The sequence below is a fragment of the Psychrobacter sp. 1176_08 genome, assembly GCF_052850615.1.
The window spans coordinates 115,343-173,013 of record NZ_VXCU01000006.1 but is presented as its reverse complement, the minus strand read 5'-3'; the positions used below and the strand labels follow the sequence as shown (position 1 = coordinate 173,013).

Annotated in this window: 49 protein-coding genes and 2 tRNA genes (2 of these 51 running past the window's edge); 31 read left to right on the top strand and 20 right to left on the bottom strand. The window is 43.2% G+C overall.

What is annotated here, in order from left to right:
* From FW759_RS09535 to folD, 6 genes are all read left to right on the top strand, one after another.
* A protein-coding gene (locus tag FW759_RS09535; protein ID WP_446442831.1) for a glycosyltransferase family 2 protein crosses the window boundary here: on the top strand, positions 1–535 show its 3' portion. Its footprint begins 329 nt before the window's first position; the window shows 535 of its 864 coding nt (coding positions 330–864); its start codon lies off the left edge, out of view; it ends in the stop codon at positions 533–535.
* Positions 532–1,677, top strand: coding sequence for a glycosyltransferase family 4 protein (locus FW759_RS09530; protein WP_446442830.1), 1,146 nt, complete (start codon positions 532–534; stop codon positions 1,675–1,677). Before FW759_RS09535 ends, FW759_RS09530 begins: the two co-directional genes overlap by 4 nt.
* 1 nt (position 1,678) lies before the next feature.
* Positions 1,679–2,302 carry a sugar transferase gene (locus FW759_RS09525; RefSeq protein WP_446442829.1) on the top strand — a complete coding sequence of 208 codons (624 nt, stop codon included), beginning with the start codon at positions 1,679–1,681 and terminating at the stop codon, positions 2,300–2,302.
* A complete protein-coding gene (locus FW759_RS09520; protein WP_446442828.1) occupies positions 2,295–2,951 on the top strand; it encodes an acetyltransferase in 657 nt (218 codons plus the stop codon). Before FW759_RS09525 ends, FW759_RS09520 begins: the two co-directional genes overlap by 8 nt.
* Positions 2,952–2,991: 40 nt before the next feature.
* Positions 2,992–4,203: a DegT/DnrJ/EryC1/StrS family aminotransferase gene (locus tag FW759_RS09515; protein ID WP_446442827.1), complete on the top strand. Its 1,212-nt coding sequence runs from the start codon at positions 2,992–2,994 to the stop codon at positions 4,201–4,203.
* Positions 4,204–4,371: 168 nt separating this feature from the next.
* Positions 4,372–5,262: a bifunctional methylenetetrahydrofolate dehydrogenase/methenyltetrahydrofolate cyclohydrolase FolD gene (folD, locus tag FW759_RS09510; protein ID WP_446442826.1), complete on the top strand. Its 891-nt coding sequence runs from the start codon at positions 4,372–4,374 to the stop codon at positions 5,260–5,262.
* A gap of 172 nt (positions 5,263–5,434) precedes the next feature.
* On the opposite strand, the gene FW759_RS09505 is transcribed toward folD, so the two are convergent.
* The 3 genes from FW759_RS09505 to FW759_RS09495 all read right to left on the bottom strand — a co-directional run bounded on the left by FW759_RS09505 (position 5,435) and on the right by FW759_RS09495 (position 8,998).
* The gene (locus FW759_RS09505; protein WP_446442825.1) at positions 5,435–7,108 is read right to left on the bottom strand and encodes an RCC1 domain-containing protein; all 1,674 of its coding nucleotides are present in this window, start codon (positions 7,106–7,108) and stop codon (positions 5,435–5,437) included.
* Between the two features lie 227 nt (positions 7,109–7,335).
* Entirely contained in the window at positions 7,336–8,550 is a 1,215-nt protein-coding gene (gene corA, locus FW759_RS09500; protein ID WP_062844060.1) for a magnesium/cobalt transporter CorA, read from the bottom strand.
* A 58-nt stretch (positions 8,551–8,608) separates the two neighbouring features.
* Positions 8,609–8,998, bottom strand: coding sequence for a DUF2237 family protein (locus tag FW759_RS09495; RefSeq protein WP_062844061.1), 390 nt, complete (start codon positions 8,996–8,998; stop codon positions 8,609–8,611).
* Positions 8,999–9,486: 488 nt separating this feature from the next.
* Between FW759_RS09495 and FW759_RS09490 the strand changes: the two genes are divergently transcribed.
* The 12 genes from FW759_RS09490 to FW759_RS09435 all read left to right on the top strand — a co-directional run bounded on the left by FW759_RS09490 (position 9,487) and on the right by FW759_RS09435 (position 25,360).
* A complete protein-coding gene (locus FW759_RS09490; RefSeq protein WP_446442824.1) occupies positions 9,487–10,794 on the top strand; it encodes an ATP phosphoribosyltransferase regulatory subunit in 1,308 nt (435 codons plus the stop codon).
* Positions 10,795–10,978: 184 nt separating this feature from the next.
* Positions 10,979–12,268: an adenylosuccinate synthase gene (locus FW759_RS09485; protein ID WP_446442823.1), complete on the top strand. Its 1,290-nt coding sequence runs from the start codon at positions 10,979–10,981 to the stop codon at positions 12,266–12,268.
* A gap of 322 nt (positions 12,269–12,590) precedes the next feature.
* Positions 12,591–13,022 carry a nucleoside-diphosphate kinase gene (gene ndk, locus FW759_RS09480; protein ID WP_446442822.1) on the top strand — a complete coding sequence of 144 codons (432 nt, stop codon included), beginning with the start codon at positions 12,591–12,593 and terminating at the stop codon, positions 13,020–13,022.
* Positions 13,023–13,348: 326 nt separating this feature from the next.
* Complete coding sequence (gene rlmN / locus FW759_RS09475; RefSeq protein WP_443508716.1) at positions 13,349–14,578, top strand: 23S rRNA (adenine(2503)-C(2))-methyltransferase RlmN; 1,230 nt, start codon at positions 13,349–13,351, stop codon at positions 14,576–14,578.
* 244 nt (positions 14,579–14,822) lie between these two features.
* A complete protein-coding gene (gene pilW / locus FW759_RS09470; protein ID WP_443530305.1) occupies positions 14,823–15,758 on the top strand; it encodes a type IV pilus biogenesis/stability protein PilW in 936 nt (311 codons plus the stop codon).
* On the top strand, positions 15,755–16,567 hold the full coding sequence (locus tag FW759_RS09465; RefSeq protein ID WP_446442821.1) for a helix-turn-helix domain-containing protein: 813 nt from the start codon (positions 15,755–15,757) through the stop codon (positions 16,565–16,567). The genes pilW and FW759_RS09465 overlap by 4 nt, the downstream gene beginning before the upstream one ends.
* A gap of 85 nt (positions 16,568–16,652) precedes the next feature.
* Positions 16,653–17,768, top strand: a complete 1,116-nt coding sequence (ispG, locus tag FW759_RS09460) for a flavodoxin-dependent (E)-4-hydroxy-3-methylbut-2-enyl-diphosphate synthase (protein WP_062844068.1) — start codon at positions 16,653–16,655, stop codon at positions 17,766–17,768.
* Between the two features lie 135 nt (positions 17,769–17,903).
* Entirely contained in the window at positions 17,904–19,193 is a 1,290-nt protein-coding gene (gene hisS, locus FW759_RS09455; protein ID WP_446442820.1) for a histidine--tRNA ligase, read from the top strand.
* Positions 19,194–19,288: 95 nt separating this feature from the next.
* Positions 19,289–20,086: a YfgM family protein gene (locus FW759_RS09450; protein WP_446442819.1), complete on the top strand. Its 798-nt coding sequence runs from the start codon at positions 19,289–19,291 to the stop codon at positions 20,084–20,086.
* 85 nt (positions 20,087–20,171) lie between these two features.
* Positions 20,172–21,380 carry an outer membrane protein assembly factor BamB gene (bamB, locus tag FW759_RS09445; RefSeq protein ID WP_446442818.1) on the top strand — a complete coding sequence of 403 codons (1,209 nt, stop codon included), beginning with the start codon at positions 20,172–20,174 and terminating at the stop codon, positions 21,378–21,380.
* Between the two features lie 445 nt (positions 21,381–21,825).
* Complete coding sequence (gene der / locus FW759_RS09440; protein ID WP_062844072.1) at positions 21,826–23,247, top strand: ribosome biogenesis GTPase Der; 1,422 nt, start codon at positions 21,826–21,828, stop codon at positions 23,245–23,247.
* 190 nt (positions 23,248–23,437) lie between these two features.
* Positions 23,438–25,360 carry a sensor histidine kinase gene (locus tag FW759_RS09435; protein WP_446442817.1) on the top strand — a complete coding sequence of 641 codons (1,923 nt, stop codon included), beginning with the start codon at positions 23,438–23,440 and terminating at the stop codon, positions 25,358–25,360.
* A 96-nt stretch (positions 25,361–25,456) separates the two neighbouring features.
* On the opposite strand, the gene FW759_RS09430 is transcribed toward FW759_RS09435, so the two are convergent.
* Together FW759_RS09430 and FW759_RS09425 are read right to left on the bottom strand one after the other, a co-directional pair.
* Complete coding sequence (locus FW759_RS09430) at positions 25,457–26,623, bottom strand: D-alanyl-D-alanine carboxypeptidase family protein (protein WP_443504772.1); 1,167 nt, start codon at positions 26,621–26,623, stop codon at positions 25,457–25,459.
* A 604-nt stretch (positions 26,624–27,227) separates the two neighbouring features.
* The gene (locus FW759_RS09425) at positions 27,228–27,575 is read right to left on the bottom strand and encodes an MCR_0457 family protein (RefSeq protein WP_446442816.1); all 348 of its coding nucleotides are present in this window, start codon (positions 27,573–27,575) and stop codon (positions 27,228–27,230) included.
* A 671-nt stretch (positions 27,576–28,246) separates the two neighbouring features.
* Here FW759_RS09425 and surE point away from each other — a divergent pair.
* The 11 genes from surE to modB all read left to right on the top strand — a co-directional run bounded on the left by surE (position 28,247) and on the right by modB (position 38,193).
* Positions 28,247–29,095: a 5'/3'-nucleotidase SurE gene (gene surE / locus FW759_RS09420; RefSeq protein WP_446442815.1), complete on the top strand. Its 849-nt coding sequence runs from the start codon at positions 28,247–28,249 to the stop codon at positions 29,093–29,095.
* 172 nt (positions 29,096–29,267) lie between these two features.
* Positions 29,268–30,092 (top strand): LysM peptidoglycan-binding domain-containing M23 family metallopeptidase, encoded by an 825-nt coding sequence (locus FW759_RS09415; RefSeq protein WP_062844077.1) that lies wholly within the window; start codon positions 29,268–29,270, stop codon positions 30,090–30,092.
* 124 nt (positions 30,093–30,216) lie between these two features.
* Positions 30,217–31,524: a lytic murein transglycosylase gene (locus tag FW759_RS09410; RefSeq protein ID WP_446442814.1), complete on the top strand. Its 1,308-nt coding sequence runs from the start codon at positions 30,217–30,219 to the stop codon at positions 31,522–31,524.
* A gap of 395 nt (positions 31,525–31,919) precedes the next feature.
* Positions 31,920–33,215, top strand: a complete 1,296-nt coding sequence (locus tag FW759_RS09405) for a molybdopterin molybdotransferase MoeA (protein WP_446442813.1) — start codon at positions 31,920–31,922, stop codon at positions 33,213–33,215.
* Positions 33,216–33,349: 134 nt separating this feature from the next.
* The gene (moaA, locus tag FW759_RS09400) at positions 33,350–34,456 is read left to right on the top strand and encodes a GTP 3',8-cyclase MoaA (protein WP_095568904.1); all 1,107 of its coding nucleotides are present in this window, start codon (positions 33,350–33,352) and stop codon (positions 34,454–34,456) included.
* A 95-nt stretch (positions 34,457–34,551) separates the two neighbouring features.
* The gene (gene moaB / locus FW759_RS09395; protein ID WP_095568903.1) at positions 34,552–35,088 is read left to right on the top strand and encodes a molybdenum cofactor biosynthesis protein B; all 537 of its coding nucleotides are present in this window, start codon (positions 34,552–34,554) and stop codon (positions 35,086–35,088) included.
* Positions 35,075–35,809, top strand: a complete 735-nt coding sequence (mobA, locus tag FW759_RS09390) for a molybdenum cofactor guanylyltransferase (protein ID WP_443570832.1) — start codon at positions 35,075–35,077, stop codon at positions 35,807–35,809. Before moaB ends, mobA begins: the two co-directional genes overlap by 14 nt.
* A complete protein-coding gene (moaC, locus tag FW759_RS09385; protein WP_443570830.1) occupies positions 35,810–36,331 on the top strand; it encodes a cyclic pyranopterin monophosphate synthase MoaC in 522 nt (173 codons plus the stop codon).
* 86 nt (positions 36,332–36,417) lie between these two features.
* The gene (locus tag FW759_RS09380) at positions 36,418–36,699 is read left to right on the top strand and encodes a MoaD/ThiS family protein (protein ID WP_062844082.1); all 282 of its coding nucleotides are present in this window, start codon (positions 36,418–36,420) and stop codon (positions 36,697–36,699) included.
* A 143-nt stretch (positions 36,700–36,842) separates the two neighbouring features.
* Complete coding sequence (locus FW759_RS09375; protein WP_062844083.1) at positions 36,843–37,334, top strand: molybdenum cofactor biosynthesis protein MoaE; 492 nt, start codon at positions 36,843–36,845, stop codon at positions 37,332–37,334.
* 151 nt (positions 37,335–37,485) lie between these two features.
* Entirely contained in the window at positions 37,486–38,193 is a 708-nt protein-coding gene (gene modB, locus FW759_RS09370) for a molybdate ABC transporter permease subunit (RefSeq protein WP_062844084.1), read from the top strand.
* A 99-nt stretch (positions 38,194–38,292) separates the two neighbouring features.
* On the opposite strand, the gene FW759_RS09365 is transcribed toward modB, so the two are convergent.
* From FW759_RS09365 to FW759_RS09310, 12 genes are all read right to left on the bottom strand, one after another.
* Positions 38,293–38,979 (bottom strand): response regulator, encoded by a 687-nt coding sequence (locus FW759_RS09365; protein ID WP_443504781.1) that lies wholly within the window; start codon positions 38,977–38,979, stop codon positions 38,293–38,295.
* A complete protein-coding gene (locus tag FW759_RS09360) occupies positions 38,976–41,798 on the bottom strand; it encodes a DUF4118 domain-containing protein (protein WP_443570829.1) in 2,823 nt (940 codons plus the stop codon). Before FW759_RS09360 ends, FW759_RS09365 begins: the two co-directional genes overlap by 4 nt.
* A gap of 80 nt (positions 41,799–41,878) precedes the next feature.
* Positions 41,879–42,580: a potassium-transporting ATPase subunit KdpC gene (kdpC, locus tag FW759_RS09355; protein ID WP_443570828.1), complete on the bottom strand. Its 702-nt coding sequence runs from the start codon at positions 42,578–42,580 to the stop codon at positions 41,879–41,881.
* Positions 42,581–42,603: 23 nt separating this feature from the next.
* Positions 42,604–44,742 (bottom strand): potassium-transporting ATPase subunit KdpB, encoded by a 2,139-nt coding sequence (gene kdpB, locus FW759_RS09350; protein ID WP_443570827.1) that lies wholly within the window; start codon positions 44,740–44,742, stop codon positions 42,604–42,606.
* A gap of 103 nt (positions 44,743–44,845) precedes the next feature.
* A complete protein-coding gene (gene kdpA, locus FW759_RS09345; protein WP_443570826.1) occupies positions 44,846–46,558 on the bottom strand; it encodes a potassium-transporting ATPase subunit KdpA in 1,713 nt (570 codons plus the stop codon).
* Entirely contained in the window at positions 46,558–46,638 is an 81-nt protein-coding gene (gene kdpF / locus FW759_RS09340; RefSeq protein ID WP_095568894.1) for a K(+)-transporting ATPase subunit F, read from the bottom strand. Before kdpF ends, kdpA begins: the two co-directional genes overlap by 1 nt.
* Before the next feature lie 273 nt (positions 46,639–46,911).
* Complete coding sequence (locus FW759_RS09335; protein ID WP_353671104.1) at positions 46,912–47,688, bottom strand: PAP2 family lipid A phosphatase; 777 nt, start codon at positions 47,686–47,688, stop codon at positions 46,912–46,914.
* Positions 47,689–47,735: 47 nt separating this feature from the next.
* The gene (locus FW759_RS09330; RefSeq protein WP_228139939.1) at positions 47,736–48,083 is read right to left on the bottom strand and encodes a diacylglycerol kinase; all 348 of its coding nucleotides are present in this window, start codon (positions 48,081–48,083) and stop codon (positions 47,736–47,738) included.
* 304 nt (positions 48,084–48,387) lie between these two features.
* Positions 48,388–49,746, bottom strand: coding sequence for a sensor histidine kinase (locus FW759_RS09325; protein WP_443570824.1), 1,359 nt, complete (start codon positions 49,744–49,746; stop codon positions 48,388–48,390).
* A 55-nt stretch (positions 49,747–49,801) separates the two neighbouring features.
* Positions 49,802–50,488: a response regulator transcription factor gene (locus FW759_RS09320; RefSeq protein WP_062844088.1), complete on the bottom strand. Its 687-nt coding sequence runs from the start codon at positions 50,486–50,488 to the stop codon at positions 49,802–49,804.
* A gap of 44 nt (positions 50,489–50,532) precedes the next feature.
* Positions 50,533–52,242: a phosphoethanolamine transferase gene (locus tag FW759_RS09315; RefSeq protein ID WP_446442812.1), complete on the bottom strand. Its 1,710-nt coding sequence runs from the start codon at positions 52,240–52,242 to the stop codon at positions 50,533–50,535.
* A gap of 106 nt (positions 52,243–52,348) precedes the next feature.
* Positions 52,349–53,242, bottom strand: a complete 894-nt coding sequence (locus tag FW759_RS09310; RefSeq protein ID WP_062844089.1) for a LysR family transcriptional regulator — start codon at positions 53,240–53,242, stop codon at positions 52,349–52,351.
* A gap of 133 nt (positions 53,243–53,375) precedes the next feature.
* On the opposite strand from FW759_RS09310, the gene FW759_RS09305 reads away from it, so the two are divergent.
* Positions 53,376–53,960, top strand: a complete 585-nt coding sequence (locus FW759_RS09305; protein ID WP_062844090.1) for an NAD(P)H-dependent oxidoreductase — start codon at positions 53,376–53,378, stop codon at positions 53,958–53,960.
* Positions 53,961–54,190: 230 nt separating this feature from the next.
* On the opposite strand, the gene ahr is transcribed toward FW759_RS09305, so the two are convergent.
* From ahr to FW759_RS09290, 3 genes are all read right to left on the bottom strand, one after another.
* Complete coding sequence (ahr, locus tag FW759_RS09300) at positions 54,191–55,192, bottom strand: NADPH-dependent aldehyde reductase Ahr (protein WP_443530329.1); 1,002 nt, start codon at positions 55,190–55,192, stop codon at positions 54,191–54,193.
* Positions 55,193–55,566: 374 nt separating this feature from the next.
* Positions 55,567–55,643 (bottom strand) — tRNA-Asp (locus FW759_RS09295).
* Between the two features lie 38 nt (positions 55,644–55,681).
* Positions 55,682–55,757, bottom strand: a tRNA-Val gene (locus FW759_RS09290).
* Positions 55,758–56,133: 376 nt separating this feature from the next.
* Between FW759_RS09290 and FW759_RS09285 the strand changes: the two genes are divergently transcribed.
* Positions 56,134–57,671 carry the 5' portion of a cardiolipin synthase gene (locus tag FW759_RS09285; RefSeq protein ID WP_443566801.1) on the top strand. Its footprint extends 70 nt past the window's final position, so only the first 1,538 of its 1,608 coding nucleotides appear in the window; its start codon is at positions 56,134–56,136; its stop codon lies off the right edge, out of view.

Below are 57,671 nucleotides of genomic sequence, written 5' to 3'. Positions count from 1 at the left end.
GTATCCTGAACTAGGCGTAGTCTCTTGTGGTATGGCAGTTACGAATACTACAGGAGATATTAGTGGTGTAAGATCTATAGGTGATAATCAAGTAAAGTTTTTTGATAAACCTACTACAGTGCCTGTTCCTCACGCTCCTAGTATGTACAGAAAATCTTTAGCTAAAAATATTCGTTATGACTCTAGATTTAAATTAGCACAAGATGTTGATTTCTTAAGAAGACTTTTGATACATGAGAAATATATGCTTCTTGATATTATTGGGTACGTATATGAAGAGCAACAATCTAACAGTCCTAAGAAAATTTTTAAAGGTTATTACTATAGTGCACGAGGGTATCTAAAATTTTTACCTAGTTTTCCAATAATCGCTGTATCTAAATCTACATTTGAAATAGCAAAATTAATAAGACTAATGGCTTATACCGTGTTAGGGATGTTCGATGTACTCATTGCGTCACGTTCTCTTAAGCCTACTCTCTTACAGCAAACAGAATTTAATGATCAACTAAAGAGTTTAGGTGAAAAAAAATGAAAGTTTTACACTTAATAAAAACAACAGTTGGAGCTACTTGGGCACTTCGAGAAATACAGGTGCTTATACGCCTTGGGTGTGAAATTCATGTAACTTTACCAAACAAAGAAGGTCTTTATAAGGACTACAAAAAAGTAGGTGCTCACGTTCATATACTTAATGTCGATATAGCTTCATTTATAAAATCACCACTAAGCTTTGTAAAAGCAGTAAAATGTCTACGTAAACTAGTTTCAGAGGTTAATCCAGATATTATTCATTCTCACTTTGTTGGCACTACCTATTTTATGCGTCTAGCATTGGTTGGTATTCCTATAAGGCGAATATTTCAAGTGCCAGGCCCTTTGCATCTTGAAAAGACTATTACAAGAAAAATTGATATCAGTTTAGCGAATAAATATGATTATTGGATACCGACTTGCCACTTATCAAAAAAATACTATTTGCAAGAAGGTATTGCTCAAGATAGATTGACGACTATTTTTTACGGTTCAGACGTATCAGTATTTGATCACAATCAGCCAAAAGGAAGGCTGAGAAGTGAGTTAGATATTTTAGATGACACTAAGATTATTGGTATGGTTGCTTTTGTTTATCCACCCAAAAAATGGTTAGGGCAAAATCGAGGACTAAAAGGGCATGAAGATTTAATTGATGCCATGAGCATTGTCATAGAGCAACGTAATGATGTGGTATGTGTTATCGTTGGTGGTGCTTGGGGTGATTCAGAAGATTATTATAAGCAGGTGGTTGAGTACGGCAAAAACAACCTTGGAGATAAAGTTTATTTCTTAGGAACACGCACAGACGTTCCTAGCTTATACCCGGATTTTGATATTGCTGTTCATCCTTCGTTATCAGAAAATCTAGGAGGAGCAGCAGAATCCTTATTAATGGGTGTTCCTACCATAGCTACAAACATTGGTGGTTTTCCAGATATTGTAAAAGAAAATGAAACTGGCTGGTTAGTACCATCAAGCAATCCAGAAAGTCTCGCTCAGAAAATATTAACAGTATTAGATGATTCTAAGAATGCAAATCAAGTAGCGAATTTTGGTAAACAAGAAATGCTAAGAGAACTAGATGTTAATCATACTGCAGCCCAAGTTTTTGATTTTTATAAATACATAATGAGTATTTGAAATGCTGAAAAGACTTTTTGATATCACTGCTGCGACTACAGTTTTAGTCTTGTTATCTCCGGTATATGCGATCACTGCTTATAAAGTCAGCAAGAACTTAGGATCACCAGTCCTGTTTCGTCAGACTCGTCCTGGCTTAAATGGCAAACCTTTCGAGATGATTAAATTTCGGACTATGAAGGATGCGATAGATACAGCAGGTAATCCGTTACCTGATAGCGAGCGTCTGACTTCTTTTGGTCAAGCATTACGCAATAGTAGTCTGGATGAGTTGCCTGGGCTATGGAATGTACTAAAAGGCGATATGAGTCTAGTCGGCCCGCGTCCGTTATTGATGGAGTATCTACCACTATACAATAAATCGCAGAAACGACGCCATTTGGTCCGTCCTGGTATTACAGGATATGCACAAGTAAATGGACGTAATGCTATCGGCTGGGATAAGAAATTTGAGCTAGATACGTGGTATGTTGATAATCAGTCGTTATGGCTTGATATTAAGATATTATTTAAAACGGTGAAAAAAGTATTGGTCAAAGATGGTATCAGTGCCGATGGTGAAGCCACCATGAGTAAGTTCACAGGCTCCAAGAATAATCCTATTGTAGAAAACAGCCATGAGTGAAGTCTTTGCGGTGTATGGGGCTTCAGGTTGTGGGCGCAGTCTTATGCCAGTCGCTGCTGAGCAGTTAAATAGTTTGGGGAATATGAGCCAAATTGTATTTATTGACGATGCATTATCTCAAGACTCTAGCGTGAATGGCTATGTTGCCATGAACTATGAGAGATTTAAAATTTTAGAACATGATAACAAATCAGTCCTCATAGCCATTGCGAATAGTAGTATTCGTCAGGTAATTGCAGATAAATTAATTAAAGATGGTATTTCACTGTGGACAGTGCAGGGAGCAACTACTCTGATTATGGACGAAGTTAGTATCAGTGCAGGAGCCGCGCTCAGTCCATTTGTTACTATCGCTGCTAACGTGACGATTGGTAAATGCTTTCATGCCAATTTATATAGCTACGTCGAGCACGACTGCATCGTTGGCGATTATGTTACCTTTGCACCTAGAGTCAGCTGTAACGGCAATATTCATATCCATGATCATGCCTATATTGGGGCAGGAGCGGTAATTAAGCAGGGTACACCTGACAAGCCATTGGTTATTGGTAAGGGCGCTATCGTTGGGATGGGTGCAGTAGTGACCAAAGATGTACCCGCTGGGACGGTAGTGGTCGGAAACCCCGCACGTCCACTTCTTAAACAATAAAAGACACTCCGTCATTCATCATAAAACTACTGAGACATCTATGCTAAACACCCCATTTTCACCTTGGCCCAATTTTACTCAAATCGAGGCCGATGCCGTCAGCCGAGTATTGTTGTCCAATAAGGTCAACTATTGGACAGGGCAAGAGTGTCGTAAGTTTGAGTCCGAGTTCGCTGAATGGGCAGACAGTGACTATGCGATTGCTATGGGTAATGGTACTTTGGCATTGGATGTTGCCTTGCAAGCGTTAGATATTGGTGTGGGTGATGAAGTGATTGTGACGCCGCGCACCTTTATCGCTAGTATCTCATCAGTGATTAATGCGGGAGCAACGCCTGTTTTTGCCGATGTTGATGAAGCAACGGGTAACATCACGCCTGAATCGATTGCTGCGGTATTGACGGAGAAAACCAAAGGCATCGTCTGTGTCCATTTGGCTGGCTGGCCTTGTGATATGGATGGCATCATGGCGCTGGCAGAGCAGCACAACTTATATGTCATTGAGGACTGTGCGCAGGCTCATGGCGCACTTTATAAAGGCCGTAGCGTTGGTAGTATTGGTCATATTGGTGCTTGGAGCTTTTGCCAAGACAAGATCATGACCACAGGTGGTGAAGGTGGTATGGTCACCACCAATGATGAACAGCTATGGCGCAAAATGTGGGCGTACAAAGACCATGGCAAAAGCTATGCGGCCGTCTATGAAACTGAGCATCTACCTGGCTATCGCTGGCTACATGAGAGCTTTGGCACCAATTGGCGCATGACTGAGATGCAAGGCGTAATCGGCCGTATTCAGTTAGAGAGAATGAGCGATTGGACTGCCAAGCGCACTGTCAATGCGTACGCTATATTGGATGCATGTACTAAATGGGAAGCAAAAAAAGGCTATCTTTCAGTACCGAGGTTAGAGGTTTCTTCTCTATTTTCGGATTCTAAACATGCCTATTATAAACTCTACGTTTATGTACAGGCAGAGAACCTACCTGATGACTGGTCGCGCGACCGTATTATCACAGAGATTAATGAGCAAGGCGTGCCTTGTTTCTCAGGTTCAGCTTCTGAAGTTTATTTAGAAAAAGCATTCGATAATACAGGTTTACGCCCGGAGCCTAGATTGTCAGTGGCAAAAAAATTGGGCGAGACCAGCTTGATGTTGTTAGTTCATCCTACGCTTACAGCGGCAGAGATAGAAAAAACAGTAAAAGCGATCGATCTTGTATTCACTAAAATACATCAATCAGAAGCCTAAGGTTTCAGCGGCTTCTGAGTATCAAGTTTTATCACACGCTAGGATTTTTTAGCGTACACAGGTACAATATTACTATCAGTCAAAGGTTGACGACACAAAAGGCAGGCACGCAAGTATTGGCGAGCGCTGTCTTTATTTTTTTATACCGCCCCCTCTATTGGAGTTCATATGTCTATCGAGTCTACTGCCCAAGAGTCAGCCATCGTTTTGGACGGCAAAGCACTTGCCAAACAAATAGAAGAGCAACTACGTACACGCGTAGATGCCATTAAGGATAAAACTGGACGTACACCGAGCTTGGCGACGGTTTTGGTCGGTGACGATCCAGCGTCTGCAACTTATGTCCGTATGAAAGGTAATGCCTGTAAACGAGTTGGTATGGATTCTATTCGGGTCGAGATGCCGAGCGAAACGACGACCGAACAGCTGATGGCAAAGATAGATGAGCTGAACAATAACCCTGATGTACATGGCATTTTGCTTCAGCATCCAGTGCCCGAGCAAATTGATGAGCGCGCCTGCTTTGAGCAGATTGACTTAGCAAAAGATGTCGATGGCGTGACTTGTTTGGGCTTTGGTCGTATGGCGATGCAGCAGTCAGCGTATGGCTCATGCACGCCTCAGGGTATCATGCACCTATTGGCGCATTACGACATCGAGCTATCAGGCAAAGAAGCGGTTGTCGTTGGACGCAGTGCCATCTTGGGTAAGCCGATGGCAATGATGCTATTGAATGCCAATTGTACCGTTACTATCTGTCATTCAAGAACTGAAGACTTGGCCGCTCATATTAAGCGCGCAGATATTGTAGTTGGGGCAGTTGGCGTGCCAGAGTTGATTAAAGCAGAGTGGATCAAAGCAGGGGCAGTCGTCATCGATGCAGGTTTCCACCCAACAGAGAACGGCGGTGTCGGCGATATCGAAATGCAAGGTATGGAAAACATCGCCAGCGCTTATACCCCTGTACCAGGCGGTGTGGGTCCAATGACTATTAATACACTCATTCGCCAAACGGTTGATGCGGCTGAAAAATCAGCAGGTCTGAGCAACGATGAATAGCCTAGCCAGTTATTAATAAGGCTAGTTTATTAATACGAAAAAAGGCTACTGTTGGTAGCCTTTTTTTGTGGAAGCTTAAATGTTATGGTTCGTTACTCGAATTGATATGGCAATCAAAGAACCTAAGGTCGTTTTTCTTAATTGGATTAGCGTAAGAAAAATAGGCTGCCTGTCAGATTTGGCTCGGTAAATGTACGGGTGTGGGGGTGTTGTACATCCAAATATGAGTGGTGTCTTTATTACCCAATGCACCCTCAAAGCTCCAGCCCCAAGTCAAGAAAGAACCGTTTTTGGAATTACTAATACCGTTTTGAGAGCTCGGTTTTTCATGAGCAATCAGATGCATGATACCCACGGCCATGGTGTCAATATTCTTTAAATGAAGCAGTTTATTGGTAGGCTCATCCAAATTGTTATAGACAGTTTTGCCAGTGCTATCGGTCTCACCAAATGCGCCCCAAGCGTAGACAATGCCATTGGCTTTTGAGTCAGTACCCATCGATACGTTGTCTAATAATGCATAGCTGGCATGACCATTTGCATAAATGCGGCGAACTTCCTTATTAGTAAACCAAGGCAGTTTGGTCGGTGTGACAATAATGTCTGCCCACGCATCTTTGGTATCTCTGAACGCTTGGCCGTTATAGCCTAATTGACTGGTATCATTCAATCCCCAACCGTAAACGGATTCTGTATTGGTCAAGGCAAGGACGTGGTCGCGACCAGCAGCAAGCTGAATGATTTTTTCTTTATAGTGAGTCGCATTGGATTTAGTAGAATTATTATCAAGAACCTGTATACGTGTAGGTGTGGAATGGATATTGAGACAAGAGTTGGTTGCGGTACAGGTTTTGCCGTCTCCAAGATTGGCGTAAGCATCGCTGCCCCAACCCCAGACCTCACCTTTATCATCCAAAGCATAAGAACTATTAGCACTAGCGACCACTTGTACAATGTGTCCGACATCATTTGCGTTAGAAAAATCTACACGAATAGGGGTGCTGCTAGAAGCACTTGAGCCCGTACCCAGTTGTCCTTGAGTATTGGCACCAAACGACCAAACACTACCATCTTTGGTAAGTACCAAGTTGTGCTTATAACCTGCCGCTACCATGACTGCATCATCAATACCTGCAATAGGACTGATATCGAGGCGGCAATCTTCGATTTCTCTGCAGTCATCGCGACCTATTTCCCCGCGACCCAATTGACCGTACTTATCAGCACCCCAGCTATAAACCTGACCCTCTTGATTGATTGCCAGTGAATGGTTTTGATTATAATTGATAGAAATCAGATTTTTTGGCGCATGGTTTACGATCATGGGGGTGTCTGGATGACCTATCACATCGGTCGTTTTGGTCGTCAAACTAAGACCAATTTGACCATAATTGTTGCGTCCCCAAGCATAGAGTTGCCCATCGCGTAACGCTCCAGTATGCGAGCCTCCTGCGGCGACCGTGTTACCAAGATACAGGGTTTTGGTTGAGCGCATCATATTGCCCGCATTGTCGGTGGCCTCTAACGTTAACTTGTTATTGCCTAAGGACAACAAAATTCGATCGTCAAAGTACCCTTTAGCATCGACTGTTAATGTTTGCGCGGGTGCTTCATTTAGCGCGTAAGTCAAAGACTTTATACCACTGCTATCCTGTACCTGTCCCGAGACAAAAACGGCAGCCACGGCAGTATAGCCATCCACAAACCCACTATCAGTCGTTAGTAACGGCGGTGTCCTATCAATAACCGTTATAGCGGCAACTGTATCAGAGTCATGGCCACAAGCAGTCAAAAGCAAGGCTATGACAACCATTGCCATTGCCTGCATGAGAGAGGATGAACGCATAAAAACCTTAATAGAGGTGAAGCACTATCATGTCAAAAACTAGAGGGGCAAGTAAGGCAAAAGTAAGTCTGATGCCTAGTTTTTGACATGATAGGATGTGAGTGATAGCAAGCCATTAATAATAGCGATGAATCATATTATAAGTAAGAATCATTATCAATTAAAAACAGCTTCTTTGACGAAACTGTCTTCTTTCAAAATGGTTATAACTTGTGTTTGAGCATAAGTTATAACCATTTTAATCGCTTAAAATTATAATACAGATAGCCACACAACGAACCGATAAAGATCATAATAACCAAATAGGAATACTTCCAGTGTAATTCAGGCATAAAGTCAAAGTTCATGCCGTAAATACCAGCGATAGCCGTTGGTACCGCCAAGATACCTGCCCAAGCAGCAAGCTTACGTACCACCTCGTTTTGTCCCATATTGACCATGGCCATATAGGTATTCATCACCACGCTCAGCATCTCATTAAGACCATTAATCGCATCCAAAGAGTGCAAAAGATGGTCATTGACATCGCGAAAATAAGGTTTGGCCGCCTGAGAAAAACCAGACACCAGCTCGCTTTTTTTATGATTGATAAAAAAGCTACAGATATCTTGTACGGGCAAAATAATAGCGCGCATGTGGACCAGTTGCGATTTCAACTCATAAAGATTTTTTAACGTACCTTTATCAAACTCGTAGGTAAATACATAGCGTTCTTGCTCCCGCAAATAGCGACCCAAGCGATCCGTGATCGGCATATAGTTATCCACGATAAAATCGAGAATAGCATGTAGCACAAAGATTGGACCCATGCGCAGCTTTTCAGGACGACGGTGGCAATGCTCGCGGACAGGCGCGTAAGAGTTCGATGGACCGTTACGAATAGTAATCAGGTAATTTTTACCCATAAATATCGCTGTGGTGCCATAGCGAATAATGTTGTTTTCAAGCTTCGCCGTACGCAGCACGACAAACACCATGTCATTGTCATAGTTTTCAACTTTGGCGCGCTGATGGTCGGCGAAGGCATCTTCGATAGCCAACTCATGCAACTCAAATGCTTCTTTAACTTTGACCATGGTTTCTAAGCTTGGGTCATAAAGACCCAACCAAATAAACTGACCGTTATTGCTCAAAGCACGACTGACGTCAGTGAGCGCGACTTGATCCAGTTTTTGGCCCGTTTTACGCGAATAAGAGTAGCAGTTAACGACTTCTCCAGAGCTGGATAAGTCAATATCTTCATAACGCTCTGAGTCTGGATCATAGACAGTCATCGTCTCGATCGTTTCCTCATTTGTGGCATCTGCATCGCCATAGATATAACTGTCGTCATTATCTAAATAAAGATGTTTGTCATTCATATTGGCGTGAATACGAGTGACATTGGAGTTAGGTGCAATACGCGCTGTTTCTTTAATCAACGGATCGTTATTGTTTTCCATACACCCTCCCTTAATAAAGTAAAAGGTCTGTAATAATCAAAACTTATAATTTGAGCTACTAAAGTGCATAGCTTTTCAATGTTTCAATATCAACTAAACTTAACAAGCTTTCATGACAAGCTTCGAGCTTTATTTGCGGTGCAATATCGAAATCTAGCGCTTCAACCCAGCGTAGGGCACAAATACACCAGTAATCTCCAGGCTTAAGACCAGCAAAGCCATATTCTGGCAAAGGTGTAATCAGATCATTGCCGCGACTGGCAGAAAAGTTTAAAAACTCACTGGTCATTTTGGCACAAACGGTATGCTGACCGACATCATGGTTGCCAGTGTGACAAAAGCCGTTGCGATAGTAGCCAGTAAGCGGGTCAAAGCAGCAGCTGGCAAGCGCTGTCCCTAGTACATTGGTTTGGTTGTTGGCTGGGTTTGGGTGATAATCAGACGACATGAGGCTTCCGAGATAAAAATATGCGTTAGTGTAACATGAGTCTGGGTTGAAGGCGCTGTTCTAAACACTTTGATAGTATTCTTTACACGCAAGATTAACCTTAATTAAATTCATACGATATGAGGCATTTCAATCATCTGGTCTGTAACATTGAAGAGAATCAATTAGATAGTGATTGTGGCGAATTGTCACTAGGCGAACCCAAACTGCTATGCTAAACTAAAGCGTAAAGTGCCTTGGCGGTTTATCAAGCTCTATTAGCTTATCGCTATTTATCGGCGTATAAAAATACTCGTCTTATCATTCTAAATTATACTTATTACTCACCCTTTTGCGGCTACCTAGTTTGTTTATATATAATTGGGTCAATGATGTTGCGTGTTAAAAAATAAAAAGTACTACGCATTATTGCCATTATAAAGACAAATTTTTAGTACCGCATTAGCATCGCGTTTTTTGGTAAGCGCTACGCCAAACAAGGATTTATTGTGTCTGTCAGTTCTGATTCTGCAAAACTCGCCCAGTCAAATACTACCAATCAAACGGTAACGCATCCTGCTACAAGTGATGCTATATCCAATCAAAACCGCTCTTTTAGCAACTTTGCCAATGACGTTGCCAATAGTTGGTTACTGCCTGATGGGGTGGTGGACGTGTTGTTTGAAGATGCTCATAAGCAAGAAGTGCTTAGACATCGATTGACTCAGCAGCTCATTACACATGGCTATCAGCTGGTAAATCCGCCAATGATTGAATTTACTGAGTCTTTGTTAAGTGACGCCTCAGAAGATTTGAAGCGTCAAACTTTTAAGATTATTGATCAGCTTACAGGTCGCTTAATGGGTGTACGCGCTGATATCACGCCGCAAATTTTGCGTATTGATGCGCATTGGGGCGGTACTGGTATTGCCAGATACTGTTATGCCGGTGATGTAATTCATACCTTGCCTTCTGGGCTTTTTGGCTCGCGTACACCATTACAGCTTGGTGCTGAGATATTTGGCTGCGCGTCACTTGCGGCAGATATCGAGCTTATCGATGTGTTATTCACTATGGTGAATACGCTAAATATGAGCGCTGCTCTACATATTGATTTGGGTCATGTGGCCATCTTTAAGCGCTTGGCTCAGCTGGCGCAGTTGCAAGACGTCGATACCGAACAGTTGATGCATTTATATGCCAATAAAAACTTACCAGAGCTAAAAAGAGTCTGTCAGAACTTGCCAATGGGTGATGATTTTTACGTCTTAGCACGCTTTGGTCATGATATTGACAACCTACTGGCCAAGTTGTCTGCCACTGCACAACAGGACCGCCAGATTGTAACGGCAATTGACGAGTTACAACGACTAAAGACTCATTTACAAGAACAGTGGCAATGCGCAGTAAGTATCGATGTGACAGAGTTGTCAGGCTATCATTATCACACGGGCATCATCTTCAACGGTTATATTAATAGTGAAACCCAGCCACTGGTTCGTGGTGGTCGTTTTGATGGTATGCAAAGTGGCAGTCAAGTAGCAGGACATCAGCCACGTGACGCTACTGGTTTTAGTATGGATGTCAGTCGTTTACTGGCTCATACTCAGCTTAGTGCGCCAACCATTGTATTGGTGGATTATGAGGCATCACAGACCATTGACGATGAGCAAAAACAGCTACTATTGCAACAAGTTGAGAGTTTGCGTCAGCAAGGTTATCGCGTCACTGTGCCATTAAATGCAGAAGACCGTCCCACCAATGTGACGCATCAGCTCAATCTTGTGAATGATCAATGGCAACTACAGACCTTGTAAGCACAAAATAGGTGGGTGCTTAAGGTCTGGTTGAGTCATTGATTGACCAAATATACACCAAATATGATTCATTAATTTCGAAGTTATTATGAATTTTTGACGTTATAAACGTTACTGTTATTAAAATTATCGTGGTTTTTAAACCATTATTGCACACCTCAATACATAAAGGTAAGGATTGATCATGGGTAAGAATGTCGTAGTTTTGGGTAGCCAATGGGGCGATGAAGGTAAGGGTAAAATCGTTGATTTACTTACCGAAAAAGCATCAGCAGTTGCTCGCTTTCAAGGCGGTCACAACGCAGGCCATACTTTGGTTGTCGATGGCAAAACCACTGTCCTACATTTAATCCCATCGGGCATTTTGCGTGAAGGCGTCACTTGTTTTATCGGTAATGGCGTGGTGTTAGCACCTGACGCATTATTGAAAGAAATGAAAGAGCTTGAAGACAACAATGTGCCAGTCCGTGAGCGTCTACGTATTTCACCTAATTGCCCACTTATCATGCCGTATCACGTCGCGCTTGACCAAGCACGTGAAGCCAAGCGCGGTACTGGCAAAATCGGTACCACAGGTCGTGGCATTGGGCCTGCATACGAAGACAAAGTGGCTCGTCGCGCCATTAAGCTTGCTGACTTATTCCGTGAAGATTTGGAAGAAAAGCTACGTAACCTAATCGAATACCACAACTTCCAATTAACGCAGTATTACAAAGTCGACGCAATTGATTTTGATGAAACGTTTAAGCTTTGCCAAGAGTGGAAAGCTGAAATCACTGGTATGGTCACTGATGTTACTGAAGATTTGAATCAGTTACGTCTTGCTGGCAAAAACCTGATGTTTGAAGGTGCTCAGGGCACTCTACTAGATATCGATCATGGTACTTATCCGTTTGTAACCAGCTCAAGCGTAACCGCTGGCGGCGTATCAACGGGTACAGGTATTGGTCCATTATATTTAGATTACGTACTTGGTATTACCAAAGCCTATACCACCCGTGTTGGTAGTGGTCCGTTCCCAACCGAATTGTTCGATGACGTTGGCGCGCATTTGGCCAAAGTTGGTCATGAGTTTGGTGCAACGACTGGTCGTGCGCGTCGCTGTGGTTGGTTTGACGCCGAAGCATTACGCCGTGCCGTAGTACTGAATTCACTGTCTGGTATCTGCTTGACCAAACTTGACGTATTGGATGGTTTAGAAGAGTTGCTCATTGGTGTGGGTTATAACCTACCAGAAACTGAGTGTGCAGGTGCTCACGATGCAGAATTTTATGAGTCAGTCACGCCAAAATATGAGACGCTGCAAGGCTGGAGTGAGTCAACGGTTGGTATCACTAACTATGATGATCTGCCAGAAAACGCTAAGACATATATCAAGCGTATCGAAGATTTGATCGGTTGTCCTGTTGATATTATCTCAACGGGTCCTGATCGTTCTGAGACAATCTTATTACGTGACCCATACGACGCGTAATAATATTTACGTTGAGGTCCATATATATGGACTCCAAAAACCCCAGTGCCGAGCACTGGGGTTTTTGTTTGTGTGAGATATCATGACTTTATGGGCAGTTTGTGCCTACCGAGTTTACTTTTATGCAAGATACAATCATAAATTAACCCTATCATTTGTAGTCTTAATCATTATAATAGGCAGCAATCCTATATTGGCCAAGTTGGCGCTCATTTTTTTGATTGCCAAGCCATAAGTCGATTGAATCGAGACATGCCAATATAGTGGCTACAGACAAAACAAAGCAGTAACTATTTCATTTATTATTTATTAGGAGCTTTTCATGGCTAACGAACGTACTCTATCTATCATCAAGCCTGACGCTGTTGCTGGCAACCACATCGGCGCTATCTACAGCCGTTTTGAAGAAGCTGGTCTAAAAATCGTTGCAGCAAAAATGCTACAACTTGATGATGAAAAAGCAGGCGGTTTTTACGCAGAGCACGCAGAGCGTCCGTTTTACAATGATCTAAAATCGTTCATGATGTCAGGCCCAGTATTGGTATCAGTATTAGAAGGCGAAAACGCCATCGCTAAGCATCGTGAAATCATGGGTGCAACCAACCCTAAAGAAGCCGCTGAAGGCACTATCCGTGCAAACTTCGCTAGCAGCATCGATGAAAACGCTGTTCATGGTTCAGATTCAGCTGAATCAGCCAAACGTGAAATCAGCTATTTCTTCAATGATGATGAAGTATGTGCACGTACGCGTTGATAGCGGCAATTATTGATATGGCTATTGTTTGATTTAGTCCTTATTAATAATTAGTTTCGTAAAACGGCTTATATCTTATGGGTATAAGCCGTTTTAACGATTATAATAATGACTGGTTTCATTGAAATTAGTGCTTTTCTCCCTCATTATTATATTTCACTAGCGTTATCAATCCCTTAGCAGTATAACTTTATTGAGTTTTTATCATCTAGGATACGAATCAATAAAGCCTGCGCTGATAACGGATTGCTCATGCATCGCATACAGCAACGTTTATATTAATAATTGCATCGATCATTCACGTTCATGCAAAAAGGTTACCTATTATGTCAACTGTACAAACACCGACCCAGCATATTCCTGCGAAGCTTACAGATAGCATCAAATTGGTAGATGAGGCGCTGGCAAAAACCAATCTACTCGGCATGACCCAAGCGCAACTTGCTGATTACTTCAAGAGTATCGGCGAGAAGCCATTTCGTGCCACTCAGGTTATCAAGTGGATATACCAGCATGGCGTGACAGATTTTGAGCAAATGACCAATTTGAGCAAATCATTGCGTGACAAATTATCACTCAATGCGTGTGTCGTTCCACCTAAAGTGATTCACCGTCAGTACAGTGATGATGGCACGCGCAAATGGGTGTTTGAAGTGACGGGCGGCTCGTTGGTTGAGACCGTATTGATTCCAGCAGATGATAGTAAGTTGAACGGCCGCAAGACATTGTGTATCTCTTCACAAGTGGGCTGTGCACTAGACTGTAGTTTTTGTAGTACAGGTAAACAAGGGTTTGAGCGTGACTTGAGTGCGGCTGAAATTATCGGTCAGCTTTGGGTTGCCAATGCCTCTTATATGACAGATGAAAATGACAGTTTAGAAAACGTTGACCACAGTTTATGGGAAAATAACGTGACCAATGTTGTAATGATGGGTATGGGTGAGCCACTATTGAACTACAAACCAGTGGTTGGTTCAATGGAAATCATGCTGAGCGACCATGCTTATGGCTTGTCAAAGCGCCGTGTGACGTTATCGACGTCAGGCGTCGTACCAAAAATGTATCAGTTGTCACAAGACATTGATGTGGCTTTGGCTATCTCATTACATGCACCTAATGATGAGTTGCGTAATGAATTAGTGCCTATTAATAAAAAATATCCGTTAGATGAGCTGATCGCTGCTGCAAAAAACTACGTCTATGACGTCAATCCGCGCCACAAAAAACATGTGACGATTGAGTATGTGATGCTTGACGGTGTCAATGATAGCAATGAGCACGCAAAGCAGCTGGTTGCCTTGTTGGACGGGTTGCCAAGCAAAATCAATCTGATTCCATTCAATCCGTTCCCGCATGCGCCGTATGATAAGTCAAGCAACAACCGTATCCATGCGTTTAGCAATATCTTGAGTGAAGCTGGTTTTGTTTGTACCATTCGCCAAACTCGTGGTGATGATATCGATGCCGCTTGTGGCCAATTAGTAGGGCAGGTCGCTGATCGTACTCGCCGCTCGGCGGCTTGGCAACAAAGTATCAAAGACCGTGAAAGTGTTTAAGACGTGTTTGTGCACTACATAATCTAAAAGGGTACTTTGTGTACCCATAGCCACTGATAAATAACCGATATAGGATATTAGTTGTCTTCTATCTATCACAACGGTAATAAAAATGTATCAATAATGACAAGTAATGCAGAGTACAGCAATTAATCACAACTAAATTGTACTTATAGGGGCTAAATCTATTAAACTGATGCCTCGAGGATCGAACGCACTGAATCACAGTTTTATGATGGCGGCTATGATGACTTCTAAAAATTCTTGTCAGTTCAAATATCAAAAACCATTTTCTCAAGATTATAAAGCGTCACATATAGTGACAGTTCAAACAGCGTTGCCAAAGCGTATGGTACTGGCGACAACCCTAGCAGGACTGCTAATGGCTGGTTGCCAAAGTACGCCTACCAACGATTTGACTGGTAGTACTTCCTATCAAACGTCAACGCGTCCCAACGACAACCGTAACTTAGACAAACAAGAAATTGCCCGCGTACGTACCTCACTTGCCGCGCAATATATCCGAAAAAACGAGCTTGATACGGCACAGCAGCAGCTTGAAAAAGCCTTTGCTGCTGATAGCCGTTACGCGCCAGCCTATGATATGATGGGCGTTTTGCTGCAACAAGAGGGCAGCAGCATCAATCTTCAAAAAGCCGATCAATACTTTAAAAAAGCGATTATGCTTGATAAAGAGTTTGTGCAAGCCAACAATAATTATGGCGTTTATTTGTCACAGACCAAACGCTATCGTGAGGCTGCTTCGCAGTTTGAGATTGCAGGTGCTGCATTAGGGTATGAAGGTCGTATTGGCGCTTTGGAGAACTTAGGGCGTACCTACCTTCAGCTGGGTGAGCGCGATGCTGCTGCTAAAGCTTTTTTACGTGCGCTCGATGGCAATCGAAATAGTATCATTGCTCATATCGAGCTGGTAGATTTGTTGCTGGAGCAACAGCGTGTCCCACAAGCACAAAGGCTTTATGATGAAACATTGATATTGGTACAGGGGCAAGGTATTAGCCCGCGCTTGCTAATGCAAGGCATTAAACTGGCTGCTGCGCAAAATAACATAAAAACCCGCCAGCAATTGGCACAGCAACTTTTATCCGCTTATCCACTAAGTGATGAAGCAAAACAACTTAAGATTTGGCTTAATAATCCAGAGGCACCATGGAAATGACCACCCCATCATCAAACACTCAATCTAACGCTCAGGGATCATTTGGTGCTACGTTGCAGCAAGCCCGTAAAAATAAAAAAGTCAGTATAGATGAGGCAGCGGCTGAGCTATTTATCTTGAAGCGTCATTTGCAAGCTTTAGAGAATGAGAATTTCTCTGATTTGCCACAACCAGCGTTTGCGCGTGGTTTTGCCATCAATTATGCCAAATATTTGGGCTTGGATCCGATAAAGATTGCTAGCAGCTTTGATGCTGCTTATCCTAATGAACTGAAGGTGCAAGCGTCAAATAGTACAGACACGCCGCTGCGTCCAATGGGTACATTACAGCGTGACACGCACAATCGTATTCGTTTCAATCCTTTACTGATTTTAGCGGTTATTGGGGTTATTATATTAGCCGTATTTTTATTCCGTATGGTCAGTAATGCAAGTAAAGAACACAATGAAGAGCCTGTATCTACAGTCGAAGACATTTCAGCCAGCGAACAAGCGCAAGGTGCGGCGATCAGCAATACTAGTGGTATTGGCTCTTCGGGCTCGGCACTCAATTTGGGTGATGCCAATGCAAGTGAAGCTGCTTTAGTCGTCACCGTGACTGATACAGCCAACGTGACGATTATGGATGCCGCTGGTAATGATCTTATGACAGGTGCCCAAACCTCTGGTAGTTATAATTTGTCAGGTACGCCACCATTTAATGTGCAAATTGACAATATCGATAATGTCAGCTTAATGCTTGATCAAGAAACAGTTGCTTTGGACACTTACGCCACTGATAAAAAAGCCAGCTTTGAGCTTGCGCCTTAACGGTAGCGCTGTGCTTGCCAGCTATTAAAAGCTCTCGTTATTGTATTTTTTCTTTGTTTTTTCGCTCCAAATAAAGGGTTAGTCTATGTCAACGTCAGCGCCTATTAACCGTCGTCTTACCAAAAAAATATATGTCGGTGATGTCGCGATTGGTGGTGATGCGCCGATTAGTGTACAAAGCATGACCAATACAGATACCTGTGATGTGGCAGCAACGGTCGCACAAATTGAGCGCTGCGTTGAAGCAGGTGCTGATTTGATGCGTGTATCGACGCCAACCATGGATTCTGTCAGAGCTTTTGGTGAAATTCGCAAATTGGTCAGCGTACCACTAATCGCCGATGTGCATTTCGATCATAAAATTGCATTGGCTGTTGCAGAAGCAGGGGCGGATTGTTTACGTATCAATCCAGGCAATATCGGTAGCGATGCCAAAGTACGTGAAGTGGTTGCGTGTGCCAAGCATTACAATATTCCTATTCGTATTGGCGTCAATGCAGGCTCGCTCGAAAAAGATATTCAGCGTAAATACACTGAGCCAACTGGCGAAGCGATGCTTGAGTCAGCGATGCGTCATATTGATATATTAGAACGTTTGAATTTTGACCAATACAAAGTATCTGTCAAAGCCAGCAATGTGTTTTTGACTATGGATGCGTATCGCTTGATATCGGCAGAAATTGACAATCCACTACACTTGGGCGTCACAGAAGCAGGCGTATATCGTACAGGCGCTGTAAAGTCTGCGATTGCTCTTGGCGGTTTATTGTTAGACGGGATTGGTGATACCATTCGTATCTCGCTTGCCGCTGAGCCTGAAGAAGAAATCAAAATCGGCTTTGATATTTTAAAATCACTGAATATTCGCTCTAATGGCGTTAACTTCATTGCTTGTCCAAGCTGTTCACGTCAAGAGTTTGATGTGATCAAAGTCATGACTGCATTGGAGTCGCGTCTAGAGGACATTCGTGAGCCGCTGAATCTATCTGTGATTGGCTGTAAGGTTAATGGTCCAGGCGAAGCCAAAGAAGCTGATATTGGTATTGTGGGGGCTGCGCCAAAATCATTGGTATATCGCATGGGCAATAAAAGCCATTTGATCGATACCAATAACTTGGTTGATGAGATAGAAGGCATGGTGCGAGCTCATGCAGAAGATTTGGCCAAAAAGCGCGAGAATGAGATTATACGAGTCAAATAGGTCGAGATACCATATGGTGGCTGATAATAGCGCCGTAGTATTGACTCAATGCTCCATGGAAAATGACGCTCAGCTGTGAGCAAAAACAACAATAATAGAGACACTTGTTCGAAATTTTAAGGATATGACCGTACCATGATTAAAGCGATTAAAGGGTTTAATGATATTTTGCCAGAACAGTCTGCAAAGTGGCTGCATTTAGAGGCGATATTGGCGAATGTGCTTGGCAGATACGGTTATGAACATATTCGTTTGCCGATTGTTGAGCAGACAGACTTATTTGCCCGTGCTATTGGCGGCGCAACAGATATTGTTGAAAAAGAGATGTATAGCTTTACTGACAAGTCTGAGCCACCAACGCCATTGGCATTGCGTCCTGAAGGAACGGCAGGGGCAGTACGCGCTGTCATCGAGCACAACTTATTGCGTGGTGATACACCTAAATTGTGGTATATCGGTCCAATGTTCCGTTACGAGCGTCCACAAAAAGGGCGTTATCGTCAATTTCACCAGCTGGGTGTAGAGAGTTTCGGTAGTGCATTGCCCGACGCTGATGCTGAGCTGATTGCGATGACGCATTTGATGTGGCAAGAGCTGGGTCTACGAGATGAGATGCGTTTGCAACTAAACAGCTTAGGTGAGCTGGGTGAGCGTCATGCATACCGCGAAGCGTTAGTTGCTTATTTGACGGATAAAAAAGATCAGCTTGATGAAGACAGTCAACGCCGCTTAACCACCAATCCACTCCGTATTTTAGACAGTAAAGAGGCAAGTACGCAGGCGATATTGGCAGATGCGCCAAAGCTTGCTGAGTTCTTAGAGGCAGAGAGTCTGGCACATTTTGAGCAAGTGCAAAGTTACCTAAGCGCGCTTGGTATTGAGTTTGACATCAACCCACACTTGGTACGCGGGCTAGATTATTACAACAAAACAGTTTTTGAGTGGGTCACGGACAAGCTTGGTAGTCAAGCCACGGTATGTGCAGGCGGTCGTTATGATGGTCTGGTAGGACAATTAAAGTCTATAGGTACGGATGGCAGCAAGCCTGTTAAATCCGAGCCAGCGGTTGGCTTCGCCATGGGGCTTGAGCGTTTATTACTGCTGATGGAAGCCGTGGCACCAATTACTGACGTGCCAGCCTGTGATGTTTTCGTGGTTGCGCATCCAGAAGTGTATAGCGCCGGTATTGGTTATGCGCAAGGCCTGCGTTATAGCCGTCCAGACATACGAGTCAAAATGGCAAGTGCGACAAGTCTAAAAGCGCAAATGAAAAAAGCCGATAAGTCAGGCGCTGCATTGACGGTTATTATCGCGCAACAAGAGCTCGATGATAATACCATCAGCATTAAAGACATGCAGACAGGTGAGCAAAAAACAGTTGCACAAGATTGGCTTGTAAACAAAGACAATTTTTCTCGCAACTGAGTGTTCATTCATCGCGTCAACCGTCAACGCCAATATATTATTGGCGTTGACGCTCGCAGCAGCAACTTAATATCAATTTTATCAGGTAAATATGTATGGCTCTGACACCTAATTCGCCAAATGCAGACAATTCAATGCAAGCGTTAAAGCAATATGGCAGCTATATTGTCACTGCGATTCTATTGGCACTGGCCGCTTATTTTGGCTGGACCTATTGGCAGAATAACCATGCGCGGGTAGATACCGTGGCAGCGGATCACTATGCAGACATACAGCGACTAAACGAAGAGGTCAGTTTGGCCTCGCAAAACCCAGATTTAGAAGCAGAGGCACAAGACGCACTGACACAGAGTCGTACGCAACTTAATAAAGATATCGATGCGCTAGTGAGTAAGCATGGAGATTCTGTCTATGCTTGGCAGGCGCTAATGATTAAAGCTCGCCAACAAGTCGATAATGATGAGTTTGCAGAAGCAGGCGAAACACTCAAAAAAGCACTGACAATCGACTTGGGTGATGCAGGTTTAGAAGCAATCACGCGTTTGCGCTATGCAGCGACGTTGTTGGCCGCAGGTGATGCAGACGGTGCATTGACAGAAGCCAGTAAAGACATGCCAAGCTCGTTTGAGCCGAGTCAACAAGAATTACTGGGTGATATCTATTTGGCGCAAGACAACAAAGACTCAGCCGTTAAATCGTACAATAATGCTTGGGAGCTGTTACGCAATCGTCAGGAAACGCGGGCAGTATTGGCGTTAAAGATGGAGAGTTTGGGGATTGTGCCTGAGCCTATCGATGAGCAAGCAAGCCTCATTCAAGAGTCAGCGGCACCAGAACAGCCATTGGTACAAGATGGCGCTGCACAAAATGCTGCTGCCGAGGTTACACCGTAATTGTATAGTAATGAGCGCTATTGACTAATAATAGCATTGGCGCTTTACTTAATTATTAATAATTTATTTGTAGTGAGAACCTATAATGACTCAATCTATTCGCTCTAGCAAAATATTTAAAGCCAAAACCCTCAAAACGACGGCTATGCATGTAGCAGTACTGGCAGTAATGAGCACTGCAGTGATTGGGTGTAATCGTGGCATCAAGCCGGTAGTCAATGAGCCAGTAAAATTGGTGCAAATTGCGCAACCTATCAGTATTCTACAACCTGTGTTTAGTACTGATGTTGGTAATAAAAAAGCCAGCAAAAAAGATCCGCTAGACTTGCAAGTGGGTTATGCCAATGGACAGATCGTTACTGCTTCACGTGGCGGTGATTTAATGGGCTTTAACAGTGCGGGCGAACGTGTATGGTCAGTCCAAGCAGGCGACCAAATAACGGGCGGTGTGGCGCTAGACGCATTGAGTCAAACAGCAATTGTAAGTACGCGTAATGGTCAGATCATGGCGTTTGACAGCACGACTGGTGCTAAACGCTGGCAGCAGCAGTTGTCAGGCACAGTGTTAACGTCAGCACTTATCACCAATAACCGTGTGATTCTCTCTGCAAATGATGGCTTTTTGCATGGATTGTCGTTACAAACTGGCCAACCTGTATGGCAGTTTGCTACACAAGTACCTGCTATCAGTGTACGTGGTAGTGCGGCCCCAACGTTATTAGACAGTAAAACAGCACTATTAGCGACGGCTGATGGACGCCTGCATGCCGTGACAACTGACAGTGGTTTGCCGCAGTGGTCAAGACGCGTCGGCGTTGGCACAGGTAGTAGCGAAGTCGAGCGTATGAGCGATGTCGATGGTACGCCTATCGTGGATAAAAACCAGTTGTTCGCTGTCAGCTACAGTGGCCAGTTGCTCGGTATTGACTTGGCCTCGCGTCAAGTGATGTTTGTTAAAGACATGGCGAGCTTAAAATCACTTGCGGTAAACAATCAACAAGTCATCGCAACAAGCTTAGACGGTAAAGTTGCAGCCTATGATAGAAATACGGGTGAGATGCTTTGGGAAAGTGAAGAGTTGGCGTACCGTCATCTAACCAACCCTGTGATGATTGGAAACTATATTGCCGTTGGTGATTTGGATGGAGTTGTGCATCTATTTGACCCAGCCAGTGGAAAAATCGTTAGCCGCGTGGAGACCAAAGGCGCTTTGAGTAGCTTGCAAGTACAAGGCAGTCGTTTGATGACACAAAGTACTTCAGGTCAAGTGGCTATTTGGCAGTTGGCGCGCTAAATTTTTTGGCCGGCAGTGAACCAATAAGTTTGTTTTACTACCCTTAGAAAGCCAATTAATTGATGATAATATTGTGAAATGTAGATATAAACGCTGCTTGGTCAGCGTTTAGTGCTTTGTGTAAACTGCTTGTTTAAACGCAGGCTTTCGCGTACTCTATGCGACCGATACGCCGTAGGCGTGATTCATATATGGTAGGGTAGTCGATTCATTTTAAAACAACGCCACCTCAAGGGTAGGCCTTTTATTTTGGACTGAGTAGCGTGTTTATATATAATATAGACGGCCTATATACTAATTGCTAATCGCAATATAACCCACTATCATTTTTGCTATTGTTTTATTTTTATCATTCATTTTAATTTACGGTCAAGTACAGCATTGTCGCTACTATTATCAGAGCCACTGTACCGTCCGTCATTGTGCCCTTCACTGAGAGTAACCCATGAGTATCAAGCCTGTGGTCGCCTTAATTGGTCGTCCAAACGTCGGTAAATCTACCTTATTTAATCAGTTCACAAAAAGTCGGCAGGCATTGGTTGCTGATTTGTCAGGACTGACTCGTGACCGTCAATACGGCGATGCTACTTATGAAGACAAATCCTTCATCGTAGTTGACACTGGTGGTATTGGTGAAGCAGATGACGGTAGTGGTAACATTGACGATTACATGTCTGAGCAATCCCATACAGCCATTCATGAAGCCGATATTATCGTGTTTGTCGTGGATGCCCGTGCTGGTATGATTGGTGCCGATGCCGAAATCGGTAAGTTCTTACATACCCTTGGCAAACCTGTTTACGTCGTTGCCAACAAAGTTGACGGCGTACATGATGCCGCGCCTGCTGAGTTTTATGCGTTAGGATTGGGCGAGCCGTATCCAATGGCTGCCAGTCATGGACGCGGTGTCGGGAACTTGCTTGAAGTGTTGACCGCAGATATGCCTGCGCAAGAGAATATCGTAGAGCCTAGAGGTCTCAAGCTTGCCATCATTGGCCGTCCAAACGTTGGAAAATCTACATTGGTCAACCGTCTATTGGGCGAAGACCGAGTGGTTGTTTTTGACATGCCTGGTACCACACGTGACAGTATCTATATTCCTTATCAGCGCGATGGTAAAGACTACGTACTGATCGATACAGCTGGCGTACGTCGCCGTGGAAAAATCGATGAAAAAGTAGAAAAGTTCTCGGTTATTAAAACATTACAAGCGATTGAAGACTCAAACGTGACCGTTATTGTGATTGATGCTCATGAGGGTATTGTCGATCAAGATTTGCATATGATTGGTTACGCACTGGATGCTGGTCGTGCCTTGGTAGTTGCGATCAATAAGTGGGATGGTCTGACGCAGGATCAAAGAGACTATATTAAAATTGAGATGGATCGCCGCTTCAACTTTATACCTTATGTGAAAGTGCATCTAATATCAGCGCTACATGGTACAGGCGTTGGCAACTTATATCCGTCTATCTTGCGCGCTTATAAATCTTCAATGTTTGAAGTATCAACCAATCGCTTGACCCAAATTTTACAAGATGCTGTTACAGCCAATCCGCCACCAACGGTAGCTGGTCGTCGCATCAAACTGCGCTACGCTCATATTGGTGGTCATAATCCACCTGTGATTGTGATCCATGGTAATCAAACCAGCGCGCTTCCTAAGAGCTATCAGCGTTACCTAGAGAACCAGTTCCGCCAAGTATTTAAGCTGGAAGGTACGCCGCTTAACGTTATCTTTAAGCAAAATGATAACCCTTACGCAACCAAAAGCGATACGCCAACCAAGGCCAAAACGCAGCAGCTGCGTCAACGTGAGCGCAATCGAGCGAAAAAATTCACTACCAAAGATAAAAAACCACGCTAATTAGTAGGTTTTTTAACGGTTTATTTACTTTATCGTGCCGCAGAGTACGGTAAAGTAAATAAAACGCCCCTTTACTACCATAGTTTTGTCTGTCATGAGATAAACTAGGCAAATATCTACAAGTTTCGCTTATCACATCTCAAAAATACCTGTAATATACATAAAAGTTGTCTTGACTCAGTTGAGTGATATGAACAACCGTCCTTCCAAAACTATCTCTATACTTATCTGGCGTTCTGTCATCAAAGCCATCATGTTTGCGGTGCTGGCAGGCTTTTTGTTCTCTTTTATTTATGGTTTATTGCATCACTATAAAGAGAAGCGCCACAATATCCAGCAATTTGCTACTTTATTAACCATAAGCGCTTCAACAGCTGATAGCGCAGATATCGTGGCACAGCAAGTGACGTTTTTGCTAAACAGTGAACCCAGCATCAAAAGCATTTTATTTTATTCAACGCCTCAGCCAATTGATGGGCTTAATCAATCCAGTGGCGATTGGAAAAATGCTTTATTTGCAGACACAGTCAGCTTCAACTACCCAGTGGTTAGTAACTACATCAGTAACGATAGAGCGCCTCGAGCGTCAGACGCCAGTCAGCAGTTAGATGCGGCTCTATCAAATCGAGGTATCTCATCAGCCGCCGATAACAGTGCCTTAGTGGGTTACATCAACATCACGTTGGATGTAGATAAAATGCGCTTATATTGGTTCCAAAATATAATACTATATTGGCTGATTGCTACTATACTGACTGTGCTTGGTGCCTTTTATATCCTGCGCAAACTCAATTGGCCTATTAGAGATATAGAGACACTGACTGACGCATGTGACATTGTTTTGAAAACCTCAGATCTTAAACAACTACCCACCATTTCTCAACAGTTCGATTTCCAAGAATTGCTACAGATCAAACAGACATTTATTAAATTGTTTAGCCGCTTACAGAAATCGCGACAAGAGTATGAGGAGATTGCGGTTTTTGAGCAGCAACTACATAAAAAAGATATCTCTCTCGATGTGCAGCTTCATAACTTTCAAAGCATGATCACACATGAGTTAAAAACCTCACTGAATGCCATTGTGGGTGGCTTACAACTGTTAGACCATGAAACTCTAAATATAGAGCAAAAAGATGCTGTCCAAATTATTAGAAATGGTAGCGACAAGCTAGTACTATCGCTTGATCATATTATTCAGCTGAATCAAATACAAAGAGGTCAAATGAATGTCACTTTTAGTGAGTTCAAACCTCTACAGTTGCTAGCGGATCTATTGGCGACATTTGAACCTATTGCTCAAAAAAGAGGGCTTACATTAATCAGTCATATCCATCACATAGACTATAATTTAGAAGGTGACGCTGAGAAAATACAACAGATACTAGCTATCCTTCTTAGTAATGCAATTAAATTTACGCCAGCGGGACAAGTGATAATTACCTCACAATTGACCCATTTTGATAAAAGTAATCGTTGGCAAATCAGTGTCAAAGACACAGGCATTGGTATCGATAGCAATTATATTGATGATATTTTTAATCCATTTTTTCAGGTGGATTCTTCAAAGACTCGTCAATATGAAGGGTCAGGGGTGGGCTTACCAGTCGTTAAGCAAATGGCACAACTTATGGACGCTACGATAGAAGTAGAGAGTACATTAGGGGTAGGTACGGAGTTTGTACTGACTGTAGCAATGCCCAGTCAGAATCAGTCTCGACAGAAGCATTTTTTGGCTAAAAAGACCATTATTTACTACTACTCTCATGAGGTTGGCTCTTTAGGAAAAGAGTTAGAGCGTTTGGGAGCTACGGTTATTTATCGTCAGCATGAACAACTGGTGCTAGAGGATATTAATATGAGAAAGGTTGATATGGTCATGTTTGCCGAAGGGGTCGCTCCCAGTAAAGCTGAGCTGTTGGCAAAAAAAATCCGTCAATCTGAAAGTGAGCATCGTGCGTTATTGATATATTGGTACCCTCAGCACCAAGCAAGACAATTAGACAGTTTTGAGCGCTTCTTAAAAGCAGCGGGCGTTGATTATTGTCAAAGCTCGACTTATAAGGATAAAGCATTGAGTGACTTGCTTAAGCGCTGGTTGGTATGGACATAAAAAAGACGCCCAACATAGAGGCGTCTTTTTTATGAGATAAACTGTTTTATCAAATGAGTAATTTGCTAGACAGCTTTTAAATGAATAGGCATTCGCTTAAAGCAGATTTTTTATCCAGCGTACTACGTGCTCCCACGTGCGGCTCATAAAGCCTGATTGCTCGATATCACTCGTCGCTACGATAGGCACTGAAGCAACTGCTTTACCATCAATAACGGCCATCATCTTGCCAATTTCTTGACCTTTTTTGATTGGTGCTTCCAAGCTTTCAGGAATATCAACCACAGTGGTGATTTTATTCTTTTGTGTTTTGGTGGTTAGAATTTGCAAGCTGTCACCAGTTGCCAATTCCATTTCGTCTGCTTCACCAAACCATACTGGAATCTTGCTAACGAATTGTCCAGCAGGCGCTTTGGTGACTGTTGTAAAATGACCAAAACCCCAGTTAAGCAGCTCACGTGACTGATCGGCGCGAGCTTGTTGGCTTTCTGTGCCCATAATGACAGAAATGAGGCGCATACCGTCACGCTTACTTGAGGCAGCTAGGCAATAGCCAGCAGCTTCTGTATGTCCTGTTTTTAGACCATCAACCGTAGAGTCAGTGGCTAGTAGAGCATTACGGTTGCCTTGCGTGATACCGTTATAAGTGAATTCTTTTTCAGAATAAATGCTGTAATATTCACCGCTGTTTTTAATGATAGCGCGAGAAAGCTTTGCCAAATCTAAGGCAGATGCTTCGTGGCCTTCATCAGGCATGCCTGTCGAATTGACAAAATGCGAGTTGGTCATACCAATCTTTTCTGCTTGCTCATTCATTAATATAGCAAATGAGGCTTCACTACCAGCGATATGTTCTGCCATTGCTTTTGAAGCATCATTACCAGATTGAATGATAATGCCGCGTAGCATATCGATGACACTGGCCGTTTTATTTACCGGTACGTACATGCAAGACTGACTGCTACTGCCACGGCACCAAGCATTTTTACTCATTAATACTTGATCGTCTTCTTTGAGATCACCTGATGCTAAGCGTTGCTCAATGATATAACTGGTCATCATTTTTGTTAAAGACGCTGGCGGAAGTGACTCATTGGCGTTTTTCTGTGCCAAAATCTCGCCAGTATTGAAGTCCATTAATACATAAGCGGTATTATCCATCTCAGGTGGCTGAATGGCTGCGTTTGCCATCACTGCGCTCATAGAGATACTTACACCAACTACCAGTTGTATGAACTGGTTTTTTACACGCTTTACTGTCATATATCGTTACACCGCATCATGAAACCAAATGTATCTATCGCTTATGCATAACATTGACGCTCAGCCATTATTTCAGACAACAAGAATCAACAATTCTGTTGCAAAATAAATCATGAGAGAGAGTAATAATGATTAAGCGATAGACATAAAATTAACGCCTTATCTTAGCAAAATGCCAACCGATGGGGAATCAGTTAATGCAAAAAAAAGAACCAAATTAAAAACAAAGTCTAATAGTTATCAAACGTTTACTCTTACTAAGAGTTTACCGTATTTTAATACGCAAAATCTGACAACCACAAAAAAGCCTGCTGTGTTGTCCATTATTGAAAACGAACATACAGCAAGCTTTTGATTCAGTAAACTCAACAAACCAGTATCGAGTTTATTTGATCTATCGTATCACTTAGCGCTTAAAAGTTCATAATGCCATTGTTTTATTGTCGTTGATTCTAGTAGGCATTATTCTTTAGAAGCGGGTCATGATGCATTCTAAGAAGACATCTTAAGAGCGATACAGGTAAGCCCATCAAAACATATTCTTGATAAAGCTTACTTGTTACTTGTTACTTGTTACTTGTTACTTGTTACTTGTTACTTGTGGTTATTGATATTGAGCATCCGCTAGGTCTTCACACAATGCTTTATTCTCTTGCTTTGAGAATCCCATTGTCCAGCCACGAATACCTTGTAGAATTTGACGGTAATCTTGCTGAGTTGACAGATATTGGATAGCTGCTTTTGGGTCTTCTAAAGAGGGCATCAATTCATGAAGCTGAACATTGTAAGATTTGTAAAAACGCTGCTTCTGCTTACCGTTGAGCATCTGTGGACATATCTCTGAGAGCACTTGCATAACCGCAATTTCATGTTTGGTTATGTTGATACCAGACATGTCTAAGGGGATAGTTGTCGCAGGATTATTTGCGGCAAGAGAAGCTTGAGAAAACATGGCAACAGACGTTATCAGTCCTGCAAAACCAACTTTTGATGCGGTCTTTGCTATTACAGAAGCTATAGATAATATCGATTGATTTTTCATTCAGTATTACACTCACTTATCTTTATTTAATGGTCATATGTTAATGGGTAAAAAAACAAAAGTCACATAAAATATTGATTTATGTGTAGATATCTTGTGAGCCAGAGCCCTATTTTAGCAACATACCAGTAGCATATATGTCTACGTTACTTCAGTATAAAAGCAACTGTCCACATTGTTGTAGGTTATTGCCTATTGTAACGTTATACCTCGTCATTTTACTGCTATCAGCACACTATGGTCACCAAAAAAGCATTGTTGAGACTCAGAATATCAAAAAACTCTAAATGCAGACAGGGTTCGTGTGAACCGACTATTCAGGTATAATCCGCTCTAATAGGGGTTTTGAAATGACCTTTTCGAGCAAATAGAAGGCTGTATTACAAGGTTTGTGCAATTGTTTTTTCTTAGATTTTGAGCTAACTTTACTGGTAGTAGCTGTTTTGACAAATCGGGTTAATGATTATTTATCAAAATCCGTAGAAGTCTACTACGGCTGCTTGCAGGTCAGATTATAGCAATTCTATGATGATAAAACTCAGAAGTGGACGAGCGGTCAACTATAAATATATTGAGTACAAATGAAATTTTTAATCAGTAATGATGATGGAGTGTACGCTCCAGGTTTATTGGCCTTATATCAGGCACTGTCTACTATCGGAGAGGTCGTGGTGGTCGCGCCAATGACGGAGCATAGTGGTTGTGCTAGTGCATTGAGTATTTCAATGCCATTACATACGCATCAGCTAGATTCAGGATTTATTGCTATTAATGGTTCACCTGCCGATTGTATTTATTTAGCATTGCATGAGTTATATCGTGATACACCATTTGATTGTGTGCTTACAGGTATCAATTCAGGGGCCAATCTTGGTCAAGATGTATTATTTTCTGGTACATTTGGCGCAGCGTTAACAGCGCAGCTTTTTGGGATACCAGCAATTGCAACTTCACTAGTGGGCGGTGGTAGTAAAGGAAGTCAGCAAGAAGAAGCCAGTCATTATCGAATAGCTGCCGATGAAATTGTTAAGTTGTTGGTAGAAACCTCGATATTGAGTGAGTGTAAAAATTTGCCCTATCACGTATTAAACGTTAATATTCCTGATGTTGGGCGCGTCGATGATATCAAAGGCCGAAAAATAACGTCTTTGGGTCACAGGAAAGTTGCACGTCCTGTACATCCCTTGATTGACCCACGCGGGCGAGATGCTTATTGGTTGTCTTTACGTAAAGCCCCACCTGAAGTGCTCGCAGACAGTGAAAGTGTATCACTATCTGCTAAAGATGAGCTAGACCAAAAAGATCAGTCATTTGCTATACCATTGACAGATGATGAAGCGGTGGCAGCAGGTTACATTAGTTTGTCGCCCGTACGCCTACATCATACGCCAGGTGCCGCTTTGGATAGACTTTCGGCATTGGCTCTGTAGATGGACGATATCAGATATGTACAGCCTTATTGATAGCGAACGCTGAGAAAGAGTACCGGCTATAAAATTATCATGGTGGTACTTACTCAATACTAAACGGTATAACAGTTAACAAATGCTTTTTGAGTCACACAAGGCATTTGTGAGCAACACAAAGAATAGGAAATTTTGTATGAAAAAGCTTATGGCGGGATCGCGCTTTGCAACAGCGGCATTGATTGGTACGATGACAGTGGCGACGCTTGCGATGGTGGGCTGTGCTACAAAACCTACTTACCAAGCAGCCAACCAAGCTGGGCCTAAAATCATCACCAATGCTCAAGGCGTTCCCAATTATCATCGCGTACAACGTGGTGATACGGTCAGTCAGATTGCCGAGCGTTATCGCCTCAGTTATCGTCAAATTGGCGCAATGAATGGTCTAGACAGTAAGTATACGATTTATAGTGGGCAATGGCTCAAGCTATGGGAAGGAAATCAAGCAGCAGGTAACAACCCTCGTAACAACAATAGCTACAATACCGCTACGCCGACTGTCTCACAACCAGCTTATACCTATACGCCACCCGCTACGAACGTGCCTACAAATAATTCATCAAGTCCTGCCTATGAGGTAACTGCGAACTCAACCTCAGGTTATGAGTATCCAAGTCGCAATCAGGTGACTCGCAACTTTGACGCAGCAGCTGGCAATATGGGTATGTGGTTTGCTGGTAATGTTGGTGATCCTGTGCTTGCCAGTCAAGCTGGCACTGTGCTTTACTCAGGTAGTGGTCTGCCAGAATATGGCAATCTCATTATGATTCGCCATAGCGATAATTATATCACGGCGTATGCTCATAACAGCCAACTACTGGTTAAAGAAGGGGATACGGTACAACAAGGTCAGCGTATTGCCAATATGGGTAACAGTGGTCAAACCAATCAAGTAGGATTGGAATTCCAAGTACGCTTAAATGGCAATCCTATTGACCCGCGTGCAGTATTAGGGCGTTAAGTTCAACCTGATATTTTGAATGGCTTGGTTGATTTGGCAACGTATTTAAAACGGGTTGATGTTAACGTTTTTGATGATGTTGCTTTATTTGAGTCAGTTTACTTATTCACACCTGAGAATTTTTATGATTATAAAAAAGCATTATGTCGCTCTTTTTCCTGCCCTAGTGATGGTCGGGTGTACGAGCCAACAGGCCATGCAGAAACAAAGCAAACCTGTACGCCAAGGCAATGTTGAGATCACACAGACTCAAACCATTCAGGTAAAACCAACGCCGCGTCCAGTCGTTGTCAAGCCTCAGCCCGTTGCCAAGCCAAGCTACAACAGCTTTTCTGATTGGAAGTCAGACTTCTCAATGCGAGCAATCTCGTCAGGCCATGATGCTGCGACAGTTCGTCGTCTTTTAGATTCTGCGTATTTGAATCAACAGGTTATCTCGTTGGACTCAGGACAGCCAGAATTCTCTAAAATGCCTTGGGAATATGTGGACTCTGCTGTATCAGACGGTCGAGTAAGTACAGGTAAACGAAAATTTGCTGAGCAACGTGCGTTTTTGTCGCAGTTAGAGTCACAGTATGGCGTCAATGCAGAAATTGTCGCGGCAATATGGGGTATGGAGTCCTCTTATGGAGCAGTGACGGGTAACAGCAGTATACCAAGCTCTCTTGCCAGTCTTGCCTATGATGGTCGTCGTCAAGAGTTTGCCGAAACTCAATTATTATCACTGGCAACCTTGTTACAGCGTGGCGATGTATCTTGGTCGCAGCTTGATGGTTCTTGGGCAGGCGGTATGGGGCAAACACAGTTTATTCCTGATACATGGCTCAAGCAGGGCGTAGATGGCGATAACAATGGACATCGTAACCCTTGGGCAACATCAGATGCTTTAGCGTCTACCGCAAACTATCTTAGTAATTCAGGATGGGTTCGTGGCTTAGCGCCATTTTATGAAGTTACGGTTCCTGCATCATTTGATTACTCAGTGGTGGGCAGTAAACAGCCAGCAGCAAGATGGGCGGCCATGGGTGTGGACACCATAGCGGATGTCTATTTGGATGCCAACACACAGATGGAGTTGTGGCTACCAGCTGGCAAGGATGGCCCAGTATTACTACTCAGCCCGAACTTCGATGTGATTAAGGTTTACAATAATTCTTCAAGTTATGCGTTAGGAGTTAGCTTGCTTGGTAAAGCGCTTGCTGGACAAAGTGGATTGCGAACCGCTTGGCCGCGTTATGAGCGTCCATTATCGACTGCTCAAGTGCGCAATTTACAGCAGCGTTTGACCAGCTCAGGCTATGATACTAAAGGTGCTGATGGGATTGTTGGTACAAATACTCGTAAGGCATTTCAGCGCTGGCAGGCAGACAATGGTCAAACGCCAGACGGTTTTATCACGCAGCGTAGTGCCTCTTCATTAGCCTCATGGTGAAGTAGATTGATATCATGGCTGGTTGAACAGCTTTGTTTTTAAAAGTTAGAATTGTCATCAAGGCTCAATGATTACTATAAAAATTGTGGCCTCGTAGCGACAACAAAAAAGCACCTTATTCGGGTGCTTTTTTGCTTTACTCTATAACCACTTTTTTGGCATTTATTAAAATTGCCAAAATAACCCTGTCGAGATGTGCTTAAACTAGAAATGTGTTTAAACTGATTAGAGTAAAAGTAGATGCGTGAATGGTTATGCCAATTTCAAAAGACGATTATCCCTGTCAAACGCTAAAGACAGTATTGGCGCAAGAAAGTTTGATCTGTGAATGCTACACTCTAAACAAGATGATTTTGATAAATTGATAATGAGAATAACTAGAAGAGTATACCTTTATGATTACCATGGAAGCATTACAATCTGCGATAAAGCAGCGCATAGAGAACTATAATAATAATGACTTTCCGTTACACGTTAGAGCGACCAACACCTGCGAGCTATTGAACAGCTGTAATCAAGTGCTGGCTCAAGATATTGTCTCGCCATTTGATGTACCAAGACAAAATGTGTCTGCCATGGATGGTTATGCGATTAGTCAAGGTAGCGAGCTTAATCAAGACAGCTCGATCGACATTATTGGCGAATCACAAGCGGGCTGTGCGTACACTGGTCATCTCACAGCGGGTCAAGGGGTTCGTATTTTTACGGGCGCTGTTGTACCAGACAGTTGTGATACCGTGATTATGCAAGAGAATACCAACTTTGCAGAAATCAGAGACACAATTGATAAGTCACAACCTTATGCCATAACACTCAAACAAACGGCTCAGCTTGATAGCAATATTCGTAAACAGGGCGAAGAGATTGAGTCGGGTGAAGCCGTGTTAGCGGTAGGCAAACGTATCAATCCTGCTGATATCAGCTTACTTGCCAACTTGGGTGTCAGTGAAGTCCGTGTTTTGCAGCCACTGGTAGTAGGTGTTTTGGCGACTGGTGATGAGCTCGTTGCTATTGGCAAAGATCTGACAAGCTTGGCACAAATATACAACTCTAACACCCCAACTCTTAAGAGCTTACTGTCAGATCTACCTATCAGTATTCGCGATTACGGCATTATTCCTGATGATTTGGCGCAGACAACGGCTGCTGTAAATACAGCCATGCAAGACTGTGATGTCTTGATATCCACAGCTGGGGTATCGGTTGGCGACTATGATTTTTTGACCAATGTCATTGAAGCACTGGGCCAAATTAATCACTATAAAGTAGCAATGAAACCAGGTAAGCCGTTTGTATTTGGCGAATTGAATCAAGGGCTTGATAAACCTGTACTGTATTTTGGATTGCCAGGTAATCCTTTGTCTACGGTCGTTGGTGCACTACAGTTTGTCATACCGGCACTGTGGCAGATGTCAGGAGCAGACGTGGCAGAGCAGCCTATGGTACTGAATGTAAAAGCGACGCTGACCAATGATGTCAAAAAATCGCCTGGCCGCAAAGACTTTCAGCGCGGTTTTTTGTCTCAAAATGAAGCAGGCGATTATCAAGTTGAGTGTTTTTCGGGTCAACAATCTCATAGAATCAAGCAGCTCAGCCGTGCCAATTGTTTTGTTGTGTTAGATAAAGACAGTGGCAGTGTTTCAGCAAATAACATGGTGACTGTACAACCTTTTCCATGGCTGTATCGCTAAGTCATCGGTTGCTAATTTGCTATAAGATGACTACAGAAAAACTGAGGAAAAATAGAAAATCAGCCTTACAATGGTAAGCTAAACGCGAATAATAAAGCAGTGTTGCCAATCAGCACTGCTAATGGCAATAAAATATGAGTGATAATAGCGTCAAATTAGACAGTACCCAATGGTATTCGCCTACCTCGGTGTCTGCTGTAGATACGGTTGAGACTTATCAATCGTTGTCTATAATGGCACCTACTGATAATACAGTTGAATCCTATCAACCCCTAACTGATGGGTTTTCTCGTCGTTTGACTTATTTGCGGTTATCCATCACGGACTTTTGTAACTTTCGCTGTGAGTACTGCTTGCCAAATGGTTATCAAGGCAAACGTCCTGATGATGAGTTGAGTGTGCCGGAGATTGCCACATTAATTCGCGGATTTGCCCAAGTCGGCACCAAAAAGGTCAGAATTACGGGTGGTGAACCTTCTATCCGCCGTGACATTGTTGATATTATTAAAACGGTCAAACAAACCAAAGGTATAGAAACCGTTGCTATGACGAGCAATGGTTATAAGCTTGGTAAGCATTTGGCCAGTTGGCAAGCCGCGGGATTGGATCAGCTAAACATCAGCATGGACAGTTTTGACGCGGCGACCTTTCATAAGATGACGGGTTTTAATACGTTGCCACAACTCCTTGCAGACATGGATGAGCTGTTAGAAACCACAGATATCAAACTTAAAATCAATAGTATTTTGATGGCGGAAACTGCCTTTGAAAATCTATTGCAAGCCATTGATTATGTCAAAGACAGAGCGGTCACTTATCGTTTTATCGAATTTATGCAGACAAGCGATAATAGTGATTTGTTCTTTGCGCAGCACGCTCAGTCTGACACCATTATCGATTATTTATTGGCGCATGGCTGGCAGCCAAATGAGCGAGGCCATGCCGATGGACCAGCAGTCGAATATAGTCATCCAGATTATGTCGGTCGTATCGGTATGATTGCGCCCTATGCTGCGCATTTTTGCGACACTTGTAATCGTCTGCGGGTGAGCAGTCAGGGTAAGGTGCATTTGTGTTTATTTGACCAAGGCAATTATGATATTCGCCCGCATCTACAGCAGGATGATGTTGCAGGATTGGTCAATACTTTGCACAGTTTTATGCCGATTAAGCCTGAGCATCACCACTTACATGACGCTAATAGTGGCATCATGCATAATCTATCGATTATTGGTGGTTAGTGCCTTGATGACGCGCTTTAATAACAACACGCTTGAATAATAAAAAGTAATGGATCTTAAATTTTACTGAACAAGCACTTTATAAAGGAAACTCTATGAGTAAGCCCGCTGCACAATTTACGCCATTAAATATCGCTGTATTGACCGTATCTGACAGTCGCACACTCGCGGAGGATACATCTGGACAGTATTTGGCAGATAGCTTGAACGAAGCGGGGCACCATTTAGCAGACCGTCAGCTGATTACGGATGATATTTATCAGATAAGGGCCGTTATTAGCGGCTGGATTGCTGATCCAAACGTTCATGCAGTGATAACCACGGGCGGCACAGGATTTTTTATCAGAGACAGCATGCCAGAAGCGGTGCAAGTGCTGTTTGATAAATCCATTGATGGCTTTGGCGAAATGTTTCGATTAATCTCAAAAGATGAAATTGGTATGTCAACCGTACAGTCGCGTGCAGTGGCTGGTATGGCAAATGGCACGGGTATTTTTTGTTTACCAGGTTCGTCTGGTGCTTGCCGTACTGGCTGGGAAAATATCCTAAAAGAGCAGTTCGACAGCCGCACGCGTCCTTGTAATTTTGTACCGCACTTCATGGCACAAAACCCCAGTCATGACCATAACTAACTATTCAAACTTTCAATATAATTTGGCAGGCGTAGTTGTTTTAGCAGGCGGTGCATCTAGACGAATGGGCACACCCAAAGCGACGCTGACATTACCAACGAATGAGCAGCTGCTCGATTATCATGTTCGCCATTCGTTAAATTTAAATGTGCCTGTAATGATTGCAGACAATGAACGTGGTTTTGAGGTCGACTCAGTACTAATGGACAATGAATCACAGCCGCCTATTATCCATATTGCTGATTATGAAGTCGTTAATAACGATAAAAAAAGTAAGACGGGCGGGGCACTGGTTGCGATTGAATCGGCATTGCAAACACTGATCACTTTAAATAGCTCAGCTGCCTTAGAAAACAAGTTACTATTGCAATCGTCGTGGTTGCTGGTGATCAGCTGTGATAGCTTAATACCCGCGACGGAGTTATGGCAGAATTTACAGTCCTTGATAGATAATGCTAAAGATAAAAAAGTCATTTGCTTAGCGGATGAGAATCATTTGTACCCACTGTTAGGCATTTACCGAGTCAGTATTGAGCCTGACTTAAAGGCCTATATTGATAATGGTGAGCGTAGAGTCATGTCATTTATTAATCCCGTTGTCCAGACGGTGCAATTTTTGAAACAGTGGCAGCCTTTAACCAATTTTAATACGCCCGCAGAGTTTGTGCATGCTTGCGAGGCTTTGAGAAATATAAATACAGCGTTATCAAGAGAAATATAAATGAATATGGACAGTCAAAAAGACAATCGCCAAGACACCAAGCAATCGACTTTATCTCATTTAGACAGTGATGGTGACATCACTATGGTCGATGTCAGTGGTAAAACTGCCACGACGCGAGAGGCTACTGCGGTCGGTCAAGTGCGATTTCCAAGTGTGATATATCAGCAAATCAAAGCGGCTGATGGGATGACCAAAAAAGGAAGTATCACTCAAACCGCGCACATTGCGGGAATTATGGCTGCTAAGCGTACGTATGACTTGATACCGCTTTGCCACCCATTGCCACTCGATAAGATTGGCTTAACCTTTGATTATGATGATGCGCTTGATAGCATCATTGTCAGTGGTACGGTAAAAGTTACGCATAAGACAGGGGTTGAAATGGAAGCGTTGACGGCTGTCAGCGTTGCTTGTTTGACCATTTATGATATGACCAAAGCCTTGTCGCACGATATTGTGATCGATAATGTTCGCCTTATCAATAAGACAGGCGGCAAATCAGATTACAACCACGCTTAAAGCAACCGTACTTAAAACCGTAAGACTTAAAGCCAAATGCTGTCGTCATTTAGAATCGACTATAGATATTTAGAAGGGAAGGATTTATGAGTAATACTGCCGTGGCAAGTTCTGCTGATGCGACAATGGATATTAACGTTCTGTATTTCGCGAGCCTAGCGGACGAAGCCAATTGTCAACAAGAAACGGTCACCGTACAGCAATCGACGTCACTGATTGAATTGTATGAGCATCTGTGCCAAAAGCATCGTTTTAGTCGTCCACAGTCAGAACTGCGAGTTGCCATTAATGATTATTTTGCAAAATGGACAGATTCTATCTCTGATGGGGATAATGTGGTATTTATCACCCCAGTGGCTGGTGGGTAGTTTTTGACAACATTAGCATCAAAAAAATTATAAGAAGATAGCCTTATGCTACTGCGGAAAATTTGTCCTAGTAGTAGGGTGCTTATAGAGTGAATCAATAAAAAAAGCTTTATGTTTAATATAACGGCAAGTAGAGATAAGAGATGACAGACAACGTTCATAGCCATTCCATGACCATCAAGCGCAGTGTGGATGAGGTTTATCAGATTGCTGAACGTGATGGTTTTGCGCTATTAGACACGGCCATTGACGAAGATCGCCTCAAAAACACCCTTGATGATGATAGTTGTGGTGCGTTTGTGTGCTTTGAGGGTCGCGTGCGCAATCATAATAATGCTGAGAGTGTTGAGCGTTTGACTTACTATGGTTATGAAGATTTGGCACTCAATCAAGGTCGCGCGATCATAGAGGAAGCCAAAAAGCGTTTTGAGATTACGCATGCCATTGCGATACACCGTATCGGTGCTTTAGAGATTGGTGATGTGGCAGTATGGGTTGGGGTGGTTTCTGCGCATCGTTATCCGGCATTTGATGCGTGCCGCTGGATATTGGATACCATCAAGGCAGATATCCCCGTTTGGAAACAAGAGTATTATGAGGGAGACTCCTCGAAATGGCTTAGCAACAATGGCTAAGTCATCACAGCTAAGCAGACTAAGCAGAAATGGGCTGCATTTACGGTTTATGACGGCAGTTTAAGTAGCCGCTGCATCTGGTACGATCCGTTTTCTAAGACAAACCCTCACCTATAATAATACCTCTACCAATGAGACGAGCAGTGACATTATGATAGATCAGTCGCTTATGTCAGACATGCTGAGTCCATTTTGGGTAAGCATTAAGCTTGCCAGCATTACTACTCTGTGTTTATTACTGTTTGCGACCCCTGTGGCGTATTGGCTGGCTAAACCCAGTCGTAATCAAGGAGTGGCACGTTTTAAAGTTCTACTCATGGGTGTCATTGCTATGCCACTCGTATTGCCGCCGACTGTCATCGGGTTTTATCTTTTACTATTACTCAGCCCGAATATGGGTATTGGTCAGTGGTTAAGCGAACATAACATCAGCTCATTGATCTTTACTTTTGAAGGTCTTGTCATCGGCTCAATTATTTACTCACTGCCTTTTTATATTCAACCTGTATACGCTCAGTTTTTGCGTATTCCACGCAATGTCATGGACGTGGCCTATTTACTCGAACCTAGCGCTCTAAAGCGTTTTATCAGAGTGGTTTTACCACAGGCACGCACAGGTATTGTGCTTGGGAGCTTGATTAGCTTTGCTCATACGATTGGTGAGTTTGGTGTGGTGTTGATGATCGGCGGCAGTATCTCAGGGGAGACCAAAGTGGTATCGATTGCGATATATGAGCAAGTCGAGGCGCTTAATTATGAAGCCGCGCACATGATGTCAGGTGTTCTTATCATCGTTGGCATTATTATGGTGGTTTTGATTGCGAGTGTCAGCCGCATGAGTCAGCGTTCGTTAAGATAACGTGATGAGAAATAGGGACAGCAATCCTTTTATTTTAGACGTCATTAAGACCATAGTTTTTGTGATATCACGTCATCAAGATATCAAAGTATCAAGAAATTAAGGCTTTGGAATATGAAGCTTATAACCCACACCAATTTCGGTTAAAAAATAATTTGGCCTAGAGGGGTTGTCTTCGAGTTTTTGCCGTAAGTTGGACATAAATATCCGCACATAGTGCTCTTGGTGATTGTGACCTTTGCCCCATACTTCTGTGAGTAGCTGCTGATGTGTCATGACTTTTTCAGCATTTTTGATCAATACCGTCAGTAGCCGATATTCGATCGGGGTGAGATGAATGTTGTCACCATTTTTACTGACTTGTCTTTGTGCCAAATCAATACTGACGTTGCCGAGTGTCAACTCAACGGGCGTCTCATATCCTACTTGCCAGCGCCGCATGTGCGCGTTTACTCTAGCGATCAGCTCACCCATGCTAAAGGGTTTTACCAAATAATCATCTGCGCCCAGATTTAGCGCTTTGATTTTATCTTGCTCATCACTGCGCGCCGACAATACCAAAATAGGGAGCGATGACCACGTTCGGATATCTAAGATCACATCGCAACCATCTGCATCTGGTAAGCCCAAATCCAAGATAAGCAAGTCCGGACGCCGAGAAGCAGCTTCTATCAGCCCTCTGTTTGAGCTGTCTGCTGTGAAGACTTGATAGCCTTCTTGCTCCATAGCAGATTTTATAAATCGGGTAATATGAGCTTCGTCTTCGATAATTAGAATGGTCTTCATAGTGCCTTATTTTTTGAATGTGCTGTCATCTCTGACGCGTCGAGTACAAACTTGTCATCAAACATATCTTTTTCTGATAAAGGTTCCCACGGTAGCACTATAACAAATTGTGCGCCATGCGGCTGGATATTGTGTGCGCTTAGCGTGCCGCCTAAATGTTTAACCAAATCTCGACTCAATGCCAGACCCAATCCCAGTCCTGTTGTACTACTTTCCGTATCACCGCGCGTGAAGCGTTCAAATATTTTTTCCTCCATACCTATCGGTAAGCCTTGGCCACTATCTGTTACCGTTATTTGATAGTGGGACAGGTTTTGGTTATGTGGAGGGCTTTGGTGATGTTGCGAGTTTTGGTTTCTTTGAATATGTGATGGTTGATCAAGTGTGGCTTGAATTTCAATAGTCGCACTATCTGGGGTGTAGTTAATCGCATTGGTCAACAAGTTATTCAGAATTCGCGACAAAATAAGCTCATCCGTATAGATAAAATCTAACGCATGAGGAATGTCTATTTTAATCTGTCGATTTTGTAGATAGGGGTCGAGTTGACGAATATTGCTGCCGATGATTTCCTCCAAACTGACCCACTGCTTGTTCAGTTTCATCCCGCCAGATTGGAGTGCCACGTAATCTAGAATATTGATGACCAAACGCTGAATGACACGAGCTTGCTGTTCGATGTCGATTGCCAACTGCTTTTGTTCATCGAGTACTAAAGGTTGGGTGGCAAGCGAAGTGGCAAGTCCTGATAGTACGGTAATGGGCGTACGAATGTCATGAGATAAGGCTGATAGGAGTGAGCCACGCAGGCGCTCTGATTCCACTCTGATAAGAGCGTTTTGGGCAACTTTTGCGTAATGCACGCGCTCTAATGCGAGCGTAATTTGCGCAAGTGCCACATCGAGCGTTCGCTGTTGCTCGGGCTGATTAAAATTATCGTTATCTGTCGGTTTCAATGCCAATACCGCCAGCACACGACTTGAGGTCGCAAGCGCTCGATAATGCATGGTGTTGGCAGGTAGGGTATTGGTTGCCAGTCCCGCGCTTTCGTTGTGATCGAACACCCATTGCGCTACCGTCCAATTAAAATCCGTCGGCGCGTTTGGCTCTGAGACAAGAAGCAGCTTGCCATCGACATTTGGCATCACCATGAGGGCTTTGCTGGCGATATGCTTGTTCAGCCACACGATGGATTGACTGATGATTTCGTCATTTTTACGAGCAGCACTTAAGTTTTGTGCCAAGTGACTCATCGAGATGGCTTGTTGCTCACGTTTACGCGCATTTTGAGCTTGAAAACGTAAGCCTACTGCTAGGTTATTAATGATTAAAGAGACAATGAGCATGACGGCAAAAGTCACAAGATACTGCACATCGCTCACGCTAAAAGAAAGCTTCGGTTCCACAAAAAATAAATCAAAACTTAGCACACTCAAAAGCGCAGCAAATATTCCAGGGGCGCGGCCAAAGCGCACGGAGATAAATACAATAACCAATAAATAGAGCATCACCACATTGGCCAAATCAAACCAACGCGTCAGGGCGACTAAGCTAACGGTGACAAGCGTACAGCCTAACATCGCCATCAAATAACCCGTACGGTTGTCTGTGGAAGATAAGTCGGAGATGTTCCAAAAAGGTGGTTGGCGCTCGGCTGTCAGCTTATTTTTCTTTTTGGTTTGATTAACCAGTATTAAGTCTAAATTCAAATCTTGCTCTGAGATTTGCTTAACCAATGAGCCGTTAAAATAAGAAGCACCTTGGTTTTGTCCGATGATAATACGTCCAATATTAAATTGATGCGCATAACTGACCAAGCCCTCAGCCACAGTAATGGCGCTGATGATTTCTGTCTTTGCGCCTAACTCATCTGCTAAGCGTAAGGCATTTAACACGTTTTGTTTATTTTTAGCGCGTTTATAAGGGCTTCTAGGCGTCTCTACATAAATGACATACCACTGAGAATGTAAGCTGCTGGCAAGTCTTGCCGCATGACGGATAAGGCGTTCGCTATACTCGCGCGTACTGATGCCGACCAAGAGCTGGTCTGCTGTATTCCAAATAGAGGATATGCGAGATTGATTGCGATAGTCACGCATATCAGCATCGACTAGATCAGCCGTTCGGCGTAAGGCCAGCTCTCGAAGGGCAATCAGATTGCCTTTTCTAAAGAAGTTTTTTATGGCGTGTTTTGCTTGGCTGGGAATATATACCTTGCCTTCGTGCAGTCGTGCTAGTAGCTCATCGGCTGGCAAGTCAACCAATACCACTTCGTTTGCTTGATCAAAGAACCAGTCGGGGATGGTTTCTTGTACAACGACGCCTGTGATTTGATTCACAACATCGTTTAGGCTCTCTAAATGTTGGACATTAACCGTGGTATAAACACTGATACCGGCTTTTAAGAGCTCATTGACATCATGCCAACGTTTTGGGTGCCGAGATCCTGGCACATTACTATGGGCCAGCTCATCCACCAATAAAATATCAGGACTACGCGCCAACGCCTCATCAATGTCGAACTCTAGCAAGGTTTGCGCCCGATACTCAATCTGGCGTAATGGCAGTATCGGTAGTCCCTTTAGCAGCGCCGCTGTTTCACTACGACCATGCGTTTCTACGATACCGACTAAGACATCGAGTCCATGCGCTTGATCTCTTTGAGCGGCGCAGAGCATGTCATAAGTTTTTCCCACGCCTGCTGAAGATCCAAAGAAGATTTTTAGTTTGCCTCTATTCAGCGTGTCTTCTTGCTGCTTTATTTGCTGCAATAAATCTTCTGGATTGGGTCGCTGATCACTCATGTCTATGTTCGTCATTAAGGCACTCACTTATCATGGCGCTCATTTATTATCTCGCCCACTTATCATCTTACTCATTGCTTGGTGCTTAGTGTAAATCAATTGGTACGAGACATCTCATCTAACGCTAAGTTGACAGCCAATACGTTCACGCGCGGCTCACCCAGCCAATAAAGCTGACGACCTTCTGTATGAGCATCAATCACTTTTTGTACTTGCTCGCTACTGATGCCTCGTATACGTGCCACTCTATTCACTTGCCACTCGGCAGCGGCAGGGGAGATATGTGGATCTAATCCACTACCTGACATGGTGACCAGATCAAGAGGAATGGGCGTGGTGTTTTGTGGATCGGCTGCTTTAAGTTTTTGTACTTGCGTCTCTACATTGGTGACCAATTCAGGATTCAGTGGACCTAAGTTACTGCCCGATGATTGCGCCGCATCGTAGCCATCTCCAGCGGCTGATGGGCGAGTCCATAGGTATTCTGGTTGATCAAATGTCTGGCCAATGAGCGTAGAGCCAACCAAGCTGCCGTTTTGCTCTATCATGCTACCGTTGGCTTTGTTCGGCATTGTTACTTGCGCGACGCCTGTCATTAATAAGGGATAGCATAAACCTAAAGTGATGGCTAAGACGATAAATAATGACAACGCGGGTTTGAGCATGGGCATACGAGTGGCCGCCTGATCAATCTCGGTGTTTTTATCATCATTATCATCAATATGTGAGTGTTCAGCGTTCATAGAAGCCGTAGGTTGCGTCACGTTACTAGAAAGTATGGAGTGGTTAGTTTGCATAGTCGTTATCATCCGTATTGTGGTTATACCAAGTGCAGTGCGTTAATAATAAGATCAATCAGTTTGATGCCGACGAAGGGTAAAAGCAGTCCGCCCAAGCCGTATATCATTAAGTTACGACGTAATAGATTGATGGCAGAATCAGGTCTATAAGTGACGCCACGCAGCGCTAAGGGAATAAGAAACACAATAATTAACGCATTAAAAATAATGGCGGACAAAATGGCGCTTTTGGGACTACCCAGTTGCATAATGTCGAGCACACCAAGCGCTGGGTAGGTACTGGCAAATGCGGCTGGGATAATCGCAAAATACTTGGCGATATCGTTTGCAAGACTGAACGTCGTCAAGGCACCGCGAGTCATCAGCATCTGCTTACCCGTTTGTACCACTTCAATGAGCTTGGTCGGATTTGAGTCCAAATCAACCATGTTGGCCGCTTCTTTGGCAGCTTGAGTCCCGCTATTCATAGCGACTGCTACATCAGCTTGAGCCAAAGCAGGCGCGTCATTGGTCCCATCGCCAGTCATAGCGACCAGTTTGCCTTGACGTTGATAACTGCGTATTCTCTCTAGTTTTTGTTCTGGCGTGGCTTCTGCCATAAAGTCATCCACGCCTGCTTCGGCCGCAATAGCGGCAGCAGTTAGGGGGTTGTCACCAGTGATCATAACGGTGGTAATTCCCATCTTACGCAGTTCGGCAAAGCGCTCTTTTATGCCCGATTTGACCACGTCTTTTAGTTCTATGATGCCAAGCAGTTTTCCGCTGTCTGTCACAAGCAGTGGTGTACTACCGCGGCGAGCGACTTCTGCGACTTGTTGATCTAGATTGTTGGGAAGTTTGCCACCTTGAGATTCAACCCACTTTATGATTGCATCAAAAGCACCTTTACGAATACGGCGACCATCAATATCTGTGCCACTCATACGCGTTTGAGCGGTAAATTCAATCGTCTCAAACGAACGTGCTTTCCATACTTCATCGTCAATATCAAAACGACTTTGCGCAAGTTTAACGATACTGCGTCCTTCTGGTGTCTCATCGGTTAATGAGCTGATGAGAGCCACCTCGGCAAGCTGGCTTTCTGTTACGCCTTGGGCAGGAACAAATAACGCCGCTTGGCGATTGCCATAAGTAATGGTGCCCGTTTTGTCGAGTAGTAAGACGTCAACATCACCTGCTGCTTCTACCGCGCGTCCAGAAGTTGCGATGACGTTGGCTTGCATCATGCGGCTCATACCGGCAACGCCAATGGCTGATAACAAACTGCCAATGGTGGTCGGTATCAAACAGACCAATAATGCGACCAAAACTACGATAGATATCGGCTCGCCAGTGCCTGAAGACAGTACGGCAAATTGCGAAAAAGGCAATAACGTAACACACACCATCAAAAATATCAGGGTCAGTGCGACTAATAAAATGGTCAAGGCGATCTCATTGGGGGTCTTGGTACGTTTTGCACCTTCTACCAACGAAATCATACGATCCAAAAACCCTTGTCCCGGGGCTTGCGTGATACGAATCATTAGCCAATCGGACAATACCTTGGTGCCGCCCGTCACTGCATTAAAATCACCACCACTTTCACGAATGACAGGGGCTGACTCGCCTGTGATCGCCGATTCGTCTACTGAGGCTAGGCCTTCTATGACCTCGCCATCAGCAGGAATGATTTCGCCTGCGTTGACTAACACGATGTCATCTTGATTTAGCGCTGTGGCTTGAATCATCAATGCGTCTGAGTGTCTATTAGCATTCGTCAGTTTGCGAGCTTGCACATCTTGGCGTGCTTGTTTGAGACTGGCGGCTTGCGCTTTGCTGCGACCCTCTGCCAAAGCCTCGGCGAAGTTTGCAAACAACAGCGTGAACCACAGCCAAAAAGTAATGGCTAGCGTAAAACCAACGCCTGATTGGGGTTGAGTCAGCATGGTGATGGCTAAAATGCTGGTCAGCAATGAGCCGATATAAACCACGAACATCACGGGATTGCGCCATTGGACTCTTGGATCAAGTTTAAGTAACGCGGCTTTTAACGCTGGCTTGATCAAGGCAGGATCAAGTAGTCCTTGCGCAGGTTTTTTGGGCGAGCCTGACTGATTGGGATCTTGTTGTGACTGTAAATTGGTGGACTGCTCGTTAGGATCTGATATAACCTTCATGTTGGTATTCCTCACATAATCATAAAAATGGGGCGATTCGCTGCTGGGTATAGAGCCGATCTATGATGGATAAGATGACTCGATGCTGGCCGATATAAAGCGGCTAGCCGCCCAGCATCCAAATCTGCTCTATGATGGGCCCAAGTGCTAAAGCAGGGACAAAGGTTAAGGCGCCAATCATAAGGACAGTGCCGACCAAAAGCCCGACAAACAAAGGCGTGGTGGTGGGTAGGGTCCCGCTATTGACTTCGAGTCTAGGCTTTTGCACCAACGATCCTGCCAGAGCCAATACAGGAATAATCACACCAAAGCGTCCAACCAACATAGAAAGACCAAGCATAAAGTTATAAAACAGGGAGTTCGCGCCCAAGCCTGCAAACGCGGAACCATTGTTGTTGGCAGCCGAACTAAAGGCATAGAGCACTTCACTAAAACCATGAGCACTTGGATTAAAAATACCTGCTTGACCAGAAGGCGTCATCACACTAATCGCAGTGCCGAGCAACACCATAAGAGGCGCGGCCAATAGGGCCAATACCACCATTTTCATCTCAAAAGGTTCGATTTTTTTGCCAAGATATTCAGGCGTACGGCCAATCATAAGGCCTGAAACAAACACAGCTAAAATAGCAAAGAGCAACATACCGTAAAGGCCTGCGCCCACACCACCAAACACCACTTCACCCAATTGCATCTGTAGCATGGTGCTAAGACCACCGAGGGGCGTGAAGGAATCATGCATTGCATTTACTGCGCCGCATGATGCCGCCGTCGTGATAGTGGCAAACAGCGACGAAGCCACAATACCAAAGCGTATTTCTTTCCCTTCCATGTTGCCGCTCACGCTGGCATCGGTCAGTCCTTGAACTTGCGCTGCCAGCCAAGGATTGCCAGCAAGCTCACTACTTACCGTCAATGAATACATGCCCACGAACAGGACCGTCATCGCGCCCAAAATAGCCAAGCCTTGTTTTAGGTTGCCACTAAGTTTGCCAAGACAAAAACAAAGCGCGGTTGGAATCAAAAAGATGGCCAACATTTGAATAAAGTTAGAAAGAGGCGTGGGGTTCTCAAACGGGTGAGCGGAATTGGTATTAAAGAATCCGCCACCATTGGTGCCTAGCATTTTGATGGCTTCTTGTGAGGCCACAGAACCCAAAGCGATGGTCTGCGTGTCACCTTGTAAGGTTTGTACATCCATATACGTCGATAGCGTTTGGATAACTCCTTGACTCATCAATAGTACAGCGATGATCGCAGCAATGGGCAGTAAGATATAGATATTACATCGCCATAAGTCTATCCACGCATTGCCTAGATGAGCGCTTTGCTTGAGCACCAAACCCCGCATCAACGCAAAAGCCACCACGATACCGGTAGCAGCCGATAAGAAGTTTTGTAGAGATAAGCCCATCATTTGCGTCAGGTAGCTCATGCTACTCTCGCCGCCATAGGCTTGCCAATTGGTATTGGTCATAAAGCTAATGGCGGTATTCATCGCCAAGTCCCACGTAACACCTGTCATGTTTGCTGGGTTGAGCGGTAAGCGACCTTGTGCCAATTGCAAAATGAACAACGCCAAAAACCCAATAAAGTTAAATAGGACAATGGCTAATGCATATTGCTTCCAATTCATACCAAAAGCACGATTACCCTTTTTGTCTTGACCGATCATACCAAGCACACTAAAGAGGCGTGACTCAAGGGCAGAGACAGGTGCTTGCATGCGCTGAAGCATGTAGCCTGATAGGAAGTATCCTAAAACAAACAAAATAAGCAGGTATATAACCAGCTGCGATAATGCATACATTGTCATTAGAAGGCCTCCGGCTTAATCAGGACATATAACAAATAGAGGAATAAGCCGAAGGCAAGAAACCCTGCAAAAACGTCCATAACACGCTCCAAAAATAATAATGAAGATCCGCTATGAGTCGTTGGTCAGCAGTAAAGATAAGGTATAAATGGAGGGCTTAGCATGACCTTCACTGGTAGGAGGTGTCGATCATCGCTTGGTCGTATCTCGCTCTATATCACTGACAACGCATTCATTGACTGATCGTTCATTGACTAATCGTTTATTAATGGAAACAGTATGCCAAGCGAGGTATAAAAGTGTTGTCAAGATAACAAGGCGAGGTATAAAGAAAGTATAAAGATGGAGGAGGATTAGCGTTTTTGAGTATTTGATAGGGTAGGTTTGGTCGGGTGAAATTGGCTGTTTTTATTTTCATCAAAACGCTTAAAGAAAATGACTGCCAATGCGCAAGCAATGGTCAATGATAGCAACATGGATATGAAGGTATGACTAAAAAAATGATCGCCAAAGAGCATCTTATATAGTCCCATTGTCCATCCCAAAGCGGTCACTGCTTCAAAAATCCTATAGCGATACTTGCGCCATGTGGGGAGGAACGCTAAGCCATATAAGGAAAATCCTGCGCTGGCATGTGCTGCTGGAAAGCATTTAGCCGATGTATGTTCTACCATGCTTTGCCAAAGGGTTAGGTAAGGCATATCACCACCAAATAGCATCAAATGGTTGGGGCAGCTGACGTGAGTGACGCTTTTGAGGGTAGCAATAGTCGTAGGGACGATTATGATAACAATTAGCAAGTAGCTTATCTCACGGACAGATAAAGGCAAAATATATTTGCTGCGTTTTGAATGATTTAATGAAAAGTCAGCATTCAAAGGCGTTTTGTATTTAATCGCTAAAATGGCTATCAAGTAAATCGCAAATAGAATCAATAGCGCTTTGGGTGCGTCATAAAAAATAAAGGCATAGGGTTGTGCGCCTTTTTCTAAGAGCCATTGACCATTCCTATAAAAAAGCGCACTGATATGCATATCTAATTGGGTATGTTCAAATAATAATGTCGCAATAATAGTTAGACACAGTAGTTTGAGCCAAGTCCAGTCAGTCACATGATGGTTGGTGTTCATTGAAGCATCCCATAAACGGCATTTATTTGTGAAAATCTAAAAATGGCTCAACGTAAAAGGCTTGAAAGCGCCATTGTCCACAAAGAAAATAGAAGTAGCAAAGACAAAAACTGTGCTGCAGAACCCACATCTTTCGCTATTTTTGCCAATGGATGTTTTGTCATTGAGGTATGGTCAACACACGCTTCGATGCCAGTATTTAGCAGCTCAACAATCAAAGATAAAAAAGAGGCAATAATCAGCAGCATTTTTATACTGATAGCAAAAGGCATGAATATCAGTGTCAATAATAAAATGAGGTTGAGCCAAAGGACTTGTCTAAACGCGGCCTCAAACTGATAAGCAGCTCGAAACCCGTCTAGTGAATACCCCGCCGCTTTTATAATGCGAGACATTCCTGTTTTACCTTTGGCTTGACTCGCAAAACTATCAGCTGACAGTGAGTCTTTATGAGCAGCTGAGCGTAGAGGATCACCCTGATATGGTTTGGTTATAAGCGTAATAGAATGGATTTTTTTCATAGTGACTGCTTAAGATCAAAGTAGGCAAGAGTTTCGAGCTATTTAAAAAGGCTCTAATGGGATTACCAGACTTTGAGTATAAAACGGCGTGCATTAAGAAAGTGTTAAGGCAGGAGGGATTACTGGAGCTGTAGGGTGGGGTGATAAGTGTTAAGACTTAGGGGGTATTTGGCTTATCTTATGACAAGCGGCTATTGTAATAGATACTAAAGGTGCTACCACCTGATGCATTGGTTTGATGGGTTAATTGCCAATCCATATGAGCCATAATACGTTGTACAATACTGAGCCCTAAACCCGATCCTTCAATCTTATAGCCTGCGCTATCGCTTGGTAATACATTGGTAGGCAAAATTGTGTCAGTATTTTGCGGCTCTAAACGTTCAAATCTCTCATACAATAGCGGCATCATGTCCTCAGGAATCCCAAGACCCGTATCGGTGACGGTGATTTTTTCTGCGTCAATACGAACAGTGACTTCGCCTTCATCGGTATACTGAAACGCGTTTTTTATCAAATTGCCCAATGCCATTTTTAGTAGCTCAGGTCGGACATTGGCCACATAGTCTTTATCAGCCAGTACGGTGCATGTTACGGCTTTGTGGCGAAGCAAGTATGTTAAGCGGTTCACCTCGCTGATAGCCACGTTGTTGATAGACGTTGGCGGCGCGTCCAGCTTTTCAGGTGAGCGAGAAAGCAACAATAAAGCGGTGATAATCTCAGAGGTTTCTTTTGCAGTGTTACTGATGCGGTTGGCAAATTCGCTCAAACGCTCGTTATCTTGTAATTGTGATGCCAGCACTTCTGATGCGCCCATAATAATGGTTAAGGGCGTGCGTAATTCGTGACTAACATCTCCTGTAAAGAGTTGCTCACGTCTTAAGTATTGCTCAAGTTTATGGTTTTTTTCATCGACGGCTCGTGCCAAGACGCCAACTTCAGAGGGCAAATGCGTTAACTGAGTCAGATTTTGATGATCTGTTTCGACAGCATTTTTTAAGTCTAATAAAGGCTTGGTGATTTGCCTAGAGGATAATTGAGAAAAAATAGCAGCGATGAGTAGGCTCAAAATGACAGCAACTCTTAACGCATTGGCAAAGATATCTTCTAACTGCTCAAAGATGGCCAAAACGGGGTAGTTGGCCATCACCATTTTTGTGTCTTCTAAGTAGGTTAAAATGTAGCTTTGGTTGTCTTGATGGTAGACAAAAAAATGCAGGTTGGTTGACGTTTTACCTGTGTCAGTATTCACAGTGACAGGAATTTCTTGAACCGTTTCAGTAGCCTCGGCTTTTAAATGCGCTGGGGCATTATCGTAGTTGTAGATTTTAATACCTGGATCAGCAATATAAATAGGCTGCTCACCTTGTTTTTCTTGACTGAGTTCTAATTGTTGCAGCAAGCGACCTTTGACCAGCTCTTGCTCCATTCTAACCTCAGCATACATAAAAATACTGACGAAAGTGGCGCAAAGCAGTATGGCAAATAAAAAATACGACAGTCGAAACTTATTGGCAATGGAGTCGATACTGAACATGGTATTTACTTCATAGTGAGAGGTAGGAGATAAGATAGCATTTTGCTATTTTATTTTAGGCTTTATCTGGATCAATAAGCTGATAACCAACGCCCGACACGGTCATTACCATGGGTTTGGCAAATGGCTTATCGACTTGTGCTCGTACGCTGTGCACGTGGGTTCGTAGCGCATCACTACTGGGGATATCATCAGCCCATACTTTTTCTTCTAGCTCATTTTTACTGACCATCCTAGGCGATGCACTCATTAGTATCTGTAATATCTTAAATCCAGTGGGGGTCAATTTAAGCGATTTACCTTCGCGCACCACCGTATGCTCTTCAATATTTAAACACAATCCACCCACATTGAGACTTTGCTCACAGTGACTGTCTTGATGTCGGCGTATTAGAGCTTTAATACGCGACTCCAATTCAACTAAAGAGAAGGGTTTTACAAGATAATCGTCAGCGCCACTATCAAACCCTGCTACTTTATCCAAAATAGTATCACGCGCTGTCAGCATCAATACGGGGGTTTTATCGTGTAATTCTTCTCGAAGTTTTTTGCACAATTGCGTGCCGTTCATACCAGGCAGCATCACGTCCAACAATATGACATCGTAACGATTGTTCGAGGCCAGTGTCAGTCCACTATAACCGTTGTGAGCATTGTCTAACTCAAAACCTTTTGGTTCAAAAAAAGCATAAATATTGGCTACGATATCGGGGTTATCTTCAATAACGAGTATCTTGTACATAAATGTCTCGTGCATCAGTGTTAGCAATGCGATGATAAAAAAGCTTAAATGGTAGGCTTAAAAAAGGTAGGTGCTGCTGCTACCTCGTCCGTTGTAATATTAAAAAAACTGAGCAACGTTGGGGTAATAAAATCATGAGAGACGGGCTGATTAATCATATTGGTCAGGCTGCTCTTATCGTTACTCTTAGCATCAATACCATTATCACTAGGTGACCAGATAATCAAAGGTACCTGCTTTTGGGCATCGGGTGCAATACTATAAGGCAAACCATGCAAATAAATATTGTTTTCGCCCAAACTTTCACCATGATCGCTCATATAGACCATCACCACATCATATGTCTGCTCGTAAGGCTTTAGTGTCTCAATCACACTATTCAAAAAATAATCAGTATAGCGCAGAGCATTATCATAACCATTGATAACCGACTGAGCGTCGCATTTGGACAACTCATTGGTCTTACATACGGGTTTAAAGGTTTCAAATGCTTTGGGATAGCGCTGATAATAAGCAGGACCATGGTTGCCCATTTGATGCAATAAAATAAGGGTGTCTTTGGGCGCGCCATCTGAATGAATGATAGTACCAAAGCCATTTAGCATACCGATGTCACGACATTCGTTGTCGCAAATAGGATTGTTATCAGGCGTTTTGTAATCCTCAAAAGTCACTCGATCGGCGACGCCTTTGGCGCTTGAATTATTGTCTCGCCAAATCACATTGACGCCTTGCTTGTGTAAGGTGTCGAGGACATTTTCGTTATAGGCAGCATTATCAGTGTCATAGTTTTCTCTATTGGCATAACTGAACATGCAAGGTACGGAGTAAGCGGTCGAGGTGCCGCAAGACGTCGCCTTTGTGAAGCTATAAATATTTGATTGCTGAGCAAGTAATGGCATGGTGTTGCGCTTATAACCATTGAAACTAATGTGGTCGGCACGCGCTGTCTCACCCACGACAAACACCATAATTTTGGGTTTGGGTTTACCTTTACTGCTGGTAACAACGGGCGTTACTTGCTTCGCATCTGTCGCATGCAGTATCAACGTATCAGGACGGCGCAGCTCATCGGCATAGTCGAGACCGAGCTTCACAACAGAATAAATGGGCATAATAGGGTTGGCATAACTTCGAACCATTTTATGCTGCCGAAAAAAGCTGGCATATTGGTCACCAAAGGGCAGTAGGCAAAGACCTATCAGTGCAATTGCCATTACCAAACTGGCGGTTTTTTGTAGTATGGCTCGACGCCAAGTAGGGTGTTTGATACGAATTTGACTGATCACAAAAGCAGGTAAGACGCCTAACAATAGCAAATGCACAAAAAAACTCGGTGCCATCAGTCCCATCACTTCGGCTTGATCGGTTTGTAGGCTGTTAATCAGCATAATGCGATCAAATATCGTCCCATAGCCATCCGTAAAATAGCTACATACAGACGCAATCAATACTAAGGCAATCAATACTATTTTTGCTATTGGGCGGTAACACAGTAGCTGGCAGACGAGCCATATCAAAGCAAATAGTAAACTTGCGGCAGAAATCAGAAAACCAAGGTTATTACTCAAAGGGTAAATCGTTAGCATCTGCTTAAAAAAGCTAATATTTGCAGTCGCTACTAAGTAGAGGGCAACGACTATAATCAAATGATTGAGGTTGACTGGTCGATTATAGAATTTGTTTATGTCGCCTTTATTGGTCGGGGCTTTAACTTTCGCAGTATGAGTGATAAACACGTGAGATAGTGACATAAACGGTCTTCTCAACAGAGTGATAAGGAATGTAGGCCCTTACGGTAACAAGTTGTCTGTTAAGAAGACGTTAAGGTGAATAGGTTTCTTTATGTTTAAAGCCAACTTATTTGTGAGAGGGCATTTCTGCCTTCAAAAACTCAATGAATGAGCTAACCCGTTCTGATAATTTCCTATTTTTGTAATAAACAAGGTTGATGGGTTGCTGCATTTTTATCGTACTAGAAATCAAGATTTGCACCAGACGCCCTTCTCGAATGTCTTGCTGTGTCATAAAGTCTGACAAACAAACGATACCTGTCCCGCATAACGCAAGCTGTCTTAGCGTCTCACCACTATCGGTTTTTATGTTTGTATCAACATGAAATAAATTATTGAAAGCATCATAAATAGGCCAGTCGTTTAGTTTTTCTAACGAGCTAAAACCCAATAGCTGGTGTTGTGTTAACTCTTCTAGATTCTGAGGTGTACCGTGTTTTTTTAGATAGGCAGGGCTGGCCAGTATTCGAATCTGGCTTAACCCTAGCGGGGTTGCGCTCAATGTAGAATCTTTTAACTCACCGATGCGCACAGCGATGTCTGTTCGCTGTTCTAACAAATCGACTAAGTTTTCATTGCTTATCAGCTCAATGTCAATTTGTGGGTAAGCGCTGCTGTACTTATCAATTAATGGTGCAATGACGTGTAGCATAAAAGGGGTTGCCGCATCAATTCGTAGTTTGCCAGAGGGAACTTCTTTATTCATGATCAGCATATTTTCGGCCGCTTCTAACTCTTCTAGGATGCTGCGTACTCGCACGAGATACTTTTCACCCTCTTGCGTCAACTCCAAGCGCCTTGTAGTACGCCTAAAAAGAGCCGTATTTAGCTTTTTTTCTAATCGTGATAATGCTCTACTGACGGCCGAAACCGTGACATCTAAGTGCTCAGCTGCCTGACTGATGGTACCTTCGTCGACAATACTAATGAAAGTGACCAGCTCATTAATCGTGACTTTCATTATTGACTCCTACGCAAAAGTATTTTGAATATTTGTGCCTTCTTATCAAGTATCAGCTTATATATAATTTCTGCCAATCACAATTGATAAACCCATTCGCTTTCATCGGAAAATTTGTAAAAGGCAATTTATAATGAAGAATATATTGATATTAAACGGCAGTAAGCGTTTCGCCCATTCAACAGGCGAGCTTAATGACACCATGACGACAGTCGCTGAGCAGCAACTACTTGAATTGAGCCATAACGTAAAAGTAACCAATATTGATGCAGGTTATGATGTAGAAGAAGAGATTAGAAAATGGCTATGGGCAGATGTGGTTATCCAGCAGACACCTGCTTGGTGGATGGGCGTGCCATGGATCGTTAAAAAATATATCGATGAGATTTTTACGATTGGACATGGTCGTCTCTATGAAAGTGATGGACGTTCTCGTCATAATTCAGAAAATAAGTATGGCTCTGGTGGTTTGTTACAAGGTAAGCAGTATATGCTGTCAGTAACGTGGAATGCACCTGAGGCAGCCTTTACTGATCCAAACCAGTTTTTTGAAGGTGTTGGAGTAGATGGGGTATATCTTGCTACTCATAAAGCGTATCAGTTTTTGGGTATGCAGCCGCTGACCACCTTTATGAATAATGATGTCATCAAAAACCCAACTATTGATAGTGATATTGCAAGATATCAAGAACATTTAAATGCCTTGTTTGCAGTGTAGCTATTGCTATTTTTCGCTTAGGTTGGCGCTACAGTGAACGCTACGTGACATTAGTATCAATTTTTCTTGCGTGCTGTTGAAACAGATGCTACGAAAAACTCATCCCAGTCGCACAGTCTTGTTTTTAACGTCACTTAACTGTATTTATGACGCATAAAAAAAGTAGTGATACGCCATCCATCAGATGAGTTATCACTACTTTGATTAAGATTGGCAAATATCAGCCAACGCTAGTCTTTTTCTAACACCACTCTATAGCGAGCGTTTCCGCTTTCTAGTCTTTCAAATGCTTCATTTATCTCAGACATTTTATAGGTTTCAGTGACTGGTTGAATATTATGTCGAGCGGCAAAATCCAGCATTTTTCGCAAGGTTGATGGTGAACCAACTGGCGAACCTGATAGACTTTTTTGAGCCATAATCATGGGTGCCGTTGCTATCTCTAGCGGTGTTTCTAGTATACCAACAAAGTGTAGTTTGCCCTTTGGCTTCAAGGTTTTGATCACCAGATCCCAGTTCATATCGACGTTCACGGTTGATATGATTAAATCAAAAGAGCCCGCTGCTTTTTCGATTTCGCTATCTTCTCTTGAATTTAGTGAGTGGTGAGCACCCAACTCTTTTGCTTCTTCCATCTTTGAGCTGCTGGTAAAAGCAGTGACTTCACATCCCCAAGCATTAGCAAACTGCAGCGCCAAGTGACCTAAGCCACCGATACCAATAACCGCCACTTTAGAGGTTGGTTTGATATCGTATTGCATAAGCGGGTTAAACACAGTGACACCGCCACACAGTAACGGTCCTACAGAATTAAAATCAAGGCCTTCAGGAATTTTTATAACGCTGGTGTCCTTTGCGCGTACTTTGTCCGCAAAGCCGCCATGGTTGCCAATGATGGTGCCTTCTTGTTCAGGGCATAGATTTTGGTCTCCACCGATACATAGGTCGCAAACATTACAATAGCCTTTATGCCAGCCAAGGCCAACCTTATCGCCCAGCTCAAGATGCTTCACATGCTTACCTTTTGCCAGCACTTTTCCTGCCACTTCATGTCCACCGACAAAGGGGAATTGAGTCATACCCCATTCGTTTTGCCACATAGATAGATCACTGTGACAAATACCACAGCTATGTACTTCGATTTCTACTTCGTGATCACCTAAAGCGCTAGGTTCGTATTGGTAGGGCGCAAACTTGCCACCTTTTTCTGTTGCTGCATAGGCGTTAATCATCATTATTCCTTATTTTCTATTATTTGTGGAAAGGCGTTATAAATATTTAATGGATATATTATCTAATAAAGCTGTTCTTAGCGTATCGCTGAATTTATTAATAATGGTTTGTGTAAAGAGAGTGGGATAGTGCAATTAACCTTCATTAATTTTGGTTAAAACATTGCAACCAATTTAAAAGGCAGAGCGTTTATATAACAGTTGATTTCAAAGATAAGAAAAGAGAAAGTGGATTGCCTTTTTTGTGAAGTAAAAATAATAAATAGAGAGATATTAAAAACCAATATGATATAGCAGACACAAAAAAACCTCAAGTAAACTAATACTTGAGGCGAAACTTGCTTAAACTTCACAGTTTAAATTCGTTTTAAATATGGCGCAGCGGACGGGACTCGAACCCGCGACCCCCGGCGTGACAGGCCGGTATTCTAACCAACTGAACTACCGCTGCTTAGGTCGTTTTAGCTTCTTTAAACACTTGCTAATAAGTGGTGGGTGATGACGGATTCGAACCGCCGACATTCTGCGTGTAAGGCAGACGCTCTACCAACTGAGCTAATCACCCTGAAGAGCGTATTAAAAAAGCACTGCTTTTTTAGCTCTGCAAGAGAAATTCTTTAAATAGAATTTCTATATTGCTTCGTTAATATAAGTTGTCACACTTAAGTTAACTTAATCAGCTAGGGTTGTTTAAGTCCCCTTGCTGTGGGTGTGTATTATATAGAATTACGCATGGCTGTCAAACACTATTTTAAATATTTTCGCAAATAATTGAAGATATTTACCTAATGGTAATGTTTACAATAACTTAAGTTTGCGATAGATAGGGTGGTTACCATGACGTCTATAAATGTCATCTGTTGCTCGGTAGCCAAAAGCTACTATACTATTGATGCTTTATTATTCACACTGTACTTTTATCTTGTTAAGCGGAGGCAAGCATAGACACTTTTACTACATGGTCGTTGGGAGACGTGGCTGGACTAGGTCTGGTATTGCATATCATTCTGATGATAGTAATGACGCTAAGAATTGTGACGGTGCAGCGCAATATTGGTGTGTCAATTGCTTGGGTCGCTGTGCTTTATACCCTGCCTCTTTTTGGCTTTATTGCTTATCTCTTGTTGGGTGAGCCGATGATTGGGCGGCGTTATCGTGATCGAGTGGATCAAGCAGGGATGATGATGAACGATATGGCAAAGCGTGAACATCTGGTGTTTGATCAAGGGCAGGAGTTGCTACCAGCCAATTATCGCGGTGTGAGTCAAATAGGCACACGTTGGACAGGGCTTGGTGTTTTTCCTGAACACAAAATGCAATTATTGACTGATCCCAACTCTATTTTTCAAGGATTGACTGAGGATATTAATACAGCGCAGCGTATTATTCTTATGGAGTTCTATATCGTTTATCCTAAAGGACAGACATTAGACGTGATAGCGGCGTTATCAGCCGCTGCACAACGCGGCGTGGAATGCCATATATTGGCTGACAGTGTGGGAAGTTTTAGTTTTTTCAATAGCAAAGAACATCGTATGCTAGAAAAAGCAGGCGTCTTCGTCCATCAATCGCTGCCCGTGGGTTTGTTTAAGACGCTCTTTAAGCGTTCTGATTTGCGCAATCACCGCAAAATCGTGGTCATTGATGAATATATTGGTTATATCGGTAGTTTTAATTTGGTCGATCCCAGATTTTTTAAACAAAATAAAAAAGTCGGGCAATGGATTGATGTGGCAATACGTACGACCAGTCGTCAATCTATGAGCATTACCACCGCGATGGCAAAACTGGTGGCAACAGATATCGGTGCTGAAAATAAGGATAATTTAGATGCACTACATCATCGGGTAAACAATTATACGCGCAAGCTGTATGTGATGGATCCAACTATTAATGATTTGAACAGTCGGGTAAAAGTGCTGGGCAATAATGTGGCGCATCATGAGCAAGCAGAGAATGGCTCAAAATTAATTGCCATACCTCGAATGCCTGTTGTAGAAGGTGTTTTAGCGCAGCTGATACCATCAGCACCTCGAGTGACAGCCCATGTGATTTATAATACGTTAGTCACAGTGATTCATCGTGCTAATAAAAGCATTTGCATTACTACCCCGTATTTTGTGCCGGATGAAGCGTTATCAGGGGCGCTTACAACAGCAGCGAAGCGTGGCGTGAAGGTCACGCTGATTGTCCCTGAAAAGGTCGACTCCTTTCTTGTACAGCACGCATCGCAAGCGTATTATCAAGAATTACTTGAAGCTGGCGTCATTATTGCTCTATTCAAAGGCGGTTTATTGCATGCCAAAACAGTGGTCGTCGATGATGACTATTGTTTATTTGGTACGGTAAATATTGATATGCGCAGTTTTTACCTAAATATGGAAGTCAGCTTGGCAATTTATACGCCAGAAATGGTAGCTCAAGTAGCAAGTTGCCAAGAAGTCTACTTACAACATTGCCGATTTTTAGGCTTAGAGGA

Coding starts and splice junctions, on each gene's coding strand:
- FW759_RS09530 (WP_446442830.1), top strand. CDS start 532: ATGAAAGTTTTACACTTAATAAAAACAACAGTTGGAGCTACTTGGGCA.
- FW759_RS09525 (WP_446442829.1), top strand. CDS start 1,679: ATGCTGAAAAGACTTTTTGATATCACTGCTGCGACTACAGTTTTAGTC.
- FW759_RS09520 (WP_446442828.1), top strand. CDS start 2,295: ATGAGTGAAGTCTTTGCGGTGTATGGGGCTTCAGGTTGTGGGCGCAGT.
- FW759_RS09515 (WP_446442827.1), top strand. CDS start 2,992: ATGCTAAACACCCCATTTTCACCTTGGCCCAATTTTACTCAAATCGAG.
- folD (WP_446442826.1), top strand. CDS start 4,372: ATGTCTATCGAGTCTACTGCCCAAGAGTCAGCCATCGTTTTGGACGGC.
- FW759_RS09505 (WP_446442825.1), bottom strand. CDS start 7,108: ATGCGTTCATCCTCTCTCATGCAGGCAATGGCAATGGTTGTCATAGCC.
- corA (WP_062844060.1), bottom strand. CDS start 8,550: ATGGAAAACAATAACGATCCGTTGATTAAAGAAACAGCGCGTATTGCA.
- FW759_RS09495 (WP_062844061.1), bottom strand. CDS start 8,998: ATGTCGTCTGATTATCACCCAAACCCAGCCAACAACCAAACCAATGTA.
- FW759_RS09485 (WP_446442823.1), top strand. CDS start 10,979: ATGGGTAAGAATGTCGTAGTTTTGGGTAGCCAATGGGGCGATGAAGGT.
- ndk (WP_446442822.1), top strand. CDS start 12,591: ATGGCTAACGAACGTACTCTATCTATCATCAAGCCTGACGCTGTTGCT.
- rlmN (WP_443508716.1), top strand. CDS start 13,349: ATGTCAACTGTACAAACACCGACCCAGCATATTCCTGCGAAGCTTACA.
- pilW (WP_443530305.1), top strand. CDS start 14,823: ATGATGACTTCTAAAAATTCTTGTCAGTTCAAATATCAAAAACCATTT.
- FW759_RS09465 (WP_446442821.1), top strand. CDS start 15,755: ATGACCACCCCATCATCAAACACTCAATCTAACGCTCAGGGATCATTT.
- ispG (WP_062844068.1), top strand. CDS start 16,653: ATGTCAACGTCAGCGCCTATTAACCGTCGTCTTACCAAAAAAATATAT.
- hisS (WP_446442820.1), top strand. CDS start 17,904: ATGATTAAAGCGATTAAAGGGTTTAATGATATTTTGCCAGAACAGTCT.
- FW759_RS09450 (WP_446442819.1), top strand. CDS start 19,289: ATGGCTCTGACACCTAATTCGCCAAATGCAGACAATTCAATGCAAGCG.
- bamB (WP_446442818.1), top strand. CDS start 20,172: ATGACTCAATCTATTCGCTCTAGCAAAATATTTAAAGCCAAAACCCTC.
- der (WP_062844072.1), top strand. CDS start 21,826: ATGAGTATCAAGCCTGTGGTCGCCTTAATTGGTCGTCCAAACGTCGGT.
- FW759_RS09435 (WP_446442817.1), top strand. CDS start 23,438: ATGAACAACCGTCCTTCCAAAACTATCTCTATACTTATCTGGCGTTCT.
- FW759_RS09430 (WP_443504772.1), bottom strand. CDS start 26,623: ATGACAGTAAAGCGTGTAAAAAACCAGTTCATACAACTGGTAGTTGGT.
- FW759_RS09425 (WP_446442816.1), bottom strand. CDS start 27,575: ATGTTTTCTCAAGCTTCTCTTGCCGCAAATAATCCTGCGACAACTATC.
- surE (WP_446442815.1), top strand. CDS start 28,247: ATGAAATTTTTAATCAGTAATGATGATGGAGTGTACGCTCCAGGTTTA.
- FW759_RS09415 (WP_062844077.1), top strand. CDS start 29,268: ATGAAAAAGCTTATGGCGGGATCGCGCTTTGCAACAGCGGCATTGATT.
- FW759_RS09410 (WP_446442814.1), top strand. CDS start 30,217: ATGATTATAAAAAAGCATTATGTCGCTCTTTTTCCTGCCCTAGTGATG.
- FW759_RS09405 (WP_446442813.1), top strand. CDS start 31,920: ATGATTACCATGGAAGCATTACAATCTGCGATAAAGCAGCGCATAGAG.
- moaA (WP_095568904.1), top strand. CDS start 33,350: ATGAGTGATAATAGCGTCAAATTAGACAGTACCCAATGGTATTCGCCT.
- moaB (WP_095568903.1), top strand. CDS start 34,552: ATGAGTAAGCCCGCTGCACAATTTACGCCATTAAATATCGCTGTATTG.
- mobA (WP_443570832.1), top strand. CDS start 35,075: ATGACCATAACTAACTATTCAAACTTTCAATATAATTTGGCAGGCGTA.
- moaC (WP_443570830.1), top strand. CDS start 35,810: ATGAATATGGACAGTCAAAAAGACAATCGCCAAGACACCAAGCAATCG.
- FW759_RS09380 (WP_062844082.1), top strand. CDS start 36,418: ATGAGTAATACTGCCGTGGCAAGTTCTGCTGATGCGACAATGGATATT.
- FW759_RS09375 (WP_062844083.1), top strand. CDS start 36,843: ATGACAGACAACGTTCATAGCCATTCCATGACCATCAAGCGCAGTGTG.
- modB (WP_062844084.1), top strand. CDS start 37,486: ATGATAGATCAGTCGCTTATGTCAGACATGCTGAGTCCATTTTGGGTA.
- FW759_RS09365 (WP_443504781.1), bottom strand. CDS start 38,979: ATGAAGACCATTCTAATTATCGAAGACGAAGCTCATATTACCCGATTT.
- FW759_RS09360 (WP_443570829.1), bottom strand. CDS start 41,798: ATGACGAACATAGACATGAGTGATCAGCGACCCAATCCAGAAGATTTA.
- kdpC (WP_443570828.1), bottom strand. CDS start 42,580: ATGCAAACTAACCACTCCATACTTTCTAGTAACGTGACGCAACCTACG.
- kdpB (WP_443570827.1), bottom strand. CDS start 44,742: ATGAAGGTTATATCAGATCCTAACGAGCAGTCCACCAATTTACAGTCA.
- kdpA (WP_443570826.1), bottom strand. CDS start 46,558: ATGACAATGTATGCATTATCGCAGCTGGTTATATACCTGCTTATTTTG.
- kdpF (WP_095568894.1), bottom strand. CDS start 46,638: ATGGACGTTTTTGCAGGGTTTCTTGCCTTCGGCTTATTCCTCTATTTG.
- FW759_RS09335 (WP_353671104.1), bottom strand. CDS start 47,688: ATGAACACCAACCATCATGTGACTGACTGGACTTGGCTCAAACTACTG.
- FW759_RS09330 (WP_228139939.1), bottom strand. CDS start 48,083: ATGTCTCGCATTATAAAAGCGGCGGGGTATTCACTAGACGGGTTTCGA.
- FW759_RS09325 (WP_443570824.1), bottom strand. CDS start 49,746: ATGTTCAGTATCGACTCCATTGCCAATAAGTTTCGACTGTCGTATTTT.
- FW759_RS09320 (WP_062844088.1), bottom strand. CDS start 50,488: ATGTACAAGATACTCGTTATTGAAGATAACCCCGATATCGTAGCCAAT.
- FW759_RS09315 (WP_446442812.1), bottom strand. CDS start 52,242: ATGTCACTATCTCACGTGTTTATCACTCATACTGCGAAAGTTAAAGCC.
- FW759_RS09310 (WP_062844089.1), bottom strand. CDS start 53,242: ATGAAAGTCACGATTAATGAGCTGGTCACTTTCATTAGTATTGTCGAC.
- FW759_RS09305 (WP_062844090.1), top strand. CDS start 53,376: ATGAAGAATATATTGATATTAAACGGCAGTAAGCGTTTCGCCCATTCA.
- ahr (WP_443530329.1), bottom strand. CDS start 55,192: ATGATTAACGCCTATGCAGCAACAGAAAAAGGTGGCAAGTTTGCGCCC.